This is a genomic window from Streptomyces sp. NPDC055400 (genome assembly GCF_053644375.1).
This window is the reverse complement of the sequence record NZ_JBSHLM010000009.1, coordinates 364699-420553: the sequence shown is the minus strand read 5'-3', so window position 1 is coordinate 420553 and position 55855 is coordinate 364699. Positions and strand designations below refer to the sequence as shown.

The 55855-nt window shown below is 70.6% G+C and carries 52 protein-coding genes and 2 pseudogenes (2 of these 54 running past the window's edge); 27 read left to right on the top strand and 27 right to left on the bottom strand.

Annotated elements, in window-relative coordinates; all coding sequences use genetic code 11:
• Positions 1–183, bottom strand: partial view of a DUF6083 domain-containing protein gene (locus tag ACWIGU_RS25450; RefSeq protein ID WP_454404027.1) — the 5' portion only. 171 nt of this gene lie to the left of the window's left edge; the window shows 183 of its 354 coding nt (coding positions 1–183); its start codon is at positions 181–183; its stop codon lies off the left edge, out of view.
• A 416-nt stretch (positions 184–599) separates the two neighbouring features.
• Here ACWIGU_RS25450 and ACWIGU_RS25445 point away from each other — a divergent pair, with 416 nt between their 5' ends.
• Positions 600–1043, top strand: coding sequence for a hypothetical protein (locus ACWIGU_RS25445; protein WP_454404003.1), 444 nt, complete (start codon positions 600–602; stop codon positions 1041–1043).
• Positions 1044–1056: 13 nt separating this feature from the next.
• Here ACWIGU_RS25445 and ACWIGU_RS25440 read toward each other — a convergent pair whose 3' ends face one another.
• Positions 1057–1902, bottom strand: a complete 846-nt coding sequence (locus ACWIGU_RS25440) for an HAD-IIA family hydrolase (protein ID WP_454404002.1) — start codon at positions 1900–1902, stop codon at positions 1057–1059.
• A gap of 233 nt (positions 1903–2135) precedes the next feature.
• Here ACWIGU_RS25440 and ACWIGU_RS25435 point away from each other — a divergent pair, with 233 nt between their 5' ends.
• The 3 genes from ACWIGU_RS25435 (at position 2136) to ACWIGU_RS25425 (ending at position 5785) form a co-directional block, all read left to right on the top strand.
• Positions 2136–3377, top strand: a complete 1242-nt coding sequence (locus tag ACWIGU_RS25435; RefSeq protein ID WP_454404001.1) for a 4-hydroxybenzoate 3-monooxygenase — start codon at positions 2136–2138, stop codon at positions 3375–3377.
• Positions 3378–3502: 125 nt separating this feature from the next.
• On the top strand, positions 3503–5272 hold the full coding sequence (locus tag ACWIGU_RS25430) for a pyridoxal phosphate-dependent aminotransferase (protein WP_454404000.1): 1770 nt from the start codon (positions 3503–3505) through the stop codon (positions 5270–5272).
• Positions 5273–5452: 180 nt separating this feature from the next.
• Entirely contained in the window at positions 5453–5785 is a 333-nt protein-coding gene (locus ACWIGU_RS25425) for a phosphotriesterase family protein (protein ID WP_454403999.1), read from the top strand.
• On the opposite strand, the gene ACWIGU_RS25420 is transcribed toward ACWIGU_RS25425, so the two are convergent.
• On the bottom strand, positions 5722–6279 hold the full coding sequence (locus ACWIGU_RS25420) for a DinB family protein (RefSeq protein WP_454403998.1): 558 nt from the start codon (positions 6277–6279) through the stop codon (positions 5722–5724). The genes ACWIGU_RS25425 and ACWIGU_RS25420 overlap by 64 nt on opposite strands.
• 244 nt (positions 6280–6523) lie before the next feature.
• Positions 6524–9898 (bottom strand): pyruvate carboxylase, encoded by a 3375-nt coding sequence (locus ACWIGU_RS25415; protein WP_454403997.1) that lies wholly within the window; start codon positions 9896–9898, stop codon positions 6524–6526.
• Between the two features lie 547 nt (positions 9899–10445).
• Between ACWIGU_RS25415 and ACWIGU_RS25410 the strand changes: the two genes are divergently transcribed.
• Both ACWIGU_RS25410 and ACWIGU_RS25405 read left to right on the top strand, forming a co-directional pair.
• Positions 10446–10829, top strand: coding sequence for a hypothetical protein (locus ACWIGU_RS25410; RefSeq protein ID WP_454403996.1), 384 nt, complete (start codon positions 10446–10448; stop codon positions 10827–10829).
• Between the two features lie 124 nt (positions 10830–10953).
• The gene (locus tag ACWIGU_RS25405) at positions 10954–11154 is read left to right on the top strand and encodes a hypothetical protein (RefSeq protein WP_454403995.1); all 201 of its coding nucleotides are present in this window, start codon (positions 10954–10956) and stop codon (positions 11152–11154) included.
• Positions 11155–11174: 20 nt separating this feature from the next.
• On the opposite strand, the gene ACWIGU_RS25400 is transcribed toward ACWIGU_RS25405, so the two are convergent.
• The 4 genes from ACWIGU_RS25400 to ACWIGU_RS25385 form a co-directional block, all read right to left on the bottom strand.
• Positions 11175–11855 (bottom strand): hypothetical protein, encoded by a 681-nt coding sequence (locus tag ACWIGU_RS25400; RefSeq protein WP_454403994.1) that lies wholly within the window; start codon positions 11853–11855, stop codon positions 11175–11177.
• Between the two features lie 66 nt (positions 11856–11921).
• Entirely contained in the window at positions 11922–13133 is a 1212-nt protein-coding gene (locus ACWIGU_RS25395; RefSeq protein ID WP_454403993.1) for an MFS transporter, read from the bottom strand.
• 127 nt (positions 13134–13260) lie between these two features.
• Entirely contained in the window at positions 13261–14406 is a 1146-nt protein-coding gene (locus ACWIGU_RS25390; protein ID WP_454403992.1) for a hypothetical protein, read from the bottom strand.
• Between the two features lie 64 nt (positions 14407–14470).
• Positions 14471–14785, bottom strand: a complete 315-nt coding sequence (locus tag ACWIGU_RS25385) for a metal-sensitive transcriptional regulator (RefSeq protein ID WP_454403991.1) — start codon at positions 14783–14785, stop codon at positions 14471–14473.
• 191 nt (positions 14786–14976) lie between these two features.
• Between ACWIGU_RS25385 and ACWIGU_RS25380 the strand changes: the two genes are divergently transcribed.
• The 9 genes from ACWIGU_RS25380 (at position 14977) to ACWIGU_RS25340 (ending at position 22061) form a co-directional block, all read left to right on the top strand.
• Positions 14977–16347, top strand: coding sequence for a rhodanese-like domain-containing protein (locus ACWIGU_RS25380; RefSeq protein ID WP_454403990.1), 1371 nt, complete (start codon positions 14977–14979; stop codon positions 16345–16347).
• A gap of 38 nt (positions 16348–16385) precedes the next feature.
• Positions 16386–16592, top strand: a complete 207-nt coding sequence (locus tag ACWIGU_RS25375; RefSeq protein ID WP_454403989.1) for a hypothetical protein — start codon at positions 16386–16388, stop codon at positions 16590–16592.
• Positions 16589–17332 (top strand): sulfite exporter TauE/SafE family protein, encoded by a 744-nt coding sequence (locus ACWIGU_RS25370; RefSeq protein ID WP_454403988.1) that lies wholly within the window; start codon positions 16589–16591, stop codon positions 17330–17332. The genes ACWIGU_RS25375 and ACWIGU_RS25370 overlap by 4 nt, the downstream gene beginning before the upstream one ends.
• 33 nt (positions 17333–17365) lie before the next feature.
• Positions 17366–17938, top strand: a complete 573-nt coding sequence (locus ACWIGU_RS25365; RefSeq protein ID WP_454403987.1) for a rhodanese-like domain-containing protein — start codon at positions 17366–17368, stop codon at positions 17936–17938.
• Positions 17939–18116: 178 nt separating this feature from the next.
• Entirely contained in the window at positions 18117–18527 is a 411-nt protein-coding gene (locus ACWIGU_RS25360; protein WP_454404026.1) for a YciI family protein, read from the top strand.
• Between the two features lie 8 nt (positions 18528–18535).
• Positions 18536–19699 carry an RNA polymerase sigma factor gene (locus ACWIGU_RS25355; RefSeq protein ID WP_454403986.1) on the top strand — a complete coding sequence of 388 codons (1164 nt, stop codon included), beginning with the start codon at positions 18536–18538 and terminating at the stop codon, positions 19697–19699.
• Positions 19700–19936: 237 nt separating this feature from the next.
• Entirely contained in the window at positions 19937–21151 is a 1215-nt protein-coding gene (locus tag ACWIGU_RS25350; protein WP_454403985.1) for a cation:proton antiporter, read from the top strand.
• A gap of 120 nt (positions 21152–21271) precedes the next feature.
• On the top strand, positions 21272–21712 hold the full coding sequence (locus ACWIGU_RS25345) for a DUF6325 family protein (protein ID WP_454403984.1): 441 nt from the start codon (positions 21272–21274) through the stop codon (positions 21710–21712).
• Between the two features lie 34 nt (positions 21713–21746).
• Positions 21747–22061: an SHOCT domain-containing protein gene (locus tag ACWIGU_RS25340; protein ID WP_454403983.1), complete on the top strand. Its 315-nt coding sequence runs from the start codon at positions 21747–21749 to the stop codon at positions 22059–22061.
• Positions 22062–22135: 74 nt separating this feature from the next.
• Here ACWIGU_RS25340 and ACWIGU_RS25335 read toward each other — a convergent pair whose 3' ends face one another.
• The 5 genes from ACWIGU_RS25335 to ACWIGU_RS25315 all read right to left on the bottom strand — a co-directional run bounded on the left by ACWIGU_RS25335 (position 22136) and on the right by ACWIGU_RS25315 (position 27385).
• Positions 22136–23854, bottom strand: a complete 1719-nt coding sequence (locus ACWIGU_RS25335) for an aldehyde dehydrogenase family protein (RefSeq protein ID WP_454403982.1) — start codon at positions 23852–23854, stop codon at positions 22136–22138.
• 99 nt (positions 23855–23953) lie between these two features.
• Positions 23954–25252 carry an MFS transporter gene (locus tag ACWIGU_RS25330; protein WP_454403981.1) on the bottom strand — a complete coding sequence of 433 codons (1299 nt, stop codon included), beginning with the start codon at positions 25250–25252 and terminating at the stop codon, positions 23954–23956.
• Between the two features lie 105 nt (positions 25253–25357).
• Complete coding sequence (locus ACWIGU_RS25325) at positions 25358–26293, bottom strand: TauD/TfdA dioxygenase family protein (RefSeq protein ID WP_454403980.1); 936 nt, start codon at positions 26291–26293, stop codon at positions 25358–25360.
• A gap of 195 nt (positions 26294–26488) precedes the next feature.
• Positions 26489–27091, bottom strand: a complete 603-nt coding sequence (locus ACWIGU_RS25320) for a TetR/AcrR family transcriptional regulator (protein WP_454403979.1) — start codon at positions 27089–27091, stop codon at positions 26489–26491.
• 57 nt (positions 27092–27148) lie between these two features.
• Positions 27149–27385 (bottom strand): AMP-binding enzyme, encoded by a 237-nt coding sequence (locus tag ACWIGU_RS25315; protein ID WP_454403978.1) that lies wholly within the window; start codon positions 27383–27385, stop codon positions 27149–27151.
• Here ACWIGU_RS25315 and ACWIGU_RS25310 point away from each other — a divergent pair.
• Positions 27345–27713, top strand: a pseudogene (locus ACWIGU_RS25310) (AMP-binding protein); the annotation flags it as partial. The gene ACWIGU_RS25315 and the pseudogene ACWIGU_RS25310 overlap by 41 nt on opposite strands.
• Here the strand turns inward: ACWIGU_RS25310 and ACWIGU_RS25305 are convergent.
• Positions 27710–27883 (bottom strand): annotated as a pseudogene (locus ACWIGU_RS25305) (AMP-binding protein); the annotation flags it as partial. The pseudogenes ACWIGU_RS25310 and ACWIGU_RS25305 sit on opposite strands and share 4 nt — an antisense overlap.
• A 74-nt stretch (positions 27884–27957) precedes the next feature.
• Between ACWIGU_RS25305 and ACWIGU_RS25300 the strand changes: the two are divergent.
• The 3 genes from ACWIGU_RS25300 (at position 27958) to ACWIGU_RS25290 (ending at position 30900) form a co-directional block, all read left to right on the top strand.
• Positions 27958–28569 (top strand): TetR/AcrR family transcriptional regulator, encoded by a 612-nt coding sequence (locus ACWIGU_RS25300; RefSeq protein ID WP_454403977.1) that lies wholly within the window; start codon positions 27958–27960, stop codon positions 28567–28569.
• An 87-nt stretch (positions 28570–28656) separates the two neighbouring features.
• Positions 28657–30315: an acyl-CoA dehydrogenase family protein gene (locus ACWIGU_RS25295; RefSeq protein ID WP_454403976.1), complete on the top strand. Its 1659-nt coding sequence runs from the start codon at positions 28657–28659 to the stop codon at positions 30313–30315.
• Positions 30316–30480: 165 nt separating this feature from the next.
• A complete protein-coding gene (locus ACWIGU_RS25290; RefSeq protein ID WP_454403975.1) occupies positions 30481–30900 on the top strand; it encodes an MmcQ/YjbR family DNA-binding protein in 420 nt (139 codons plus the stop codon).
• Between the two features lie 33 nt (positions 30901–30933).
• Here ACWIGU_RS25290 and ACWIGU_RS25285 read toward each other — a convergent pair whose 3' ends face one another.
• Positions 30934–31818, bottom strand: coding sequence for a LysR family transcriptional regulator (locus ACWIGU_RS25285; protein WP_454403974.1), 885 nt, complete (start codon positions 31816–31818; stop codon positions 30934–30936).
• 68 nt (positions 31819–31886) lie between these two features.
• On the opposite strand from ACWIGU_RS25285, the gene ACWIGU_RS25280 reads away from it, so the two are divergent.
• Positions 31887–32807, top strand: coding sequence for an EamA family transporter (locus ACWIGU_RS25280; protein WP_454403973.1), 921 nt, complete (start codon positions 31887–31889; stop codon positions 32805–32807).
• Positions 32808–33059: 252 nt separating this feature from the next.
• On the opposite strand, the gene purU is transcribed toward ACWIGU_RS25280, so the two are convergent.
• From purU to glyA, 7 genes are read right to left on the bottom strand one after another with little or no spacing between them, the layout of a single operon-like run.
• Complete coding sequence (purU, locus tag ACWIGU_RS25275) at positions 33060–33989, bottom strand: formyltetrahydrofolate deformylase (RefSeq protein WP_454403972.1); 930 nt, start codon at positions 33987–33989, stop codon at positions 33060–33062.
• Between the two features lie 4 nt (positions 33990–33993).
• Positions 33994–34197, bottom strand: a complete 204-nt coding sequence (locus ACWIGU_RS25270; RefSeq protein WP_454403971.1) for a hypothetical protein — start codon at positions 34195–34197, stop codon at positions 33994–33996.
• On the bottom strand, positions 34194–34823 hold the full coding sequence (locus ACWIGU_RS25265; RefSeq protein ID WP_454403970.1) for a sarcosine oxidase subunit gamma: 630 nt from the start codon (positions 34821–34823) through the stop codon (positions 34194–34196). Before ACWIGU_RS25265 ends, ACWIGU_RS25270 begins: the two co-directional genes overlap by 4 nt.
• Positions 34816–37686: a sarcosine oxidase subunit alpha family protein gene (locus ACWIGU_RS25260; RefSeq protein ID WP_454403969.1), complete on the bottom strand. Its 2871-nt coding sequence runs from the start codon at positions 37684–37686 to the stop codon at positions 34816–34818. The genes ACWIGU_RS25265 and ACWIGU_RS25260 overlap by 8 nt, the downstream gene beginning before the upstream one ends.
• Entirely contained in the window at positions 37683–37988 is a 306-nt protein-coding gene (locus ACWIGU_RS25255) for a sarcosine oxidase subunit delta (RefSeq protein WP_454403968.1), read from the bottom strand. The genes ACWIGU_RS25260 and ACWIGU_RS25255 overlap by 4 nt, the downstream gene beginning before the upstream one ends.
• A 15-nt stretch (positions 37989–38003) precedes the next feature.
• The gene (locus tag ACWIGU_RS25250; protein WP_454403967.1) at positions 38004–39233 is read right to left on the bottom strand and encodes a sarcosine oxidase subunit beta family protein; all 1230 of its coding nucleotides are present in this window, start codon (positions 39231–39233) and stop codon (positions 38004–38006) included.
• The gene (gene glyA / locus ACWIGU_RS25245) at positions 39230–40567 is read right to left on the bottom strand and encodes a serine hydroxymethyltransferase (RefSeq protein ID WP_454403966.1); all 1338 of its coding nucleotides are present in this window, start codon (positions 40565–40567) and stop codon (positions 39230–39232) included. Before glyA ends, ACWIGU_RS25250 begins: the two co-directional genes overlap by 4 nt.
• 95 nt (positions 40568–40662) lie before the next feature.
• Between glyA and ACWIGU_RS25240 the strand changes: the two genes are divergently transcribed.
• Complete coding sequence (locus tag ACWIGU_RS25240) at positions 40663–41334, top strand: GntR family transcriptional regulator (protein ID WP_326777813.1); 672 nt, start codon at positions 40663–40665, stop codon at positions 41332–41334.
• 544 nt (positions 41335–41878) lie between these two features.
• Here ACWIGU_RS25240 and ACWIGU_RS25235 read toward each other — a convergent pair.
• Together ACWIGU_RS25235 and ACWIGU_RS25230 are read right to left on the bottom strand one after the other, a co-directional pair.
• Positions 41879–43432 (bottom strand): acetolactate synthase large subunit, encoded by a 1554-nt coding sequence (locus ACWIGU_RS25235; protein WP_454403965.1) that lies wholly within the window; start codon positions 43430–43432, stop codon positions 41879–41881.
• 211 nt (positions 43433–43643) lie between these two features.
• Positions 43644–46445 (bottom strand): aminotransferase class I/II-fold pyridoxal phosphate-dependent enzyme, encoded by a 2802-nt coding sequence (locus ACWIGU_RS25230; RefSeq protein WP_454403964.1) that lies wholly within the window; start codon positions 46443–46445, stop codon positions 43644–43646.
• Positions 46446–46692: 247 nt separating this feature from the next.
• Here ACWIGU_RS25230 and ACWIGU_RS25225 point away from each other — a divergent pair, with 247 nt between their 5' ends.
• Positions 46693–47493 carry an IclR family transcriptional regulator gene (locus ACWIGU_RS25225; protein WP_454403963.1) on the top strand — a complete coding sequence of 267 codons (801 nt, stop codon included), beginning with the start codon at positions 46693–46695 and terminating at the stop codon, positions 47491–47493.
• Between the two features lie 96 nt (positions 47494–47589).
• On the opposite strand, the gene hutH is transcribed toward ACWIGU_RS25225, so the two are convergent.
• On the bottom strand, positions 47590–49128 hold the full coding sequence (hutH, locus tag ACWIGU_RS25220; protein ID WP_454403962.1) for a histidine ammonia-lyase: 1539 nt from the start codon (positions 49126–49128) through the stop codon (positions 47590–47592).
• 190 nt (positions 49129–49318) lie between these two features.
• On the bottom strand, positions 49319–50782 hold the full coding sequence (locus ACWIGU_RS25215; protein WP_454403961.1) for an amino acid permease: 1464 nt from the start codon (positions 50780–50782) through the stop codon (positions 49319–49321).
• Positions 50783–50925: 143 nt separating this feature from the next.
• On the opposite strand from ACWIGU_RS25215, the gene ACWIGU_RS25210 reads away from it, so the two are divergent.
• Positions 50926–51750, top strand: a complete 825-nt coding sequence (locus ACWIGU_RS25210) for an IclR family transcriptional regulator (protein WP_454403960.1) — start codon at positions 50926–50928, stop codon at positions 51748–51750.
• Positions 51751–51764: 14 nt separating this feature from the next.
• On the opposite strand, the gene hutC is transcribed toward ACWIGU_RS25210, so the two are convergent.
• Positions 51765–52514 (bottom strand): histidine utilization repressor, encoded by a 750-nt coding sequence (gene hutC, locus ACWIGU_RS25205; protein ID WP_454404025.1) that lies wholly within the window; start codon positions 52512–52514, stop codon positions 51765–51767.
• A 234-nt stretch (positions 52515–52748) separates the two neighbouring features.
• On the opposite strand from hutC, the gene hutU reads away from it, so the two are divergent.
• From hutU to ACWIGU_RS25185, 4 genes are all read left to right on the top strand, one after another.
• Positions 52749–54428: a urocanate hydratase gene (gene hutU, locus ACWIGU_RS25200; protein WP_454403959.1), complete on the top strand. Its 1680-nt coding sequence runs from the start codon at positions 52749–52751 to the stop codon at positions 54426–54428.
• On the top strand, positions 54425–55423 hold the full coding sequence (gene hutG / locus ACWIGU_RS25195; protein WP_454403958.1) for a formimidoylglutamase: 999 nt from the start codon (positions 54425–54427) through the stop codon (positions 55421–55423). Before hutU ends, hutG begins: the two co-directional genes overlap by 4 nt.
• Positions 55424–55535: 112 nt before the next feature.
• Positions 55536–55826 carry an alpha/beta fold hydrolase gene (locus ACWIGU_RS25190; protein ID WP_454403957.1) on the top strand — a complete coding sequence of 97 codons (291 nt, stop codon included), beginning with the start codon at positions 55536–55538 and terminating at the stop codon, positions 55824–55826.
• Positions 55715–55855, top strand: partial view of an alpha/beta fold hydrolase gene (locus tag ACWIGU_RS25185; RefSeq protein ID WP_454404024.1) — the beginning only. Its footprint extends 576 nt past the window's final position; 141 of the gene's 717 nt are visible here — the first part of the coding sequence; its start codon is at positions 55715–55717; its stop codon lies beyond the right edge, outside the window. The genes ACWIGU_RS25190 and ACWIGU_RS25185 overlap by 112 nt, the downstream gene beginning before the upstream one ends.

Genomic DNA, 55855 nt, shown 5'->3' with positions numbered 1-55855 from the left:
CACGGGACACACGCCATACATCGCCACCCGGCCGTCGGACAGCTCGATCCACCGATGCTCCGCCGGCACCAGATGTGCCGGCACCCGCATCCCGGGCTCCAGGAGCACCCAGTCGTGCTCGAGCGTGGCCACCCGATCTTGCGGCAGCCCGCAATGCGGACACGGGAACTGCCCGCCGACGATCCTCGCGACCCCCTGCCAGAACCCCTCATACTGCGAGCCTGCGGTCCACGGCGCCCCAACACACGTACGACTTAGGACGGGACACCTGCGCCCAATGAGGCATCACATGCCACACGAGGCGACACCCGCCGCGTCAGGCCGCTCGCGCCCCAGGGGGCGAGGCCGGACAGGCGCCATAGACAGGCAGCGTCAGAAGCACACGTCCCCGTTGGAACCGAACGCAACCGAGACGACGCGACGTATGGGGAGGTCCAGTCGGACCGGACAGCGTGTCGTCACGATGACGCGCAGGACACGAGAACGCGGAGATCGTGATGTTCCGCGGCAGGTCGTACCGTCGGCGCCCGCACGGCGTGATCCAGTTCATCATAGGGCCTCACCACAAGGCACTTTGACGTACCGTCACATGTCATAGGGTGAGCTGCCGTGACCAACGGCATCGACGACATCCTGGCCCCGCTCGACCCCGTCGATCCGCGCGAGACAGCCGGCTACCGGCTCCAGCGCCGAAGCTCTTCCCCGACGGCGAGATCGGCCAGGACGGCGGCACGGAACTCACCTACCAGGACTGGGGCGACGCCGACCTGCGCTTTCTCACCCCCATGGGCAGGAGTACCGGCACCACGCCCGAGGCGTGCAGCATGGGAGTGGACACCGATGCGCTCCCGGCCGCGATCCCCGGCGATGACCTGGACGCGGGGAAAACGCTGACCAAGGGCATGGTGTTGTGCACCGTCACCAGCGAAGGCAACCTGGCGATGCTTCGCATCACCGACGTCGTGCCCGACACCAAGCAAGGCCTGTCGCGCGACATGCCTGACTACGTCACCACGCTGACCCTCTGGAAGAGCAACAAGTAGGGCCTGCCGCGGCTCAACGAGAGTCCGAGGCCAGGCGTTCGAGGAGGTCGGGGAGCGCGGCGAAGGAGTCGATCACGTGGTCGGGTGTGCCGTCGGCCGAACGGTGGGTCTCCGGACGGTACTTGCCGGTCTTGACGAGGACGCCGGTGACACCGTCGCGCTGGGCGGCGAGCACGTCGGACTCGATGTCGTCGCCCACCATGAGCGTCGCGGACGGATCGGCGCCCAGGTGGGCGAGCGCGGCGGCGAAGAACGCCTCGGACGGTTTACCGGTGATCTTCGCCTCGACCCGGGAAGCCCGCTCGAGGCCGAGGAGGAAGGCGCCGGAGTCGAGGTCGAGCCCGTCGGCCGTGCGCCAGTAGAGGTTCCGGTGCATGGCCACGAGGTGTGCTCCGCGCTGCAGATGGTGGAAGACGCGGTTGAGGGCCGTGTAGTCGAACGCGTCGCCTGCGCCCCCGACCACGATGACGTCAACGTCCACGTCCACGTCCGACTCTGGGCCTGCGCGTCCTTCCGGCTCACCCACGAGCGTCACGCCCGTCAGATCGTCCTGGATATCACCGGAGTTGAGGAGTAGACAGCGCTCGCCCGGGTGGTGCTCCCGGAGGTAGGCGGCCGTGACGGCAGGGGCTGTGAGGATGTCGTCGGACGTGACGGGGAACCCCACCTCCGTAAGGCGTGCGCAGATCGAGGCGCGTGTACGCGAGGTCGTGTTGGTGACCAGCGCGAGGGGGAGTCCCGCGGCGCGCAGCCGTTCCATGGCCTCGACGGCACCGGGGAGAGGCTCCCAGGACACTGTGAGCACGCCGTCGATGTCGATGAGGACTGCACGGATCGCGCTGGTTCGCTCTCGCTCCATAGGGCGACGGTAGCCGCCGTCGAGCCGAATCCGCGGTGCAAGCCGTCCGAGTCGCGCGGTCCCTCCCGTTCACAAGGGAGGAGAGGGGTACCGACGCGGCCCGCGAACGGCGGCGGTCACTCAGGGAACCGTATTCCGGTACTGGCGCGAAGGCCGGCCGCGGGCGAACGCCTGGCTCCCTGGGCGGGACCACCGGTGTGACCGGGCTTCACCCCGTGCAGAATACTGTCCGCGTGAACCCTCTTCAGCGTCCCAATGCCCCTGCTCCACAACGTGTTTCGGTAGTCGTGGTGGGCGCCGGCCCCGCCGGGCTGACCGTCGGGAACATCCTGAGACGCGCCGGGGTCGACTGCGTCGTCCTCGAGACCGAGACGCGGGAGTTCATCGAGCAGCGACCGCGCGCCGGGATCATCGAGGAGTGGGCGGTTCGCGCCCTGGAGCAGCGGGGCCTCGGCGAGAACCTGCTGCAGAAGGCGCAGCGCCACACCGCGTGCGAATTCCGGTTCGACGGCCGCCCGCACCGCTTCGAGTACGGAGAGGTGGCGGGGCGTCACCACTTCGTGTACCCGCAGCCCTTGCTCGTCACGGATCTGGTGCGTGAGTACGCCGACGTACGGGGCGGCGACATCAGGTTCGGCGTCCGGGACGTGCAGGTGCACGACGTCGACACCGACCGGCCATCGGTGTCGTACACCTGTCCTCGGTCCGGTCAACGGCAAGTGATTCATTGCGACTTCGTCGCAGGGTGTGACGGTGCGCGTGGCGTCACGCGGCGCGCACTGCCCGACGATCAGTTCCGGGTCGCGCGGCACGACTACGGAATAGGCTGGCTGTCCCTGCTGGCCGAGGCGCCGCCTTCCTCCGACTGCGTGCTCTTCGGGATCCATGAGGACGGATTCGCCGGACAGATGCCTCGCGGTCCCGAGGTGACCCGTTACTACCTCCAGTGCCCGCCCGGCGACGACCCGGCGAACTGGTCCGACGAGCGCGTATGGGCCGAGCTGCGCCGACGGCTCGCCGCCGAGGGAGCCCCGGAGCTGGTCGAGGGGCGCCTGATCGAGAAGCGGATGCTCGACATGCACGACTACGTCGTCGAGCCGATGGCGTCCGGGCGGCTGTTCCTCGCCGGCGACGCGGCCCACCTCGTGGCGCCGATCGCGGCGAAGGGCATGAACCTCGCCCTGCACGACGCCTTCCTTCTCGGCGACGCGCTGGTCGCGCACCTCACGCAGGACGCCGGGAGCGACAGCGCCGGCCGCGACGGCGGTCTGCAGGGCTACTCGGAGGCTTGCCTGCGTCGCGTATGGGACTACCAGGAGTTCTCGCAATGGCTGTCCGACGTCTATCACGGGTCGGCTGCGGGGGAGCCGTTCCGGACGGGCACCACGCTCGCCCGGTTGCGACGCCTGTTCACCTCGCCGGTCGCGGCAGCCGCCTTCGCCGAGCAGTACCTCGGCACGGCCGAGCGCTACTGACCAGCACGCGGGAGGACCGCTGCGCCTGAGTACGCGTACTCAGCCGGCCACGTCACTTGGCTCTGATGCGGCTGGGGCCTTGTTCCCCACCATGAGTCCCTCCATCCGAGTTGAGAGAGGTGCTCATGGGCGGCCATACCCTGCAGCTGCGCGTTGCCACTCCGGAGGATCTTCAGTGGATCTACGGCCTGCGCCATCGGGTGTACGCACGGGAGCTGGGCCAGCACGCGCCGGATCCGGGCGGGCAGCTTCGCGACGGACTGGACGGTGAGAACGTCTACCTGGTCGCGGCGAGAGGAGCGGCCCGAATCGGCTTTGTCAGTGTGACCCCGCCCTGGTTGGGGCGGTACGCGCTCGACAAGTACCTGACGCGCGACCAACTGCCGCTTCTGGGCCAGAGCGACGTGTTCGAGGTGCGCATCCTCACGGTCGAGCCACGCTGGCGGACCACCGCGGCGGCACTCCTGCTGATGTACGCGGCGCTGCGCTGGATCGCCGCCCGGGGTGGCCGGCAGGTGGTGGCGATGGGGCGCACCGACCTGCTCGACATGTACGTGTCCGCCGGACTGCGTCCGGTCGGACACACCGTCCGCAGCGGTGCGCTGACGTTCGAGGTGCTGACCGCGAGCGTCAGCGATCTGACGCACTGCGCGATGGACCGTTGTCGCACCACGCTGAAGCGTCTCGGCTCCGTGGTGGACTGGCAGCTCGACATGCCGTTCGCAACGCGGCCGGACGGCTGTGAACACGGCGGAGCCTCGTTCACCGCCATCGGGGCGGACTTCCGTACGCTGCACCGACGCCAACAGGTCGTGGCGGCCGACGTGTTGGACGCCTGGTTCCCGCCCGCACCGGGTGTGCGGGCGGCGCTCGCGGAAGATCCGGCCTGGGCCGCCCGGACCTCGCCGCCGGCCGGCGCCGAGGGCCTGCTGGCGGAGATCGCCACGGCGCGAGGGCTGCCGACGGAGTCGCTCGCGGTCGGCGCCGGTTCATCCGACCTCATCTTCAGGGCGTTCGGCCATTGGCTGACCCCTGAGAGCAGGGTGCTGCTGATGGATCCGGGCTACGGCGAGTACGCCCATGTCACCGAAAGGGTCATCGGATGCCGTGTGGACCGCTTCCCGTTGCGCCGCGAGGACGGCTGGCGGATCGACCCGGACCGGCTGTCCGCAGTCGTGAGGGCCGGTCACTACGACCTCGTGGTGGTGGTCAACCCGAACAACCCGACCGGACGCCACGCACCGGCTGCGGAGTTGCGCTCGCTGATCGCCGCCTCGCCGGCCCGAACGCGCTGGTGGATCGACGAGGCATACCTGGGCTACGCCGACCTGACCGAGTCACTGGCCGGCCTCGCCGCGACGGACCCCCGGGTAGTGGTCTGCAGCTCACTGTCCAAGATGTACGCGCTGTCCGGCATGCGCGCCGCGTACCTGGTGGCCGTGCCGCTCACTGCGGCGCAGCTACGACGATGGACACCGCCATGGCCGGTCAGTCTCCCGGCACAGCTGGCCGCAGTGGCAGCCCTGCGCGACCCGGAGTACTACAGCGACTGCTGGCTTCGCACCCGGTCGTTGCGCAGCCGACTCGCCCGTGATCTGGCCGGACTTGACGAGGCCCTGGTCGTGGAGGAATCCGTGGCGAACTTCCTCACCGTGACGCTGCCGCCCGCCGGACCGAGTGCCGCACAGCTGGTGAACGAGTGCCACCGCCACGACGTGTACCTGCGCGATCTGTCGCCGTTGTCGCCGCAGTACGAGGGGCGCACCGTGCGCATCGCGGTCAAGGGCGCCGAGGACAACGTGCGCATCGTGATGGCATGTCAGGCCGCCCTGAACGTCCTCAGTGGCCGACGGGAGCTGACCCACGCGACGGGAGGCCGAGCGCCGCGAACCTGAGGCAGGGCCGGAGGCCGGGGCCGCTCTTCGGCGGCCCCGTGCGCAATCCCTTGACCCCCTACCGACTGGACGGTATGCGTAGGGCGCCGTTACAGCACTCGGGAGCTGATCGGGCTCTCCAAGGAACGTACGACGGCCTGCACATACCCCCGTGAGATCCGGGTGCTCCAGGAGCTCGGGATGGACCGGTTCGGGATCAACCTCGAGACCACCTTCGAGGCCCGGGCCGAGACGGTGGTGGAGATGTGCCGACGGGGTTACGCCGACCGGATGGTGCTCTCGCAGGACGCTTCCTGTTACATCGACTGGATCGACCCCGCCGTCGAGCTGGGGGACCCCCATCGCGTCGACGCCCTCCTCCGCCTTGCAGCTGCACGCACCAGACGCCGCGGGGCCCGCCCTCCGGGCGGACGACGGGAATGTGAAGACAGGCCCCGGCACGCAGCCGGTCAGCCCATCGTCTTGGCCCCGTCGAACGATTCGCGGATGATGTCGGCGTGCCCGCAGTGCTGAGCGGTCTCGGCGACGATGTGCATCAGCACCCGGCGGGCCGACCACCGTCCGCCCGGCTCGAACCACGGGGCCTTCGGCAGCGGCCACGTGACATCCAGGTCGGGCAGGGTGGCGACCACGTCATCGGTCCGGCGGGCCTCCTCCTCGTAGGCCGCCAGCACACCGTCAAGGGTCTCACCGGGCAGCATCCGGAACCCTTCCTCCCGACGGGCCCAGTCGGCCTCGGTCATGGCCGTGAAGTCGACCGTGCTGGAAGGGCCGTTGAGGATGAAGTCCACCCAGGTCCGCTCGACCTCGGTGACGTGCTTGATGAGACCGCCCACGCACAGCGCGCTCGCGGTGGTCCGCGTCCCGGCCTGCTCGTCGGTGAGGTCACGGGCGGTGAAGCGCAGGAAGTTCCGCTGCTTGTCCAGCGACTCCAGCCACTCGGCACGCTCGCCGGTGACGTCCGGGGCCTCTGCCTGGTCCTGGGTGTCCAGCTCGTTGACAGCCATGGTTACGCCTCCACATGTTTCTGCTCCGTCGGACAACAACCACGCTATGACCCATGTAGGTCAGATGATGTCCTAGACGGCCCGCGCTCGGTGATGCGCATCGCCCGCCCCACGGACGCGTAAGCCCCGGGCCAGCCGAAGTGCGGCCGGCCCGGGGCCTGCGACGTGAGAGACACAGGGGGTGGATTCGCCCGGCATTCCTCAGCGACGCACAGGTCAGGGATCAGGCGTCGGGCGTCACGCGTCAGGCGAGTTCGACCAGCAGGTCGCCGCCCTCCACCTGCTGGATCGCGTTGATGGCGAGCCGGGACACCGTGCCACCCTTCGGGGCGGTGATGGAGGCCTCCATCTTCATCGCCTCGATCGTGGCCACCGTCGCGCCGGCTTCCACCGTGTCGCCCTCGGCCACCGCCAGCGTGACCACACCCGCGAACGGCGCCGCGACGTGGTTCGAGTTGGACTTGTCCGCCTTCTCGGTCACCGGGACATCGGACGCCACGGAGTGGTCCCGTACCTGGATCGGCCGCAGTTGACCGTTCAGAGTGGCCATCACGGTGCGTACCCCGCGCTCGTCCGCCTCGCCGATGGCCTCCAGCTCGATGAGCAGCCGGACGCCGGGTTCCAGGTCCACGGAGTACTCGCGCCCGGGGCTGATGCCGTAGAAGAAGTCCTTGCTGGCCAGCACGCTGGTGTCGCCGAACGCCTGCCGGTGGCTCTCGAAGTCCTTGGTCGGCCCGGGGAACAGCAGTTGGTTCAGCGTCGACCGCCGGTCCTTCGCGAGACCGGCGCGCTCCTCAACGGACAGTTCACGCATCGGCTCGGGTCCGGCGCGGCCCTGCAGCGCCTTGGTGCGGAACGGCTCCGGCCACCCGCCGGGCGGCATGCCCAGCTCGCCGTGCAGGAATCCGATGACCGAGGCCGGGAGGTCGAACGAGTCCGGCTCGGCCTCGAAGTCCTGGGGTGACACCCCGGCCCCCACGAGGTGCAGTGCAAGGTCGCCGACCACCTTGGACGAGGGGGTGACCTTCACGAGATGGCCGAGGATCCGGTCGGCGGCGGCGTACATCGCCTCGATGTCCTCGAAGCGGTCGCCGAGCCCGAGAGCGATGGCCTGCGTCCGGAGATTGGAGAGCTGGCCGCCCGGGATCTCGTGGTGGTAGACGCGGCCGGTCGGCGAGGACAGGCCCGCTTCGAACGGCGCGTAGATCTTGCGCACGCTCTCCCAGTACGGCTCCAGATCGCACACGGCCTGCAGATCGAGGCCGGTCGGCCGTTCCGAGTGATGGGTGGCGGCGACGATCGCCGAAAGGGACGGCTGCGAGGTGGTGCCCGCCATCGAGGCCACCGCCCCGTCCACCGCGTCGGCGCCGGCCTGGATCGCCGCGAGATAGGTGGCCAGCTGACCGCCCGCGGTGTCGTGCGTGTGGATGTGTACGGGCAGATCGAACTCCCTGCGCAGCGCCGAGACCAGCTTCGCCGCTGCGGGCGCGCGCAGCAGCCCCGCCATGTCCTTGACCGCGAGCACATGGGCGCCCGCGTCCACGATCTGCTCCGCGAGACGCAGGTAGTAGTCGAGCGTGTAGAGCTTCTCCGACGGGTCGGACAGATCGGAGGTGTAGCACAGGGCGACCTCCGCGACCGCCGAGCCGGTCTCCCGCACCGCGTCGATCGCGGGCCGCATCTGACCCACGTCGTTCAGGGCGTCGAAGATACGGAAGATGTCGATACCGGTCGCGGCGGCCTCTTCCACGAAGGCGTGGGTCACCTCCGTGGGGTACGGCGTGTAGCCGACCGTGTTACGGCCGCGCAGCAGCATCTGCAGGCAGATGTTGGGCACCGCCGCGCGCAGTTCGGCGAGCCGGTCCCACGGGTCCTCGGCGAGGAAGCGCAGCGCGACGTCGTAGGTCGCGCCGCCCCAGCACTCCAGCGAAAGGAGCTGGGGCACCGTCCGTGCCACGGCCGGCGCCGCGGCGAGGAGGTCCTTGGTACGGACACGGGTGGCGAGCAGCGACTGATGCGCGTCGCGGAACGTGGTGTCGGTGACGCCGATCGTGGGGGAGGCGCGCAGCCACCGGGCGAAGCCCTCGGGGCCGAGCTCGGTCAGCTTCTGCCGGGAGCCGGCGGGCGGTTCGCCTTCGGGCAGCCGCGGCAGCTTGGTGGTGGCGTCGATCAGCGGGGGCCGCTCGCCGTGCGGCTTGTTGACCGTGACGTCGGCGAGGTAGGTGAGCAACTTCGAGCCGCGGTCGGCCGAGTGACGCGCCGTCAGCAGATGCGGCCGCTTCTCGATGAACGACGTGGTGACGCGTCCGGCGGCGAAGTCGGGATCGTCGAGAACGGCCTGGAGGAAGGGAATGTTCGTCGACACACCGCGGATACGGAACTCGGCCACGGCACGCCGGGCCCGGCCGACCGCGGTCTCGAAGTCCCGTCCCCGGCAGGTCAGTTTGACCAGCATCGAGTCGAAGTGGGCGCTGATCTCCGTACCGGCATGGGTGGTGCCGCCGTCCAGCCGGATGCCGGAGCCGCCCGGGGAACGGTAGGCGCTGATCTTGCCGGTGTCGGGGCGGAAGCCGTTGGCCGGGTCCTCGGTGGTGATCCGGCACTGCAGTGCGGCGCCGTGGAGGCGGACGGTGTCCTGGGACAGGCCGAGGTCGTCCAGCGTCTCACCGGCGGCGATCCGCAGCTGCGCCTGGACGAGGTCCACGTCGGTGACCTCCTCGGTCACCGTGTGCTCGACCTGGATCCGCGGGTTCATCTCGATGAAGACGTGCTGTCCGGCGGGGTCGAGGAGGAATTCCACGGTGCCCGCGTTGCGGTAGCCGATCTGCCGGGCGAACTTCACGGCGTCGGCGCAGATCCGCTCGCGCACCTCGGGATCGAGGTTCGGCGCGGGCGCCAGCTCGATCACCTTCTGGTGGCGGCGCTGCAAGGAGCAGTCGCGCTCGAAGAGATGGATGACGCGGCCCTCGCCGTCTGCGAGGATCTGCACCTCGATGTGCCGGGGCTCGACGACGGCCTTCTCCAGGAAGACGGTCGGGTCGCCGAACGCCGACTCGGCCTCGCGGGCCGCGGCCTCGATCGACTCGCGCAGCGTCGCCGGGTCCTCCACGCGCCGCATGCCGCGCCCGCCGCCACCGGCCACGGCCTTGACGAAGACCGGGAATCCGAGATCGTCGGCCGCCCGGACCAGCTCGTCGACGTCGGTCGAGGGCTGCGAGGAACCGAGGACCGGGACGCCGGCCGCGCGGGCCGCGGCCACGGCGCGCGCCTTGTTCCCCGTCAGTTCGAGCGTCTCGGCGCTCGGTCCGACGAACGTGATGCCGGAACGCTCGCACGCGAGCGCCAGCTCGGGGTTCTCGGACAGGAAGCCGTACCCGGGATAAATGGCGTCGGCGCCCGCCCTGCGCGCCGCACGGATGATCTCCTCGACGGAGAGATAGGCCCGTACGGGGTGCCCGGCCTCGCCGATCTCGTAGGCTTCGTCCGCCTTCATCCGGTGCAGTGAGTTGCGATCCTCATGAGGGAACACCGCGACGGTTCGAGCCCCTAGCTCAAAGCCGGCGCGGAACGCCCGGATCGCGATCTCTCCGCGGTTGGCGACGAGCACCTTACGGAACATGCGCATGTCCTTCCGTCGCCCGGAATGGGCGAACTGTCGGGTTGCGGGGCGTCACGCTCCCGGATCATGCCACCTCCGCAGTCAAGACATCCAGGTGCACTACGTCACATGCCGCAGCTCCGAGTCACGCTCCGGACGCCGACGTGAGAGCCCCAACTCGCCGCATTCGGCACGATGCCGATGGACGGAATCTGCGTCACGCCGCACCTCCGGGGATGCGGGCACTCACCGTCCGCCGCGTCATGAACGGTAAGTGAGCCATTCACATAAAGGCATCACGAAGAGCGCACGCAATGGGCACAATGATGTGAGGAGTTCGACGGCGAAATGGATCCCGCGCTCGGGCATTTAGGCAAGTTGCCGATTACCTGGCCATATTTGGGATATTCCGATGGCGGTGTAACGCGACGGTGGTTGCGTGACGCAGAGTTGTACGGGCCCGTGCGACGCTTTGTATGTGTGGTGCGGCAGGCGATTGCCTGAGGGGACGAGAGGCGATGTTCGCTCCTGCCTCGGCCTGCACAGTGACGCGTCAGATTGGATTCCCGTGAGCAATACCGACCCGATGGCCGGACACCACCCCTACGACCAGTACCAGCAGCCCCCGCAGTCCCCGCAGCCCCCACAGCCTCCGCGGCGACCTGAGCGGCGCGAGGGCGGTGCTCGACGGGCGGGGCTGGTCATCCACACCATCGCTGACATTGCCGCGGTGTTCCTGGGGCTGTGGATTCTGCTCTACCTGCTTGAGGCCAACCAGGACAACGTCTTCGTCGAGTTCGTGCACGGAACGGCCGACTGGCTGGCCTGGTGGTCACAGGATGTTTTCACCATGGACACAGAAGGCCTTCGCGTTCTCCTCAATTACGGTCTGCCGGCGGTGATTTACCTGCTGGTCGGGCACGGGATCGCCGCGCGGCTCAACCGCGTGTGAACGCGATCAATCTCGCATTTCCGGCCGGCTCCGAGTGAACTGTCGGCCCCGCCTCGTTCGGCGTCGAGCATTTCGGGAGCCGAACGGACCATGAGTACGACAGATACCGAGAAGGACCAGCCCTGTGAATCTCAGCTCAACCGGAAACGACCATCTGCCGGTCTACGAGAGCCTGGTACGCGAACGCGGTGACGTCGTGGCGGAGGCCCGCCTGGTGGCCCAGGAGGCGCAGCACCAGATGGCCTACGCGCTCAGCGGTCATGGTGGGGTCCGGCCGACGATGCCCGATCCGGCCGGACACCCCGGGCAGAACGAAAGGCCCTAGGGTGTCGGTGGAATCCTGATTCAGCTCACGAACTCCCGGTCACCGTAGTGCACTTGGGCCGTCTGCCAGTCGACACCCAGCTTGGCCGTGAACTCCCGGGCCAGTGGCAGGTCGGCGAGCGGGGTGATGAGGATGAGCCTGCCGTCGACGGTGACCGAGCCGCCGCCGAGTCTGTCGCGGGCCACCGGATCCGCGACCAGCTCGTCATGCAGCCGGCTCGCGCTGACGCCGGCCGCCTCGATTTCGAGTGCGTCGGTCTCCGGCGAGGTGGACGGCAGACAGCGGAAGGTGAGCACGGACTCCTGGTGGTACGTCTTGGCGATGACGCCGGCGATGTGGTGGAGCCCGTCACGGCCGACCCTGTTGATGTCGAACTCGCGTGAGCGCTCATAGGTGGCCCGCTTGCGGTCGCCGGACCAGAAGACTCCCTCCAGGAGCTTCGAGGCGACGGGCGTGGCCCCGTTGGCGCGGATGATCCCGCGTACTTCGTGGTCGAAGTGTGTGAGACGGGTGTGGAGCCTGGGGTCGTCCGGGTCCGTGATGACCCCGGTGTTGCTGGTGGCGAAGAGTTCCGCCGTTGGGCAGTCAGCGGCGGCGGAGCCGGCGGCCGGCGAGCTTCCGGCGCCCGTGAGTCCCAGCGCCAGGACGGCGACGGTTGCGGCCATGGGACGCAGCTTCCGCCGCGCGATGGTGATCTTCATGGGTTGGTCAACGACGTGGGCCGGGCTTCGTTGCGGCAGTTACGCGATCACGCGGTGCCGCCGACTCTACGGGCCGGGGCGTGCGTGCTCAGGTGTCGTACGACGTAGCCGCCGGACGAGATAGACACCCGCGGTCGACACCAGCACCGCCATGACCGCGATGAACACCAGCCCGGCACCTTCCAGGCCGATCGGGCCCGTCAGGACTCCGACACCGATGACCGGTACGGAGATGCCCGCGTACGCCACCACGAACAGCGTGGAGACCACTGACGCGCGATGGTCCGGGGGAGACGCCTCGGCCACGGCGCCGAGCGCCGCGCGAAACGCCAGTCCCTGCCCCGTGCCGCCGACGAGCGCGCTCAGCATGACCAGGACCAGCAGGTCCCAGCGCAGCGCGCCGGCGAGCAGGGCGAGTCCGGCGAGGAGCCCGGCACAGCCCAGCGGCAGTGATCGCTCCGTCCCGACCCGGGTCACCGCGAGCTGGCCCGCGGTCGAGGCGAAGAAAGCCAGTGCGACGACCAGGCCGCTCACGGCGTGGTTGTCCACGTCGAGGGACTCGGCGAGGAACGCCGGACTGACCGAGGTGAACACGCCGAACAACGCGAACCCGACGAACGAGGCGATCGCGGCGGGTCCGAACACCGGCCGCACCTGCGGGGGCAGGCTCGGCCGCTGCGGCCGCACGGTGCTCAGCGGCCGCCGCTCGGCCACGGTCTCCGGCAGCCACAGCAGGACGGCGGCCGAGGCGGCCACCAGGGCGAGGTGCACGGCGAAGGGCAGGTACAGCGGCCAGTCGGCGTACTGGGCGAGCAGACCGGCGAGCAGCGGACCGCACCCGAGCCCGCCCATGTTGGCGGCGGTCGCCACGAACGTGGCGCGGGAGCCACCGCCGAGCGGCGCCAGCTCGATGACGTACACGGTGGCGGCCCCGGTGAACAGCCCGGCGGCAAACCCGGAGAGCAGCCGCCCCGCATACAGCCAGCCCAGCCCGGTGGCACCCAGGAAGCAGACGGCGCTGGCCGCCGCGAACCCCAGCCCCCACAACAGCACCGGCCGCCTGCCCAGAGCGTCCGACGCGTTGCCCGCCAGCAACAGCACACCGATGACCCCGAAGGCATACACGGCATAAACGACGGTCACCGTCAGCTCGGAGAACCCGAACTTGTCCTGGTAGAGCCCGTAGAGCGGGGTCGGCAGGGTGGTGCCGGCCATACACACGGCGAATACCGCGCCGGCGAGGGAGCACTTACGCCATGCTCGGCGATCACCGTCCATGGCGTAGACAGTAGTTCCGCCTGCCCCGCCCGGCACGGGGGACGGCGTGGCCGACGCGCCGCAGCAGTCGTTCGACGACCGTGGGGCAGAGAGCGACAGGGGCCGCCGCCACCGAGCACATGCCTGGTCAGGTCCGTGCCCGGTAGGGCGGGAACGTCGCCGCGTCGGCGTAGTCCTGGTCTGCGTCGGGCCAGCGGTGGCGCAGCAGGGTCGAGATGCGGTGGATCCAGGCGGACAGGTGGGGCAGGGCGTTGTGGGTGTCGGCGGTGTGGGCGGCGGCTTCGAGTGTGGCGATGAGCTGGAGGCGGCTGTCGTGGCCCGGCGGGCGGGCGTCGGGCACGGCGAAGCGCTGCATACGGATCAGGGCCCAGGACATGGAGGCCGCGGCGAGGCCGAACCCGTAGCGCCGGTCGTCCTCTGCTTCGGGGATGGCGCGAGCCAGGGCGCTGCGGTAGTAGCCGGCCAGCCCCGTTCGCTGTGGGTCGCCCACGATCATCCAGGCGGGGCCCGGGACATAGAGGCACACGGCGTCGGTCAGCGCGTGTGCGTAGCCGGCGAATTCGAAGTCGATGAGGCGGGCGTCGGGCGTGCCGCCGGCGTGAAGGAGGATGTTGTTGGCTTCGGCATCCCCGTTGCTCAGGGCGAGGAACGGCCCCGGGTCACGCAACTCGTCTAGCGTGGCGGCGAGTTCGCGTGCGGATCGCCCTTCCAGGGGTGCCCCCAGCGCTACGGCATGTGCAATTCCGGCGTCCCGGTGCGAGGCGTGTCGGCCCATCCGGTCTGCCGCGGGATCAATGGGGCCCAGCCTGGCGAGACGAGAGTAGTAAGTGTCGCCCTGCCCGGCGGTGGCTGCGCCCAGCTCGCCTCGGGCACGGGCGAAGGCCGCCAGGCGTTCGCTGTGGGGTGCCGCACCGTCGCGTCGGATCAGCCGGTCCAGGGCCACGCGGGGAGCGAGGTCTTCCAGCACGAGAAGCCCTGAGGCCGGGTCGGCGGCGATGACGTGCGGCGCGAGGCCGGTCCCGATGTCGTCGCCGAGGAACTGCAGCGCGGCCAGCTCGGTCCGCAGCCGCCGGTGGGCAGTGGGCGCCTGGCCGGGGCCGTCCTCGATCCACTTGACGACCAGGGTGCGGGCGTCGGTACCGCTGCCGAGGCAGACCCGGGCCGCGGACCAGGGTTCGATGCGTTCCCAGCGGACGGCGTGGATCGGCGAACGGCAGATGCCGGTCAGGTTCAGCAGAGCAACGGCGCGGGAGACCGCTCGGTGCGCAGGCATCCCCGCACTCTACGGATCGAGCACTGCCGCATCGAGGGTCTCCCGCCCCCGGGCGGGAGGTGAGTCAGGCCAGCGTGAGGAAGAGCTTTTCGAGCTCTGCCTCGTTCATGGCGGGGGTGCCGCCGTCCTCGGTGGCCGTCAGGCACTCGCGCATGCGGCTCGCGATGATTTTGAAGCCGGCGCGGTCCAGCGCGCGGCTGACGGCCGCGAGTTGCGTGACGACGTCCCGGCAGTCGCGGCCTTCTTCGACCATCGTGATGACTCCTGCCAGCTGCCCCTGAGCGCGCCGCAGGCGGTTGAGCACTGCGCGGGCGGAAGCTTCGTCGTCGGCGGTGGTGGCCGCAGTGTTGGCGGCCGGGTTCGGCACGGTCGGGGTCATCCGTTGGGCTCCTTGGTGAGGTGGACGAGCGCGTGGTCCAGTCTGCCCGCTGCCTCGTTCGCGGCCGGTCACGGTGTCTGTACCCCCGAGTCCGGATGAACGGGGCGAATCTCCTCCGAGTATACCCCCGGGGGTAATCTGCTACGGTGAATTAATACCCGGGGGGGTATCCATGAGGAAGTGAGCCGCACGTGTTCTTCGTCGACACCATCGAGACCGAGGGTCTGGGCAACCGGCACTACCTGGCCGGGGGTGCCCGGGCCGCCGTGGCAGTGGACCCGCCGCGTGACATCGACCAGGTGATCGCGGCGGCCGCGCGCCGCGGCGTGCGCATCACGCACGTGATGGAGACGCACATCCACAACGACTACGTGACGGGCGGCCTGGCACTGGCCAGGGTCACCGGCGCCGCCTACCTGGTGCCGGCCGCCGCGCAGGTCTCCTTCGCCCGCGTCCCCGTCCACGACGGCGACGTGATCGAGATCGACCAGGAACTGTCCGTGCGGGCCATGGCGACCCCCGGTCACACCCCGCACCACACCGCATACGTCCTGGAGGAAGCCGGTACGGCGGTCGCCGCCTTCACCGGCGGTTCCCTGCTGATGGGCACCGTGGGCCGCCCCGACCTGGTCGAACCGCGCCTCACGGCGAACCTGGCCCGCGCCCAGCACGCCTCCGCGCACCGCCTCGCCGCCGAGCTGCCCGATGACACCTCGATCCTGCCGACCCACGGTTTCGGCAGCTTCTGTTCCTCCGGACAGGCCGGGGGTGAGGCGAGCACCATCGGCCGCGAGAAGGCCGTGAACGCCGCCCTGGTCCAGGACGTCGACTCGTTCGTCGCCGGTCTGCTGGCCGGTCTGGAGGATGTCCCCGCCTATTACGCGCACATGGGCCCGGCCAACTCCGCCGGCCCGGACCCCGTCGACCTGACTGTCCCCCGGCGCGCGGACGCCGAGGAGATCAGCGTGCGGCTCGCAGCGGGTGAGTGGGTGGTGGACCTGCGCAACCGCGTCGCGTTCGCCCAGGGCCATGTCGCGGGCTCGTTCAACTTCGAGGCCGACGGCAAGATCGCCACCTACCTCGCGTGGATGATCCCTTGGGGCAAGCCCGTCACCCTGCTCGCCGAAACGCCCCAGCAGCTCGCCGACGCTCAGCGCGAACTGGTCCGCGTCGGGATCGACCACCCCGCGGCCGCCGCCACCGGCAGCCCGTCCGACTGGCTGCGCCCCGGCCTGGTTCCTGCCTCGTTCCGCCGGGCCACCTTCGCCGACCTGGCCGCCGAGCTCTCCCGGGCAGAGGTGCCGCCGGTGGTCCTCGATGTGCGCCGCGACTCCGAGCGGGCCGGCGGGTACGTCGAGGGATCGGTCCACATCCCCGTACACGCACTGCACCAGCGGGTCGACGAAGTGCCTGCCGGGCAGGTGTGGGTGCACTGTGCGGGCGGCATGCGGGCCGGGATCGCGGCATCGCTGCTGGACGCGGCCGGGCGGGACGTCGTCGCCGTCGACGACGGTTTCGACCGGGCGGCAGAGGCCGGTCTGACCATCCGCTCCGCTGCCTGAGCCCCCTGATCGACACCGAGAGGAGTCCCAGCCCCGTCATGCCCACTTTCCGTCCCGGTCCCGCTCCCGGCTCCGGCCCCGGTACAGGTCCCATCTGCCGCTCCGGGCGGCGGTCCCGGCATGTTGCCGGCCTGCTGCGCGAAGAGGGTTCGTACGCGGTCGACGCCCTCGGCGGCATGCAGGCATGCGCCCGCCGAGGACTGCCCGTCCAGGACGCCGAAGGCGCCGGGGGAACCGTCATATGAGCGTGCTCATCCTTGCCCTGGTGGCAGGCGCGGCGGTCGGCCTGGCGCTGGGCGGGCTCGGCGGGGGCGGCAGCGTTCTGGCCGTGCCCGCACTGATCTACCTGCTCGGCTTCACCCCCGTCGCCGCCACCACCGCGAGCCTGATCATCGTCACCGTGACATCGATCAGCTCGCTGGTCGGCCACGCCCGGGACGGCAACGTTCGCTGGCGGTCCGGACTGCTGTTCGCCGCTGCGGGCATCGGCCCCGCCATGCTCGGCGGCCTCGCGGCGGGCCACATCCCCGCCGCCGTACTGACCATCGCCTTCTCGGTGATCGCCGCGCTCGCCGCCTGGCGGATGCTCGGTCCGGGCCGTCCCGTACAGGACGGACCGGTGCGGCCGCACAGAGCCGCAGGGTCCGGAGCCGGGCTCGGCGCCGTCACCGGCGTGCTCGGCGTCGGCGGGGGATTCCTCGCCGTACCCGCCCTCGTCGGCGTCCTCGGCCTGCGGATGAAGGCCGCCGTCGGCACCAGCCTCCTGGTCATCGTCATCAACTCGCTCGCCGCACTGGCCACCCGAACCGGCACCGCCGACGCCCTCGACTGGGCCGTCATCGCCCCCTTCACCGCAGCCGCGGTCCTCGGCGCCTGGGACGGCAAACGCCTCGCCGCGAAGATCTCCGGCAACCGTCTGCAGCACGTCTTCGCCTACGTCCTGCTGGCCGTGGCCGCCTTCATGCTCCTCGACAGCATCATCTGACCCGGCCCCACCACAACAGAAGGACAGAAACCCATGAACACGACTCTCACCACCAGCGCCGTCCGTGAACGCCTGCACACCCTGATCGTCATCGACGTGCGCACCCCCGGCGAATACGCCGACGGACACCTGCCCGGCGCCCACAACATCCCTCTCGACGACCTCGAGCACGCGATGCCCGCCCTCCGTGAGGCGGCCGACGTCAGGGACCTGCTCGTGGTCTGCGCTTCAGGTAACCGCTCGCAGAACGCGACTGCCACCCTGGCCCGACACGGCATCCCCGCCGCCGGCCTCGAAGGCGGAACCGCGGCCTGGGCCGCTGCGGGAGGAGACCTGCACCGCCCCGCCGGCACCGCGGCAGCACCCAAGTGGGCCATGGACCGCCAGGTCCGCCTGACCGCGGGTTCCGTCGTCCTGCTCGGACTCCTCCTCGGACTGGTGATCCATCCCGCCTTCCAGCTGCTCTCCGCAGGCATCGCCGCCGGCCTCGTCTACTCCGCCCTCAGCAACAGCTGCGCCATGGCCAAGCTGCTCGGAAAACTCCCCTACAACCGCACGGACCGCACCGACCTGAACAGCACCCTCGCCGCCCTGCGGCACAACTGACCCCGACCGCGTGCGATCGGCCCTGCGGGCACCGGCGACGTCGTTCACCAGCCTCATCCACGAGGCCCGACACGAGGCCCGAAAAAGATGTGCACGGCGATGTCGAGAACCCGTGGTCGGCTCCGTCCCTGAGGTGAAAGCGACCACAATGGGTCGCACCGGCACCGAGGAGAACACGATGGCCAAGTACCTGCTGCTGAAGCACTACCGGGGCGCTCCGGCTTCGGTCAACGACGTCCCCATGGCGCAGTGGACGCCCGAGGAGATCTCGGCGCACGTGCAGTACATGCGCGACTTCGCGGCCCGGCTCGAGGAGACCGGCGAGTTCGTCGACAGTCAGGCGCTCGCCCCCGAAGGGACGTGGGTCCGGTACGACGGTGAGGGCCGCCCGCCGGTCACCGACGGGCCGTTCGCCGAGACCAAGGACCTCATCGCCGGCTGGATGGTGATCGACGTCGACAGCTACGAGCGCGCCATCGAGCTGGCCGGGGAGCTGTCGGCCGAGCCCGGGGCGGGCGGGAAGCCGATCCACGAGTGGCTCGAGGTGCGGCCGTTCCTGGGCGCGCATGCCGGTTGCATCACGGAGTGACCTCACCGATGAACGAGGCCCTGATCCGGAGCCTCACGCCGGGCGTGCTCGCCGTCCTCGTCCGCCGCGGAGCCGACTTCGCGGCGGCCGAGGATGCCGTGCAGGACGCGCTGGTCGAGGCGGTCCGGGTCTGGCCGGCCGACCCTCCGCGGGATGCCAAGGGCTGGCTGGTCACCGTGGCCTGGCGCAAGTTCCTCGACGCCACCCGGTCGGACGTCGCCCGGCGGCGGCGTGAGGACCTCGTCGACGACGAACCGGCACCCGGACCCGCACCCGCGGCGGACGACACGCTCCAGCTCTACTTCCTGTGCGCCCACCCGTCGCTGACGCCGTCCTCCGCGGTCGCGCTCACCCTGCGCGCCGTCGGCGGGCTCACCACCCGCCAGATCGCCCAGGCCTACCTGGTGCCCGAGGCGACCATGGCGCAGCGCATCAGCCGGGCCAAGCGCACCGTCGCCGACGTGCGGTTCGACCGGCAGGGCGACGTCGCCACCGTGCTGCGCGTCCTCTACCTGGTCTTCAACGAGGGGTACTCCGGCGACATAGACCTCGCCGCCGAGGCCATCCGCCTCACCCGGCAGCTCGCGGCCGCGATCGACCACCCTGAGGTGAGAGGGCTGCTGGCCCTCATGCTTCTCCATCACGCCCGCCGAGCCGCCCGCACCGCGCCCGACGGCAGCCTGGTGCCGCTCGCCGAGCAGGACCGCGGCCGGTGGGACACCGAGTCGATCGCCGAGGGTGTAGAGATCCTCCAGGCGGCCCTCGCCCGCGACCGCCTGGGCGAGTTCCAGGCCCAGGCCGCCATCGCGGCACTCCACGCCGACGCGCCCACCGCCGAGGAGACCGACTGGGTGCAGATCGTGGAGTGGTACGACGAGCTCACGCGACTGACCGGCAGCCCGGTCGTCCGGCTCAACCGCGCAGTGGCCGTCGGCGAGGCCGACGGACCACGCGCCGGCCTGGCGGCGCTCGCGGAGCTGACCGACTCGCTGCCCCGCCACACCGCGGTGGCGGCGTATCTGCACGAGCGTGCCGGCGACCTGGCGACGGCGGCACAGCTGTACGCGGAGGCGGCCGACAAGGCACCCAACCTCGCCGAGCGCGACCATCTGACGCGCCAGGCGGCCAGGCTCAACACGTCTCGGCTGAACCGGCTGGAGGAGAACACGTAGCGGTCCGCGGCAAGTCGGGCACCTCCGGGGCCGCCGTAACCCTCGCGGCCGTCCGGCGGTCTTCGCTCGCGGGAAGCCGGTCCACAACGGCCTGGTCCTACGGGCTGTCGCGGGCTCGGACCGCCACCTCGGTTCCCTGGCCGCCGCCTCACCCGCACGGTCCGCCCTCGCATGCGCCGGGCGCCCGGAGCGCCGATGGTCGGAAGAGCATGCTCCGGTGCGGAACAGGGGGACGGTGTGGGACAGGCGGGAACGCTCATCCTCATCATGGCGGCCGCCGTTCTGGCGCCGCTGCTGGCGCACGGCGTCGGCCGATGGGTCCGGATCCCCGTGGTCATCTTCGAAATCGTGATGGGGATCCTCATCGGTCCCGACGTGCTCGACTGGGCGCACGGAGGAGAGGTCGTCAACGTCCTCTCGGACCTCGGCCTGTCGATGCTCATCTTTCTGGCCGGGTACGAGATCCAGTTCGCCGCCGTCCGGGGAGACACGCTGCGCCGTTCCGTCTGGGCCTGGGTGACCTCCCTGGCTCTGGGGCTGGGCGTGGCACTGGCCGTGACGGGCCTGGACTGGGCGCGCGCCGTCGTCATCGGCACCGCGCTGACCAGTACGGCGCTGGGCACGGTGCTGCCCATCCTGCGGGACAGCGGGGATCTGGAGGGCCGGTTCGGCACGGTGATGATGGCGTTCGGCGCGGTCGGCGAGTTCGGGCCCATCATCGCCATGGCGGTGCTGCTCAGCGGCCGCAAGCCAGGGGCGGCCACGGCGGTCCTCGCCCTCTTCGCCGCCGTCACCGCCGCCGCCGTGTTCCTGGCCCTGCGCCCGCGCCGGTCGTGGTTCAGCCAGGTCATCCGCAGCACTCTGCACACGAGCGCGCAGTTCGCGGTGCGTTTCGTGATGCTCCTGCTGGTCGCGATGCTGGCGCTGTCGCGGGAGCTCGGCCTGGACGTGCTCCTCGGCGCCTTCGCCGCCGGACTGCTCACCCGGCTCGTGCTCCAGGGCTCGGTGCCGGAGAGCAGCGAGGAGATTCTGACCCGGGTGGAGGCGGTGGGTTTTGGCTTCCTCGTCCCGCTCTTCTTCATCGTCACCGGAATCGAGTTCGACCTGGCGTCGCTGCTCGACGGCGGGCGCGCTCTGGTGCTGCTGCCCGTCTTCCTCGTCCTCTTCGTGGTCGTACGGGGACTGCCGACGTACGTGCTGGCGCCACGGGATCTGTTGCCCCTCAGCCGCCGGGCGCTCACGGTCTACTCCTCCACCTGCCTCCCGCTCGTCGTGGCGATCACGGCGATCGGCCTGGACGAGGGCGTCGTGAAGAAGAGCGAGGCTGCGGCCCTGGTCGGCGCGGCGATGATCTCGGTCCTGGTCTTCCCGCTGCTCGCCCTGCGACTGCGGGCCCGGGAACGGCACGTCACGACCCAGCTGCCCGAGTCACCCGAGACGGAGGCCTGGTGACCACGCGGCGTCGGTCACCGCATCCATGGGGCTGGCCTCTCTGCGCGGCTCGCGCCGTACAGGGTCGCCCCTTTATGCTCCGTTATGTCCGTAATGCACTTCAGGGAAGGTGACACGCTCGTGCCCAGTGGCCTGAATGCCGACACCGTCGGACCGGTCGACGTCGCCGTGATCGCCTTCGAAGGCAACCAGTTCAATGGTGACGTCGCCCCCGCCCTGCGGGAACTGCAGCAGAACGGAACCGTACGCATCCTCGACCTGACCTTCGTCAGGAAGGCCGCGGACGGATCCGTCGATGTCGTCGAGCTGGCGGACGAGGAAGTGGCGGAGGGGTTCCAGCAGGTCGCCGATGCCCAGTTCGACCTGCTCAGTGACGAGGACCTGCAGACCGTCGCGGACGACCTCCCTGCGGAGTCGTCGGCCATGATCGTGGCCTGGGAGAACACCTGGGCCGCCCGCATGGCGACGGCGGTGCGGGAGTCCCGGGGCGAACTGCTGTATCTCGAACGCATTCCGCGGGGCGCCGTCGTCGAAGCGATCGCCGCGCTCGACTCCGAGTGACACCGAACGATTCGGAACGAAGGGGAAGATCGGTATGCCTCAGCGATTCGGACGACCGGGCCTTCTGGGCACGATCGCGCGCACCGCGGTGATCTCCGGTACCGCCTCCGCCGTCTCCAACCGTGTGGACCGCCGCATGGGGCAGCGCGACATGCAGCGGCAGGCGGAGGCGCAGGCCCAGCAGCAGGCGTGGGCGGAGCAGCCCGCGCCGCAGCAGCAGCCGCCCGCGCCGCCCCCGGCTGCCGCGGACCGCGTCTCCCAGCTCACCCAGCTCGCCGACCTCAAGGCCCAAGGCGTGCTGACCGACGAGGAGTTCGCCGCCGAGAAGGCCAGGATCCTCAGCTCCTGACCCGTACGGTCAGCGCACTCGCTCCTGACCCGTACGGTCAGCGCACTCGCTCCTGGCCCGTACGGTCAGTGCACTCAGCCGCGCAGGGCCGACGCGAAGATGCCCGGCAGCCTGGTTGCCTTCGGGGCGGTGGTGTAGGCCGTGAGGCGTTCCATCGTGGTGCGTCCGGTGCGGTTGGTGACGTAGTACGGCGGGCGCGGCGACAGCGACGGCGAGCCGGTGAACAGGCCGCGCGGCGACGGCGCGAACGGCGCCCGCAGCACGGTCTTCTCCACGTCCTCCAGCATGAACGCGTTGTGCACGAAGCCGATACCGCTGCCGATCTCCTGGCGGGTGTGGCCGGGGAAGGCGCCCCAGGGCGTATATCCGAGCAGGAAGCCGAACGCCGACCAGCAGTTGACGCCGAGCGTGCCGTAGCGCAGCGCGGCGACGGCCTCGTCCACGGCGGCGCGGTGCGCGCGTTCGGTACGGGGGTGGACCAGCAGGGTGGCGCCGAGCGTGCCCGGCAGCCTGTCGTTGGCGAACGTCGTTGCGGCGCGCAGGAATTGGGGTGCGTCCTCGCCCGGAAGCCGGACGACACCGAGGGCGCTGGCGAACACCTCGTCGGTCAGCATCACGTCGTCGAGGCCCTCGATCTCCGGGACCAGGACGCGGCAGGAGTCGTCGATGCCGAGCGTCTCGGCCTGTGGGTGGGCGGCGGTGACCTTGCCGACGCGGGCGGCGGCGCCCGGGTAGTAGTCGGCGCGCGGAGGCAGTTCGCGCAGGACCTTGCGGACCTCGGCGAGCAGCTTCTCCGTGCCGTCCCACTCGCGGGGCACCACGAGGATCTGCGTGGCGACGCAGTTGTGGCCGGAGTTGTTCAGCTTGCTGGTGACGATGTGCTCGGCCTGGAAGCGGAAGTCGGCGTCGCTCCACGGGCCCGGCGTCACGATGCAGGGGCTGACGCCGCCCAGCTCGCTGGTGAACGGCTTGTCATTGAGCGGGGTGTCGTCCTGCTTGCGCTGCTCGGCCCGCTCGTCCGAGCCCCACACGATGGCGTCGTGGGTGCGGTCGCTGCCGGTGACGTGGATGGAGTCGACGCCCTCGTGGCCGGTCAGGTACGCGCCCTCGGGGGCGCCGCCGTCGACGAAGCGGACGAAGCCGCGGTCGACGAACTCGCTGAACACCTTCTCGAAGTGCGGGCGCAGGTAGGCGTTGACGGGGTTCATCTTCGCGAGGACGACCTCGCCCTCCACGTACAGCTTGTGCAGGATGTCGAGCGGGGTGATCGCGGCGATGTTTCCGGCGCCGAGCACCAGAGAGACGGCGCCCTCGCCGGGCCGGCCCCGGTACTCGCCCGCGGCACGGGCCAGGGCCTGCTCGCGGGTGGTGCCGGGCAGCGTCCACACCTGCGCCGTGAAGCCGTTGAGCAGCAGCCGGTCGGAGAGGGTGACGGGGAAGACATCGACGACGGTGCGGCCCTCGTGGCTGCGCACGGCCTTGGCGTCCAACGGCGTGTGCCCGGCGGCCAGGCGACGGAGCACGTGCAGGTAGGCGCTGATCGTCTGGGCCAGGGCCCACGGTGCGCTGATCCAGTCCTCGGCGGCCCACTCCGAGGTCGGCGGGTAGCCCTTGGCCTCGGCCGCGTCCGCGACCATCGCGGCGGCGCCGTCGGAGATCCGCGGCAGCATCCGCTCCAGGAGGGCGATCCGTTCGGGCAGCGCTGTCTCCGTCCAGGCCTTGGCGTGCTCCTTGAGGTCGCCGACTGCCTGGTCGAGGGGGGGGGCGGTGTCGAGTGCTGCGGGGGCGCTCACGGTCAACTCCTAGTAATGCGCGGGGGGATGGGGGTGTGTAGGAGGCCGGCCCATCCTAGGGGCCGGCCTCCGCTGTGTCGCGGCTGGACCGGTGGCCGGTCAGCCGGCCAGCCGGGCGCGGTCACGCTCCGGGTCGATCAGGACGAACGCCAGGACCGCGCCGACCGCGATCAGCACGCCGGACACCAGGACGGACTGCTGGTACCCGGCCTCGCCGTGCGCGTCGACGAGCGCGCCCACGACGGCCGGGGCGAGGAGGCCGCCCACCGTGACGATGGCGTTCATCAGCCCGAGTGCGCCGCCGCTGCGGGCCGGCGGGGCGAGTTCGGCGACGGTGGTCGCCGCGACCGAGGCGTACGAGCCGCCGAAGCCGAAGCCGAGGGAGATGAGCACGGTCTGGACGACCACGGAGTCGGTGAGCGGCACGGCCAGGCAGCAGGCGGCGCCGATGGCCATGATCCAGCCGCCGACCTGCCCACGGGCGCGCTTGCTGCTCACGCCGCGGCGCATCAGCCGGCCGGTGAGGGCGGCCTGGCCGAACAGGGCCAGGGCGCCGACCGCCCACGGCGCGACGACGACCGTCCCCGCGGTGCCGGCCGAGTAGTCCAGGGCGTTGCGCAGGTGCGACGGCAGCCAGACCAGCATGAGAGCCACGGTCCAGTAGCTGGTGAGGTAGGTGAGGGTGGCACCGATCCAGGTGCGGCTGGCGAAGATCCTGCGGTACGGGACCTGCGGCGCGCCGTCGGCCGCGGCGGCACCGGCGACGGTCTTACGGGCCCGCGGGCTGTCGGCGCCGAACAGTACCCAGGCGACGCACCACACGGCACCGGCGACAGCGAGCACCCACAGAGCGGCGCGCCAGCCGTGGTTCTGGATCACCCAGGACAGGGTCGGCGCCGACACGATCACGCCGAGGGTCACGCCCACGGTGATCAGTGCGCCGGGCAGGTTGCGCTTCTCGTTGGGGAACCAGGAGAGGCCGGCCTGCTGGGCGACCGGGAAGGCCGGCCCCTCCGCAGCGCCGAGGAAGACCCGCGAGGCCACGAGCACCGCGAGCCCTCCGCCGATCGCCGCCGGGACCTGCGCCACGGACCACAGCAGCGCCATGATCAGGAGTAGCAGCTTGGGCGACACGCGGTCGGCCAGCATGCCCACGACGATGGCCGCGACGGAGAACAGCAGGAAGAACGCGCTGTTGGCGAGCCCGAACTGAGTGGCACTCAGATTCAGATCGGCACGGATCTCGTCGGCCGCCAGGCCCAGTACGGACTTGTCGGCGAAGTTGACCATCATGAAGGCCACGAGCAGCCCGGTCACGATCCAGGCGCGGACGTTGCTTCTGCCAGTGGCTTCGGTGGCCCCAACAGGCTGCTGGGGCACGGTCGGTGCCGCGGTCATGGGTTCTCCTGAAGGGGAATTCCTGAAAGGACGGACGGGATACGGCAACGGAAGGGCGGGACGGCCCGCACCACAGCCGGCGGGCGGTGCGGGCCGGGCAGGGGGTCAGGACAGCGGGACACCGGCGATGGCGATGCGCTCCATCACCCGGCGCTGCGGGAAGTAGTCGTTGACCGCGTAGTGCTGGACGGCGATGTTGTCCCAGACGGCGATCGAGTCGGGCTCCCAGCGGAAGCGGATCTGGAACTCGGGGATGCGCGCCTGGAGGACCAGGATGTCGAGCAGCTCACGGTTCTCCGCCTCGGACAGGCCCTTGATGTAGCGGGTGAACGGCTCGTTCACGTACAGCGTCCTACGGCCGCTGCGCGGGTGGCGCACCACGACGGGGTGTTCGACCTGCGGCCAGCTCTCGCGGAAGGCGGCCTTCTGCTCGTCGTTCATGAGAGCGCCCCAGCTGGCCTCCCAGTCGTGCACGGCGGTGAGGTTCTCGATCCGCTCCTTGAGGTCCTCGGGCAGGTTGTCGTAGGCGGCGCCCATGTCCGCCCACATCGTGTCGCCGCCCGCGGCGGGCACTTCCACGGCGCGCAGGACGGCCCCGAGCGAAGGGTTGGCCATGAACGAGTGGTCGCTGTGCCAGATGTTCTTGTTGCCCGCGGCCTTGGCGTCCTTGGCGAGCCGGGAGATGCCCGGAGTCCCGGTCTGGGCGAAGAACGGGTTGGCCTCCGGCGGGCCCCAGATGCCCGACAGGGCGAGCTGGTGCTCGGCGGTGAAGCCGGTCTGGCCGCGGAAGAAGATCACCTTCCACTCGAGGAGTGCCTGGCGCAGCTCGGCGGCGAGTTCGTCGGTGATCGGCCGGGTCAGGTCGATGCCGCCGAGCACGGCGCCGAAGTGCGGGGTGAGCGGTTCGATGTCGACCAGCTTGTACGCGGACTGCTCGGCGCCGGGAGCGAGCCGGTCAAGGACTCGGCGGCCGTAGTGCATGAGGGGCTTGTCCAGAACCGGCTTGGGGTTGGTCATGTGGGTCGACGCGACGGCCTGCATGGGGGTCCTCCTGACGGCGAACACTAATTACGTAACCGGCAGTATCGATATTGCAATGCGCCGGTGCAAGGGGTTGGGAGGAGTTGTTTTGCGGTGCAGCCCAGGGCCGCAGAACCGGCATCCGGGCATGGCGAAGGGCGCGAGGGCGCGACGAGGCGTCCCTGCGCGCAGGGGTGACGGGACGTCAGTTCACCGTCAGGGCCGGGCGCCGACCGCCCGGCCGATCAGGTCCACCACCGACTCGACGAGCGCCTCGTCGGGCATCTGCTGTTCGCCGACCATCCGGAAGACGAGTGAGGCCGCCACGAGCGTCGAGGCGGCGGACACATCGACGTCAGGTCTGACGTCGCCGCGCGCGATTCCGCGCTCCAGCAGGTGCCGCGTCTCGCTCATCACGCGGGCCGTGTAGGCGCGATAGGCGCCCGGCTCCGCTCCCGTCTCGGCGGCGGAACCGATCACCCCGGCCAGCAGGCGGTCGATGCCCGGCTGCCGGTAGGCCTTCATGCGCGCCGTGAGGACTGCCCGCAGCTCGGCCCGGAAGTCCCCCATGTCGGGCACGGTCAGGGGGCCGATGCGCGACTCCGCGGCGGCGATGACCAGGTCCTGCTTGGTGGACCAGCGCCGGTACATGGCCGGCTTGCTCACCCCGGCGCGGGCCGCGACGGCGTCCATGGTGAGCGCGCCCATGCCGCTCTCCGCCACCAGGTCGACGACGGCGTCGAGCACGGCCCGCGTGACGTGTTCCTGGCGAGGACGCCCAGGACCCCGGCGTGCCCGCTCCACCTGTTCCTCCGCCATGCGGCGACCCTACGCGGGCCGCGTCCGGTGTCTCGCACTGGGCGCGAGGCGCGGTGCTCAGCCGCTCACCGCCTGCGCCGGCTCGGTCAGCCGGGCCCCCAGCACATGCTTCGTGATCTTCCCCGACGGCGTACGCGGCAGCTCCCTGCGCAGCACCAGCTCGCGCGGGATCTTGTAGCGGGCGATCCGTGTCTCCAGCCACGCCCGCACGCCCGCCAGGTCCGGTTCCGTCCCCTCGCGCGGCACGACGACGGAGCGCGTCACCGCGATGTTCGGCGCGCCGATCGCGCTCATCGCCCCGCTCCAGGCGGTGCCGGACTTCGCCGACTTCGACCTGTCGTCCGTGCGGGCCTGGATCTACGGAGCGGGCCCGCTCGACGCGGACACCGCGCGCCGCCTGATGAAGGCGTACGGATCGGACAACTTCCACCAGGTGTACGGGATGAGTGAGATGGGCCCGGTCGGCTCCTCGCTCTCTCCGGCCGAACAGGTGGCGAAGGCCGGATCGATCGGTCGCGGCGGCATGGTCGGCGTGGACCTCAGGGTCGTCCGGCCGGACGGCGTGGACGCGGAGGCCGGACAGACCGGGGAGATCTGGCTGCGCTCCGACACGCGCATCGTCATCACGGCCGGTCGGTCGCCGGGGCCGAGCCCCGCCTCGTGCAGCACGGTCGCGGCGCGACGGGTCGCGTCGGCGAACTGCCGGTAGGTCCACCGCTGATCGCCGTAGACCACGGCTTCCTTGGAACCGGCCGAGCGAACCGCGCTGTCCAGCAGGGCGCTGAGGTGCATCACGTGCTCCTGACGAGCCGAGCCGGCGGGAACCGGCCATGGCGAGAAACTCTGAATGATGGTTCACTTCTTTCATGGCCTACCGCAAGACCCCAGCCGAAATTCGTCGGCTCGAAGCCGCACGACAGCATCTGGTCGACCGAGCCACCGAGGTCGTGGCCGAGGTCGGCTGGGCCCAGGCGTCCGTGACCGCCGTCGCCGACGCCGCCGGGATCGCCGCCGGCTCCGTCTACCAGCACTTCGCGTCCAAATCCGCGCTCGCCGTCGAGGTGTTCCGGCGGGCCGCGCAGCGTGAGGTGGAGGTGCTGGGCAAGGTACTGGAGGGCGACGGGGACCCGGCCGAGCGACTGCGGCGCGGCGTCGAGGTGTTCGCCCGGCGCGCCCTGGAGAATCACGGCCTGGCCTACGCCCTCCTCGCGGCCCCCGCCGAGCCCGCGGTCGGCGCGGAGCGTCTTGCGTTCCGGCGCCGCTACCGGGCGATGTTCGGCGCGGTGATCCAGGACGGCGTGACCGTCGGGCTGCTGCCCGACCAGGACGTGGACGTCACCGCCGCCGCGCTCACCGGTGCCATCGGCGAGGTCCTCGTGTACCCGCTGGGCACCCCAGCCGCTCACAACACGGACCGGCTCATCAGCGAACTCACCGCCATGGCGCTGCGCTGCGCAGGCGCCCCGCCGGGGACCTGAACCACTCTCCCGCCGGGCCGCACGCACCCCGAACCCGATTCCGATGCCGATCCCGTATTCCGCATCTCGCATCCAGGAGGAGATCCGATGGCCACGACTGGCGCACTACCCAGCAACCCCACCGCCGTGACGCACGAAGTGACCAACCAGGCACCGCCGTTGACCGGACACGACATCGCCGCCGACCCGGTCCTTCTCGAGGGCGTGCGCCGCGAGGGTGCCGCATGGTCTCTCGACGATCTCCACCGGATCGGCCGCCGAGCGGGCAGCGAGGAGGTGCAGCGCTGGGCCGACGAGGCCAACCGCTACGAGCCGGTGCTGCGCACCCACGACCGCTACGGCAACCGCATCGACGAAGTCGATTTCCACCCCTCGTACCACGCCCTGATGGACGTGGCGGTGGGCGAGGGTCTGGCCGGCAGCGCCTGGGCGGACGAACGGCCCGGCGCGCATGTGGCGCGGGCCGCGGCCTTCATGGTGTGGAGCAGCACCGAGGCCGGGCACGGCTGCCCCGTCTCCATGACGTACGCCGTCGTCCCCGCCCTGCGCCACGCCCCCGACCTGGCCAAGATCTACGAGCCCCTGCTCACCAGCCGTGTCTACGAACCCGGTCTGCACACCCCGGGCGAGAAGCGGGGCCTGCTCGCCGGCATGGGGATGACGGAGAAGCAGGGTGGCACCGATGTGCGCGCAAACACCACCTCCGCCACCGAACAGGCCGACGGGACCTGGCGGTTGCGCGGTCACAAGTGGTTCACGAGCGCCCCGATGAACGACCTGTTCCTCGTGCTCGCGCAGGCGCCCGGCGGCCTGACCTGCTTCCTGGTCCCGCGCGTCCTGCCCGACGGCAGCCGCAACACCTTCCGAATCCAGCGGCTCAAGGACAAGCTCGGCAACCGCTCCAACGCGTCCAGCGAGCCCGAGTTCGACGACACCGTGGCCTGGCTCGTCGGCGCCGAGGGCAAGGGCGTCCGCACCATCATCGACATGGTCACGATGACGCGGCTCGACTGCGTCCTCGGCTCCGCCGCCGGTACCCGCGCCGCACTGGCCCAGGCCGCCCACCACGCCCGCCACCGCTCGGTGTTCGGCGCCAAGCTCATCGAACAGCCGCTGATGCGCAACGTACTGGCCGACCTCGCCGTGGAGTCCGAGGCCGCCACCACGCTCGCGCTGCGCCTGTCCGGCGCCGCCGACCGCGCCCAGCGGGGCGACGAGGGGGAGCGCGCCTTCCTGCGCCTGACGACGGCGGTCGGCAAGTACTGGGTGTGCAAGCGGCAGCCCGTAGCGGTGGCCGAGGCCCTGGAATGCCTCGGCGGCAACGGATATGACGAAGCGTCAGGCATGCCGCGGCTGTACCGCGATGCCCCCCTCAACGGCATCTGGGAGGGCTCCGGCAACGTCAACGCCCTGGACATGCTGCGGGCGCTGGCCCGTGAGCCCGAGTCCTTGGCGGCGTTCCGTACGGAGATCGAGGCGGCCGCGGGCGGCGACCGGCGGCTCGACGCGGCCTGGCAGGAGTTGCAGGGCGAACTCGTCCTCACCGAGGACGCGCCGCTGCGGGCCCGCCGGGTCATCGAACGCGCGGCCCTTGTGCTGCAGGGTTCGCTCCTGGTCCGGCACGCGCCGGCCGCCGTCGCGGACGCGTTCTGTGCTTCGCGGCTCGCCGGGGACCGCGGACTTGCCTTCGGGACGCTGCCGACGGGGACCGATTTCGCGGGGCTGCTGGAGCGACTGCCTGCGTGACGTTGGCGTTGGCGTTGGGTGACAGGAAGCGGCTTCATCCACTGCCGCCGCGGACCACGGCCGGTGAGGCGGCGGTTCGCGCGACGCCGGAACAGCCGCACCCGCCGAAGAAACTCCGGCCGAAGGGGACCGAAACACACCGAGTGCCCCTTGTATTCTGCTGCCATGTCGGCTGGATCGCGCCGGGCGCGGGTTGAGGACGTGCACGAACTGGCACTGGGGATGCCTCATGCCACGGTTGTCCACGGCTCCGCCGGCAACCCGGTCTACCAGGTGGGACACAAGTCATTCGTCTTCTTCCGTACTCCCCGCCCGGACGCCTTCGATCCCGTGACCGGTGAACGCTACGCGGATGTGATCGTCTTCTGGGTCCCGTCCGAGTCCGACAAACAGGCTCTGGTACAGGATCAAGCGTCCCCCTTCTTCACCACGGCGCATTTCGACGGCCACCTGTCGGTACTTCTCAGGGCCGGCCGGATCGGCGAACTCACCCTGACGGAACTGACCGAAGTCGTTCAGGACGCATGGCTGTCCCAAGCGTCGGCCACCAGGGCCGCCAACTGGCTCAAGGCCCGAGAGCAATGACCGGCTGACGCGCGGCCGGTGTGCCGGGGTGTGTCACGTCCTTGGGCTGCGTGCGTCCTCCCGATAGAGGTCCGCCAGCAAGGCGACGGCGGCGTGGGTGGCGGGATGCGGGCTCTGCTGGGGCCAGATGAGGTGGACGGGGACGGGTTCGGCGTCACGCAGCAGGCGATAGGCGATGCCGTCGCGACGGTACTGCGTGGCCGTGGACTGCGGAGTCACGCCGACGCAGCGGCCGGTCGCGATGGCGGCCAGCCAGTCGTCGACGTCCTGGGTGTACTCCACGTCGGGGCGGGCGCCTTCGGGCCACAGGTCCAAGGTGGTGGTGCCGGTGCGGCGGTCCACCACGACGGTGCGCTCGCGGATCTCCGACAGGCGGATGCTGCGACGCCTGGCCCACGGGTCGTCGGAGGCAAGGGCGAGGCAGCGGCGCTCCTGCCCGACCAGGGCGTGAGCGTAGCGCCGGGTGTCGATGGCGGTACGGATGACGGCCACGTCGCACAGGCCCTCGGCGAGACCGCCGGTGGGGGTGTTGTGGCGGATCAGGTGGAGTTCTACGTCGGGGTAGCGGTCGCGCCAGCGGCGCTGGAACTCAGCGGTGAGCCGGCCCATCGCGGACCAGGCGTGACCGATGCGCAGGCGCGTGTGACCGGTGGTGGCTCGGCGGACCAGTTCGTCGGCCTCGGCGAGCATGTGACGGGCGCGGGCCAGGACCTCCACTCCGGCGGTGGTGGGGGTGACCGTACGGCTCGTGCGGTGCAGGAGCCGTACGCCGAGGATCCGCTCCAGGGCCAGCAGGGTGCGGGAGACGGACGCCTGGGAGACGCCCAGGTCGATCGCGGCGTCGGTGAAGCTGCCGGTGTCGACGATCGCGACGAGGCAACGCAGGTGCCGCAGCTCCAGATCCGGAGAACCATCCATACGTCCAGCGTATAGGTACGGCGTCGGATGCATTGTGCGTATGGGCCCGTGAGGCGGATGGTCGCGTCATGGAAACCGATGTTCGTGCGGAGCCGACCCTGTCCACCGCACCACAGGCCGCCTCACCTCGCTGGTCCGGAGTGGCCCTGATGCTGGGCGGCGGCCTGTCCAACCAGCTCGGGGCGTCCGTCGCCGCACTCGCCTTCCCGGTCCTGGGGCCGGTGGGTGTGGTCGCGGTACGTCAATGGGTGGCCGCGGGCGTGCTGTTGAGCGTCGGGAGGCCGAACCTGCGCGCGTTCCAAGCAGCGCAGTGGAGGCCGGTGCTGGGACTGGCCGTGGTGTTCGCGACCATGAACCTGACGCTGTACATGGCGATCGACCGGATCGGGCTCGGTCTGGCGGTCACCCTCGAGTTCCTCGGGCCGCTCACCGTCGCCCTCGCGGGCTCCCGCCGTCGCGTCGACCTGGTCTGTGCGCTCGTGGCCGGCGCGGCCGTACTCGTCCTCACCCGGCCTCAGCCCAGCACCGACTACCTCGGGATCGCCCTGGCCCTGCTCGCCGCCGTGTGCTGGGGCTGCTACATCCTGTTCAACCGCACCGTGGGGCGGCGCCTGCCCGGGATCGAGGGTTCCGCGGCCGCCGCACTCGTCTCCGGCGCGCTCTACGTGCCGGTCGGCATCACCGTACTGTGCCTGCACCGGCCGACCGCAGCCTCACTCCTGTGCGCACTGGCGGCCGGTGTGCTGTCCTCCGCGGTGCCCTTCCTCGCCGATCTGCTCGCGCTGCGACGCGTCCCCGCCCCCTTCTTCGGGATCTTCATGAGCGTCAACCCCGTGTGCGCGGCACTGGTGGGCCTCGTGGTACTCGGTCAGCACCTCGACCCGGCCTCGTGGACGGCCATCTCCGTGATCGTCGCCGCGAACGCCGTGGCCGTGGGCACGGCGGCGCACCGCCGTCCGGCCCGTCACGACCACCCGGGCGCGGTGTGAATAGAGTGGGCGAGTGGATCTCAACGCTGTGCGCACCTTTGTCGCGGCCGCGGACGCCGGCCAGTTCCAGGAGGCCGCCGCAGCCCGCGATGTCCCTCATCTGGCGCGGCGACAATCGGCATCCGGCGCTCGACGCGTTCCGCGCCCACCTGGAGGCGACCCGAGCGCAGAGCCCGCACGCCGACGTCTGGGAACCGACGTGGAGACAGCGGACCGCCAGAAGGTCGTGAGACCCAAGGCAGTGTCCGCCCTTCAGCGGAGCACCACCGTGCGCCTTCCCTGGACGAAGACGCGGCCTTCGCAGTGCCAGCGGACGGCGCGGGCCAGGGCTGCCGATTCCGCGTCACGGCCGATGGCGGCCAGGTCCTCGGGGGTGTGGCTGTGGTCGGCGCTGATGACCTCCTGGGCGATGATCGGGCCTTCGTCGAGGTCGGCGGTGACGTAGTGGGCCGTCGCGCCGACGAGCTTGACGCCGCGGTCGTGTGCCTGGTGGTAGGGCTTGGCGCCCTTGAAGCTCGGCAGGAACGAGTGGTGGATGTTGATCAACCGGCCGGGCAGCTGAGCGCACAGGCCGTCGGAGAGCACCTGCATGTAGCGCGCGAGCACGACGAGGTCGACGTCGAACGAGTCGATGAGATCGAGGAGTTGGGCCTCGGCCTCGGGCTTCGTCGAGGCGGTCACCGGCACGTGAAAGAACGGGATGCCGTGCCAGGCGACGAGTGCCTCGTGGTCGAGGTGGTTGGAGACGACCGCGACCACGTCGATGGGCAGGTCGCCGCTGCGGGTGCGGAAGAGCAGGTCGTTGAGGCAGTGGTCGTAGCGGGACACCATGATCAGCACGCGGCGGCGGGTGCTGACCGGTTCGATGTGCCACCGCATGGCGAAGGGAGCAGCCACGGCGGCGAAGTCGTCGCGCATGGCCTGCGTGGTGTTCTCGCCGCCGGCGGCGGCGAAGTGCACCCGCATGAAGAAGTGGCCGTCCCGGCGGTCGCCGAACTGCTGGTTGTCGATGATGTCGCTGCCGTGCTCGACGAGGAACCGCGAGACGGCGTGGACGATGCCGGGCGCGTCGGGGCAGTCGAGGGTGAGGACGTGCTCGACCGGTGCCGTGGCGGGGCTCGTCGGAGAGGAGCCGGTCGGCGAGGGGGCGGGGGACGCGGCGGAAGCCGGGGAATCAGTCATGTTGTCAGCATTCGTTGACGTTGACGGCGAGGCTGCCGAGGGCGGCCTCCTGGCATATGGCCTTCATGTCCCGGCCGAGGTCGCGTGGGGCGACCGGCCCGGCGTCCGACGGAGCGCCGGGCCGGTCGCCGCCCCACGTCGGCCCCACCGTGTGAGAGGAGGGGCCGACGCGGACCACGTACACGTCGAACGTGCTCGACGCGATCAAGGCAGCTCGGGGTCGCGGTACTCGTTCATGGCGTCGATGAGCCAGCGCGCCAGGTAGTCGGCGAAGGACGAACGCGGCAGCAGCCGGTACGTCGGCCCGTCGTCGACCTGCCAGAGCAGGACCGCGATCGGCCCCACCGTGGTCGGCACCGCCCGGCCCGGACCGAAGACCCGAGGATGCAGGTCCAGCGGGCAGCCCTTCTCCAGCACCTGCCGGGCGGCCGGGCCGCTCAGTTCGAGGGTGGTGCGGTTCGCCGAGACGTCGACCACGGAGCCCGGATCCGCAGCGAGTGCCTCCCTCAACTCGGCGGCCGCAACGTCCTCTTCCGCATGGGACAGCACGAGCCACTCGTCGGGACCGAGCCAGAGCACCGTGTGGGCGCCGGATGAGGTGGTCTCGCCGTGCTCGCGGGGGAGCGGTGCCCCCAGGGTCTTCTCGACGCGGATCGCCGCCGCGGACGCGGGGTCGACGCGCAGATTCACCATGCTGACGAAGGGCCACTCGGCCAGCGTGACGCCGCGGGCCCCGGTGACGGCGGCGTCCCGCATCCGCTCCGTGAGATGCGCCAGGGGGCTCACGCGCAGGGCCAACAGGCCCGTGCGCGCCTCGTTCGTGCGCTCAGCCATCGCGCTTGGTCCCTTCGGGGTCGTAGAGGACGGAGTCGGTGACCTCGACGGGCACCAGGTCGTCGCCCACCGGGGCGAGCAGGGTCGAGCCGATCCTGGCCCGACCGCCGGCGACGAGAGCGAGGGCGAAGGGGCGGCCGAGTGCGGCGCTGTGGTAGCTGGAGGTGACGTGGCCGAGCATGGGAACCGGCCCCGCCTCGGGGGTCAACGGCGTGTCCTGTGCGATGAGTTGGGACCCTTCGGGCAGCCGCGTCGCACGGTCGGTGGGCAGCAGGCCGACGAGCTGTTTGCGGTCGGGGCGAGAGGTGTCGGCGCGGGAGTAGGACCGGTTCCCGATGAAGTCCTTGCGCTTGGAGACCACCCAGTCCATGTTCGCGTCCTGCGGGGTGACGGTTCCGTCGGTGTCCTGGCCGACGATGATGAACCCCTTCTCGGCGCGCAGGACGTGCATCGTCTCGGTGCCGTACGGGGTGATGTCGTAAGGCTGTCCGGCCTCGTACACCTGCTCCCAGACGGCCCGGCCGTACCACGCGGAGACGTTGATCTCGAAGGCGAGCTCACCGGAGAAGGAGATCCGGCAGACATGGGCCGGGACGCCGGAGGCCAGGGTCGTCTCGCGGAAGGCCATGAAGGGGAACGCCTCGGCACAGACGTCGAGTTCGGGGGCCAGCTCCGCGATGACGTCACGTGACTTCGGGCCGACGACGGCGACCGTCGCCCACTGTTCGGTCACCGAGGTGCAGTGGACGTCGAGTTCGGGCCACTCGGTCTGCAGCCACTCCTCCAGCCAGTCCAGGACTCCGGCGGCGCCACCGGTCGTGGTGGTCATGAAGTAGCGGTTCTCGTCGAGGCGCAGCGTCACGCCGTCGTCGAAGATCATGCCGTCCGGCTTGCACATCACGCCGTAGCGGGCCATGCCGGGCTTCAGCTTCTTGAAGGCGTTGGTGTACACGCGGTTGAGGAACTCGCCCGAGTCCGCGCCCCAGATCTCGATCTTGCCGAGGGTGGTGGCGTCCATGAACGCCACGCCCTCACGGGCCGCGCGGCACTCGCGGGCGACGGCCGCTTCCATGTCCTCGCCGGGCCGGGGGTAGTACCAGGGCCGCTTCCACTGCCCGACGTCCTCGAACTCGGCGCCGTGGGCGACGTGCCAGCCGTGGACGGACGTGGTGCGCTCCGGATCGAAGAGGTCCCCGCGCTCACGCCCGGCCAGGGCCGCGAAGGCCACCGGGGTGTACGGCGCCCGATAAGCCGTGGTGCCGATCTCGCCGGGTGACGCGCCCGCGCCGAGGGCTTCGGCGATCACGCCGATCGCGTTGACGCCGGACGTCTTGCCCTGGTCGTTCGCGGTGCCGAGCGAGGTGTAGCGCTTGACGTGCTCGACACCGCGCATGCCGGCGCCGGTGGACCGCCAGACATCGGCGGCCGTGACGTCGCGCTGGAGGTCGACGAAGTGGGTGTCCCAGGTGCCGGGTTCGCCGGCGGGGGAGGGCACCAGCCACAGGGCGCGGACGTCGGGGCGTGGGTCCTCGGACGGCGCCGCGGGTACCGGGACGGGGAACCCCGCTTCGGTCGCGGCCAGCGCACCGGCCCGCGCGCCTTCGGCCAGCGCCCCGTCGAGACCGTACGTCCCACGTGCCGCGCCGACGATCTGCTGGTGCCGAACCGTGCCGTCGGGTACGAACGCGACCAGGTCGTCGTCCCAGCGCAGCTTTCCCTGGCGCTGGCTGTGCAGGTGGACGACAGGACTCCAGCCGCCCGAGACGGCGAGCAGGTCGCAGTCGAACTCTTCGGCCTCGCCGACGAGTCGGCCATCGGCATCAAGGGCCTGGACGGTGACGCCGGTGAGCCGGGACTCGCCCGCGGCGGCTACCACCGCGCTGCCCGTGAGTACCCGGACCCCGGTCGCCGCCGCGATCTCGGCGGCCCGCTGCGACAGTTCGGGGCGCGCGTCCACGACGGCGGCGATGCCGATCCCGGCCGCGTGCAGATCGGCGACCGTGTCGTACGCGCTGTCGTTGGTGGTGCCGACCACGGCTCGCCTGCCCGGAGTCACGCCGTACCGGTTGATGTACGTGCGTACGGACGCGGCCAGCATCACGCCGGGACGGTCGTTGCCGGCGAAGATCAGCGGGCGCTCGTGCGCGCCGGTCGCCAGGACGACCCGGCGGGCGCGGATGTGCCACAGCCGCTGGCGCGAGACGCCCGAGGAAGGGTCGGGTGCGTCGGCTCCGAGGTGGTCGGTGCGCCGCTCCAGGGCGAGGACGTAGTTGTCGTCGTACGACCCGAACGCGGTGGTGCGCGTCAGGACAGTGACCTCGGGCGCGGCATCGAGTGCCGCGCGGACCTCGGCAACCCACTCCAGCCGAGTGCGTCCGGACAGCAGCGCACCACCGGGCTCGGGCTGGTCGTCCACCAGGATCACCCTCGCGCCGGATTCGGCGGCGGCAGCGGCGGCCGAGAGCCCGGCCGGGCCCGCGCCGACCACCAGGACGTCGGTGTGGACGTACTTCTTGTCGTAGACGGCGGGGTCGGGGGTCGGGTCGAGCCGTCCCATCCCGGACAGCGTCGTCGCGGACAGGCCGTCGTACAACTCCACCGTCGTCGCGGGGAGCATGCCCTCCGAACATGAACCGCCGAGCTGTACCAGGGCGTTGGGCTCCTCGACCCCCGCCGAGACAATGCCGCGGGGACGGCCGAGGTAGAGGGACGGGGCGGCTTCCACGATGCCGTTCGCCAGCATGGCGGAGGCGAGGGTGTCGCCCGGGTGGCCGGTCAGCTCCCGTCCGTCGAGGGTGAAGTGGAGGAAGGTGGTGCGGTCGACGCGGCCTGCGTCGCCGAGCCGGAACTGCTGGTCGGTCATCGCTGCTCTCCGGCCGGGTCGCTGACGTGGGGTTCGGGGCGCGGCTCGTCGAGCCGGTAGGTGGCGAGCACCTCGTAACTCACGGTGTCGCGCAGGGCGTTGAACCAGCGGCGACAGCCGTGGCTGTGCATCCACCGCTCGGCGAAGGGGCCCTTCGGGTTGTCGCGGTAGAAGACGTACTCGGCCCACTGCCCGTCGTCGAGGTCGGCGGGGTTCTCGGGGTACGGAACGTGGGCCTGGCCCCCGTAGTGGTATTCGCTCTCGTTATGGGGACCGCACCATGGGCAGTCGATCAGCAGCATCGCAGCAGCGTCCTCTCAGTGGGCCACGGCCGCGGCGCCGTGTTCGTCGATCAGTGCGCCCGTCGTGAAGCGGTCCAGGGCGAAGGGGGCGTTCAACGGGTGCGCCTCACCCGTCGCGATGGTGTGCGCGAAGGTCCAGCCGGCGGCCGGCGTGGCCTTGAAACCACCCGTGCCCCAGCCGCAGTTGACGAAGAGGTTCTCCACGGGAGTGGCGCTGATGATCGGCGAGGCGTCCGGTGTGACGTCGACGATGCCGCCCCAGGTCCGCAGCACATGCGCCCGCGCGAAGACCGGGAACAGTTCGACGGCGGCGGCCATCTGCTCCTCGATCACGTGGAAGGAACCGCGCTGCCCGTAGCCGTTGTACGAGTCGACGCCCGCGCCCATCACCAGTTCGCCCTTGTGGGCCTGGGAGACGTAGACGTGGACGTGGTTGGACATGACGACGGTGGGGTGGACCGGCTCGTGCAGCTCGGAGACGAGCGCCTGGAGGGGGTGGGACTGGACCGGGAGGCGGATTCCGGCCCGCTCGGCGAGCACGCTGCTGTGTCCGGCGGCCGCGAGTCCGACCCGGCCGGCGTTGATGCGGCCGAGGTTGGTCTCGACACCCACGACCTTGTCGCCGTCCTTGACGAAGCCGGTGACCTCGCAGCCCTGGACCAGGTCGACGCCCATCTCGTCGGCGCGGCGTGCGAGCGCCCAGGCGACGTGGTCGTGCTTGGCGATTCCCGCGCGGGGCTGGAAGGTGCCGCCGAGCACCGGGTACCGGGTGTCCGGCGAGACGTTGAGGATGGGGCAGACCTCGGCGACCTGGTCCGGGCCGAGCCATTCGGCGTCGACTCCGTTGAGCCGGTTGGCGTTGGCACGGCGCATGCCCTCGCGGACGTCCTGGAGGGTGTGCGCGAGGTTGAGGACCCCGCGCTGGCTGAACAGGAAGTCGTAGTCCAGCTCCTCCGGGAGCCTTTCCCACAGTTTGAGCGCGTGCTCGTAGATCGCCGCGCTCTCGTCCCACAGGTAGTTGGAACGGATGATGGTGGTGTTGCGGGCCATGTTGCCGCCGGCCAGCCAGCCCTTCTCCAGGACCGCGACCTTGGTGATGCCGTGTTCCTTCGCGAGGTAGTAGGCGGTGGCGAGGCCATGGCCGCCCGCGCCGACGATGATGACGTCGTACGAGGAGCGCGGCTCGGGATTGCGCCAGAGGAAGTCCGGGTGTTCCGGGAGCTTCGGCTGCGGCTGGGCGGTCATGCCGCGTCTCCGTTCAGGCGGGGCAGGTGCGGATACAGGGGAAAGGCGTGGGCGAGCTTCTCGACCCGGTCGCGCAGCAGGCCCGCCTGCTCCTCGCCGAGGTGCTCGGGCTTGAGCGCCCCCGCGATGATGTCGGCGACCTCACGGAACTCCTCGGCGCCGAAGCCGCGCGTGGCCAGCGCCGGCGTGCCGATGCGCAGGCCGGACGAGACCATCGGCGGGCGCGGGTCGAACGGCACCGCGTTGCGGTTGACGGTGATGCCGACGCGGTGCAGGCGGTCCTCGGCCTGCTGCCCGTCGAGCGCGGAGCTGCGCAGGTCGACGAGGACCAGGTGGACCTCGGTGCCGCCGGTGAGCACGGTGATCCCGACCTCGGCCACATCGTCGCTGAGCAGGCGCCCGGCCAGGATGCGTGCGCCGTCCAGGGTGCGCTGCTGGCGCTCCTTGAACTCCTCGCTCGCCGCCACCTTGAAGGCCACCGCCTTCGCCGCGATGACGTGCTCGAGGGGTCCGCCCTGCTGCCCGGGGAAGACCGCCGAGTTGATCTTCTTGGCGAGACCGGCCCGGCTGAGGATCACCCCGCCGCGCGGGCCGCCGAGAGTCTTGTGCGTCGTGGTCGTGACAACGTCCGCGTACGGAACGGGACTTGGGTGCAGTCCGGCCGCGACGAGCCCGGCGAAGTGCGCCATGTCCACCATGAGGTAGGCGCCCACCTCGTCGGCAATGCGCCGGAATGCGGCGAAGTCGAGGCGGCGGGGGTAGGCCGACCAGCCGGCGACGATCAGCTTGGGCCGGTGCTCGCGCGCGAGCCGCTCGACCTCGTCCATGTCGATGCGCAGGTCGGACTCGCCCACGTGGTACGGCACGACGTTGTAGAGCTTGCCGGAGAAGTTGATGCGCATGCCGTGGGTCAGATGACCGCCGTGTGCCAGGTCGAGGCCGAGGATCGTGTCGCCCGGGCTGAGGAGCGCGAACATCGCGGCGGCGTTGGCCTGGGCGCCCGAGTGCGGCTGCACGTTCGCGGCCTCGGCGCCGAACAGGTCCTTGACCCGGTCGATGGCCAACTGCTCGATGACGTCGACGTGTTCACAGCCGCCGTAGTAGCGCCGCCCCGGGTAGCCCTCGGCGTACTTGTTGGTGAGGACCGAGCCCTGGGCCTCCATGACGGCGGCCGGGGCGAAGTTCTCCGACGCGATCATTTCCAGGGTCGACTGCTGGCGGTGCAGCTCGGCGTCGACCGCTGCGGCGACGTCCGGGTCGAGCTCGCTGAGCGGGAGGGCCTGGAGTGAGGCGGGAGTCGTGGTCGTGGTGATCGACTGGGCGTCGGTTGCCATCTGCGCACCATTCTAAGAGCCGACTAATGAGCAACTGATATATCAGTCTGTGCGGTAAGGTATGGGACCTCGACGGGACAGGTCAAGGGGGCCTCATGCAGCACGTGGCGACCGAGCCGGCGGTCGGTGGCGAGGAGCTGTCCCTCGCCGAGCGCGCCTACCGCGCCATCCGCGACCAGCTCGTGATGCTCGACATCCGTCCCGGCGCGCCCATCAACGAGGACCAGCTCGCGCAGTCCCTCGGCGTCGGCCGCACCCCGGTGCGCGAGGCGCTCAAGCGGCTCCAGTACGAGCGCCTCGTCGCGACATACCCCAGGCGCGGCACCTTCGCCACCGACGTCAACATCACCGACCTGGCCCATATCTCCGAAGTTCGCCTGGAGCTGGAGCCGCTGGCCGCAGCCCGCGCGGCGCGGCGGGCCACGGCCGAGGACCGTGCGGCCCTGACGGCCGTGCGCCGTGAACTGGCAGGTGTGGACCCCCGGCAGGGCAACGCGGCCGAGCTGATGCACCTGGACCTCAAGGTCCACCGTGCCGTCTACGCCGCCACGCACAACCCGTACCTGGAAGACACCCTCGTACGCCACGACAACCTGGCCACGCGCATCTGGTGCCTGTTCATCGACCGGCTCGCCGACATGGCCGGCCACGTCGAGGAGCACGGACCGCTGATCGACGCGATCGTCGCCGGTGAGGCGGACGCGGCGGCCCAGATCGCCCGTGCGCATGTCGAGGGATTCGAGCGGGCTGTGCGCGACGCCATCTGACCGCTGCTCCTGGCCTCGGCCAGTCGGCCAACTCGCTTATCGGGGTGGCGAGTCGACGATGGCCTGATTCGGCGGAGGCTCGCCGGCCTGCGGGTCAGTGCGCGGCGCCCCGCGCCCCTCGGGGCGCAGCCGGGGCCTGCCCGCCAGGGCGGTCCACAGGTGCGGGGCGTCATCGTCATCAGGCAGCTGCGCGACCATGAACCGGACGCAGCGCTCGATCTCGACCCGCCACAGGAACGCCGCCTCGTCCCCGCCGCAGTCACGACATCGCCGCGCGCCTCGATGTCGGATCCGTCTGGGTCACTCACACCTCGTCCTGGCCGCCGAAGTCCCCTGGGGCGGCTCCAAGGGATCCGGGTACGGCCGGGACCTGTCGCTGTACACGCTGGACGACTACTCGCGCACCAAGCACGTCATGCACCATCACACCCGATGACCCCCGTGACCGGTCACGGAGGGGTGTCGAAGTCTCACCCTAAAGATGAGGTTGAAGGAACACTCGATGAGAGGCGCGGACGAGTCCGGCCGGCAGCTCCCGGCAGGCCTAGAGGTGAGGCGGGACCACGGCGTCGATCAGGTGAGGGCCCGGTTCTGCGAGTGCGTGGCGGAGCTGCTCGGTGAGTTCCTCGCAGGTGGTCGCCCGGGACGACGGGACGCCCATGCCTTCCGCGATCTTGGCGAAGTCCAGGTCGGGCGAGGAGAGATCGAGCAGCGTCTTCGCGGCCGGGCCTGAGAGGTCGGCGCCGACCCGCAGCATCTCGAGGCGCAGTACGGCGTAGGCGCTGTTGTTGAGGATGACGGTGGTGACGTTGAGGTTCTCGCGGGCCTGGGTCCACAGGGCCGAGATCGTGTACATCGCACTGCCGTCGGCCTCCAGACTGATGACCGGCCGGTCCGGTGCCGCGATCGCCGCACCGGTGGCGACCGGGATGCCCTGTCCGATCGCGCCGCCGGTCAGCGTGAGGACGTCGTGCCGGGGAGCGCCGGCCGTCGCCGCGGGCAGGGCCGCGCCGGACGTGTTCGCCTCGTCCGAGATGATCGCGTCGGCGGGGAGGAGGGCGCCGACGACTTCGGCCCAGTTGTTCGCGGTGAGGGGGCCGCTCGGCAGCGTCGGGGCGGACCGCTCGGCCAGGGTCGGCAGGGTGCCCGCTGCCACCTGCTCGGCCAGTGCTTCCAGAGCGGCGACCACGTCCTGGGCCGGATCGGCGAGGGTGTGCACCTGGGCGCCCTCCGGTACCAGGTCGCTCGGCTTGCCGGGGTAGGCGAAGAACGACACCGGCGAGCGGGTGCCCGCCACGATCAGGTGCTTGACGCCGTCGAGTTGGCGGACGGCCTGCTCGGCGAGGTAGCGCAGGCGCTCGATGGCGGGCAGGCCCGCGCCGCGCTCCAGGCGTGCGGGGAAGGTTTCCGCCAGTGCGCGCACGCCGGTGGCGTTCGCGATCCGACTGGTCGCGACGAGGCCGGGCTCACGGCAGGCCGCGCCGCCGATCAGCAGCGCGGCGGGTTCGCCGCTGCGCAGGATGTCGGCGATGGATGACACCGTCTGCGGATCGGGAGCCGCGGGAGTGCGCGAGGGCTGTGGTCCGGCGACCTGACCGCCTTCGTCCCAGGACGCGTCGGCGGGCAGGATCACCGTCGCGACCTGTCCCGGCGCCTCCATCGACGCCGCCACCGCGGCAGCGGCGTCGGCCCCGACCTCCGGGACCTGGTCGCTGCGCCGCACCCAGCCGCTCACCGAACCGGCCACCGGCTCGATGTCGGACTCCAGAGGAGCGTCGTACTTCTTGTGGTGGGTGGCGTGGTCGCCCACCACATTCACGATGGGGGTGTGGGCCCGGCGCGCGTTGTGGAGATTGGCCAGCCCGTTGCCGAGGCCGGGGCCCAGGTGGAGCAGGGTGGCGGCCGGCTTGCCGGCGATACGTGCGTATCCGTCGGCGGCCCCGGTGACGGCACCCTCGAACAGACCGAGGACGCCGCGCATTTCGGGTACGGAGTCGAGCGCAGCGACGAAGTGCATCTCCGATGTGCCGGGGTTGGCGAAGCACACTTCGACACCGGCACCGACGAGAGTGCGGATCAGCGACTGCGCGCCGTTCATGGGCGGCCTCTCCGTCGCGGCTGTCTGCGCTGTCTGCCAGGGCTGACGCCGGCGACTGACTGTGGTGGGATACGCGAAGGGGTGGGTGACCTGCCCTGCGGATACTAAGCGGTCGGTAATTCGCGTGTCGAGGCATTGACCTCGGCCCCGTGCCCGCACCGGTCTCGTCGAAGCCGGACGAGAAGGGCGCTCCGGCACGGGCCCGGACCGGTCAGGCCAGCGCCCAGGGGCCGTTGCCGGACTCGAGGAGCGTCTGCTGCTCCTTCAGCGCCTGCTCGGTGAAAACCCGGTAACCGGTCTCAGGCCGGTATCCGTGGATCTCCCGGGTGTCGAGGGCCCGCATGTAGTCGAGTACGGCTTCGTTGACGACCTGCCCGGGGACCAGCACGGGGAATCCGGGCGGGTACGGCGTCACGAACGTGGCCGACACGACGTCCCGGCCGCCGGCCATGCCCTCGCGCACCTCGTCCGCCGACAGGTACTCGCACTGTGTCTCGTCGTACGCCAGGTAGAAGGCCCGGCGGATGTCCCCTTCGGGAGTACGGCCTCCCGGTCGGAAGGCGGCATGGAAGGCGCTGAAGTCGGGCAGGGCGACGACCGTGTCCCGGACGGCATCGGCGTCCGGCCGGCGCAGGGCGGGCGGGCCCAGCTCGTCCTTGCGGTCCTCCAGTTCCTCGACGATCTTCAGGAGTACCTCGATGAGGTAGGCGACGGCGCTGCGGGTGGTGCCGATGTTCGTCATGAACAGCAGCGTGTTGCGGGTGCTCTTGTTGACCTGCACTCCGTAGCGGTCCATCAGGTGCTCGTGTTTGAACGTGTCCCCGTCGATGCCGGTGAGACCGATGTGCAGGGTCGCCCGGGTCGGGTCGAGCACGAACTCGTCGTCCTCCCACGCCTCCGACATCCGCGCCAGACCGGTCCGCAGCGGCTGTTCCACGCCGGAGGCCCGGAACTCGCCCGGGATCAGGTCGGGTGTCGTCAGGAAGCGCAAGTAGCGGCTGAGCACCGGATGCTGATCGATCGCGTCGCGCAGCACTCCTGCCTGTTCGAGCTGCTTCTGCACCAGCTCGAAGCCCTCCAGCGCGGCCTGTCTTCGGCCCAGGTCGAGGGAGGCGAGGATCTGGTAGTTGGGGGAGGTGGAGGTGTGCGTCATGTACGCCTCGCGGAACGTCTCCGCCGTGCGGTGGCTGAAGTCCTGGTCGAAGACGTGAATCATGGAACCCTGGCGCAGCGAGGTGAGGGTCTTGTGGGTCGACTGTGTGGCGTACACCCGGACCCGGGCCTTGGCGGGGTCGGGGACGAGCCGGCGGTCGAGGAGTGTCTCGTCGTCGGGGTCGTCCCCCAACTCCTGCTGCTGCAGGGCGTACCGGCCGTCGAGGTCCTGGCCGCGCAGACTCTCCGTGAGGGTGCGGGCAGCGGCCATGGCGGTGCGCCGGCGGTAGACCGGGTGGAAGCGGGCGAAGGCGAACCATGCCTCGTCCCAGAGGAACGCCAGATCGGGCTTGAGCGCCAGGCACTCCTCCATCACCCGCGTCGGGTTGTAGACGATGCCGTCGAAGGTGCAGTTGGTCAGCATCAGCATCTTGACGCGGTCGAGGAGCCCGGCCCGCCGCAGCTCCAGCAGCTTGCGCTTGATCTCCTTCACGGGCACGGCGCCGTACATCCCGTAGCGGTCCAGGGGATAGGCGTCGAGGTAGACCACCTGGGCGCCGGCGAGCATCAGTCCGTAGTGGTGGGACTTGTGGCAGTTGCGGTCCACCAGGACGATGTCGCCCGGCCGCACCAGGGCCTGTACGACGACCTTGTTGGCGGTGGACGTGCCGTTGGTGACGAAGTACGACTGCCGCGCGCCGAACGTCCGGGCGGCGAGGTCCTGGGCTTCCCGCAGCGGGCCCGTCGGCTCCAGCAGGGAGTCGAGGCCGCCCGAGGTGGCGGAGGTCTCGGCGAGGAAGATGTTCAGCCCGTAGAACTCGACCATCTCAGGGATCCAGTGCGAGGTCAGCAGCGAGGTTCCGCGGGAGATGGGCAGGGCGTGGAAGACCCCGGTCGGGCGTCTGCTGTGTGCTCTGAGCGCGGTGAAGAACGGTGCGCGGAAGCGTTCGCGGACGCCGTGCAGGATCGACAGGTGGAGTTCGAGCAGCCCTTCGCGCGCGTGGAAGACCCGGGCGAATCCGCTGCTCAGCACACCGGCGATCCGTTCCACCGAGCCGTCGGTCATGAGATAGAGGTCCATCTCGGGCCGCAGTTCGAGGAGCCGGGCGCCGAGCGCCTGAGCCCGCTGCTCGTAGGGCCCGTCCTGCGCGTACGGGTCGACCGGCGGCTGTTCGACGAGGCCGGCGACGACGCTCAGGTCGTACGGGGAGCGGTCGGCGAACCTCCGGTGGATGACCACGGCTTGCAGACCGGGGTTGACCAGGACCGCCATCGCCGCGTCCTCGAAGCTGGGCGCGACGACGATCTCGTACACGAACTCGTCCTCGGCGCGGCGCCGGCCGCGCAGCGAGACGCGCAGCGCCTCCTCCTCCGCCGCGCTCAGTTCGCCGACGACGAGGACCTCGAAGTACGGCTTGGGCGTCGCCCCGCCCGGCAGCGGCTCCTCCCCGGCCGGAGCGGTCGGTTCGGCCTGGCGGGGCGTCGCGCTGCGGTACGACTCCGTGCCGAGGGCGCGATGCAGCTCGTCCGTGCGCCGGGCCAGGCCGTACCGGTCCTCGGCCGCGCGCAGGCGACGCAGTTCGGCGAAGGCCGACTTGCCCGGGAAGGCCCAGCAGTTCTCGATCGGGAGCAGCTGCCGGAAGATTCCGTCCAGGCCCTCCTGCGTGGACTGCCGATGAGCTGCGCTGGAGGTGTCGGACGCCCACTGGCGTGCGAGTTCGGTCAGTGAGCTCCAGGCGTCGGCACGCAGCTGACGGACGCTGCTGTACACGCCGGCGGCCGGTGAACCGGACGCCCCAGCAGGCGGATTGGCGGGTGTGCCGGCATGATCGGCTCCGGCGAGGGGCTGGGGGACTGGCATGTGAATCTCTCCGTGGATGCTGCGGCCGGGTCCTGGCGCGCGGCGTGATCCGTGGGCACACGGCCGGGCAGCGGACGAGTGAGTGCCCCGGTGCGGACGGCGTTCCATCGCGCGTCCGCACCGGGGCTTCCATGAAGCACCAGGCCCCGGGGGCGGTGCCAGGGCCGCTGCCCGCAATGCGTCTCGTATCCCAGACTTCGCACGGGTGGTCCGTGGCGGCGCCGGCGCGCGGACGTAACCTCCCGGTATGTCTCCCGTTCCCGCCGCCGCCCAGGTGCTGGCCATCCTCCGCTATCTCGCGGGCCAGGCAGGGCCCGTACCCGCCGCGGCGATCAGCCGTGACGTCGGGCTTCCCCGCTCGACGACGTACCACCTGCTCGACACCCTGGCGCGCGAGGGCTTCGTCGTGCACCTGCTTGAGGAGCGACGCTACGGACTGGGCGTCAGCGCCTTCGAACTCGCCTCCGGGTACAGCAGACAGGCGCCCTTCCAGCGCCTGGCGCGGGTGCCGCTGGCGAAGCTCGTCGACAGCACGGGCCACAACGCGCACCTCGCCGTACTGCACGGCCGCGAGGTCATCTACGTGATCGAGGAACGGGCGCCGGGACGTGCCCCCTTGGTGACCGAGGTGGGTGTGCGGCTGCCGGCCCACCTCACCGCCAGCGGCCGGGCGGTCCTCGCCCGGCTGCCGCAGGCACAGGTGCGGGCCCTGTTCCCCGACGCCTCGGCCTTCGTCCTGCGCAACGAGTCGGGTCCCGGCTCCCTGACCGCGTTGCGCCAACTCCTCGTGGAGGCACGCCGACGCGGGTACGCCACGGAGGACGGCGAGGTGACACCGGGCTTCGCGTCCGTGGCGGCCGCGGTCCTCGACCACGGCGCACACCCCGTCGCCGGGGTGGCGGTCACCTTTCGCGGCGACGAGGTCGGGGCCGAGCAACAGCGGCGGATCGCCGCGCAGGTGACCCGTACGGCGAACCAACTGAGCCGGCGCATCGGCGGGGTGGCCGACGCGACCGCTCGTACGCAGGTGGCGGGGCCCTTCACGTAGAAGCCGAACTCCCGCCGCCGGACGGGCCGGCGGCGGGAGTTCGGCCTGCTCGGACCAGGCCTGCCCGGGCGGTCACAGGAACCAGGTCCGAGTGGTTCAGCCCAGCGGGCCGGTCACCGACTCGGCGGCCGCGAGGGCGCCGCCGGTCGCCACGAACTGGACGGCGGCCTCGATCTCGGGAGCGAGGTAGCGGTCGGTGCCGGGGCCCTCGACATCGCGGCGCAGTCCGGCCAGGACGGCCGCCGTGGCGGGTGCGGGGGCCAGAGGGCCACGGAGGTCGAGCGCGCGGGCCGCGGTGAGGATCTCGACCGCCACCACACGGGTCAGGCCGTCGATGGCGCGGCGCAGCTTGCGGGCCGCGGCCCACCCCATGGAGACGTGGTCCTCCTGCATGGCGCTGGAGGGGATGGAGTCGACCGAGGCGGGCGCGGCGAGGCGCTTGAGCTCGGAGACGATGCCCGCCTGGGTGTACTGGGCGATCATGTGGCCGGAGTCCACGCCCGGGTCGTCGGCGAGGAAGGCGTTCAGGCCGTGGTTGCGCGCGACGTCGAGGAAGCGGTCGGTGCGGCGTTCGCTGACCGAGGCGACGTCGGCGACGGAGATGGCCAGGAAGTCCAGGACGCAGGCCACCGGCGCGCCGTGGAAGTTGCCGTTGGACTCGACGCGGCCGTCCGGCGTGACGACGGGGTTGTCGATGGCGCTGGCCAGCTCACGCGAGGCGACCGTCTCTGCGTGCGCCAGCGTGTCGCGGGCGGCGCCGTGGACCTGCGGGGTGCAGCGCAGCGAGTACGCGTCCTGGACCCGGGTGCACTCAGGTCCGCGGTGGCTCGCGACGATCTCCGAACCCTTGAGGAGGGCGGTGAGGTTGGCGGCGCTCGAACCCTGGCCCGGGTGCGGGCGCAGGGCCTGGAGGTCGGCGGCGAACACGGCATCGGTGCCGAGCTGTCCCTCGACGCTCATCGCGGCGGCGATGTCGGCGGTGCGCAGCAGCATCTGCAGGTCGTGCGCGGCCATGACGAGTTGGCCGAGCATGCCGTCGGTGCCGTTGATGAGGGCCAGGCCCTCCTTCTCGTGCAGCGTGACGGGGGAGAGACCGGCGGCGGCGAGCGCGTCCGCGGCGGACATCAGGTCGCCCTTCGCGTCACGCACCTGGCCTTCTCCCATGATGGCGAGGGCGCAGTGGGCGAGCGGGGCGAGGTCGCCGGAGCAGCCGAGCGAGCCGTACTCGTGGACGACCGGCGTGATGCCGGCGTTGAGCAGGTCGGCGTAGGCCTGGGCGGTGTCGGGGCGCACACCGGTGCGGCCGGTGGCGAGCGTCGACAGGCGCAGCAGCATGAGGGCGCGGACGACCTCGCGCTCGACCTCGGCGCCGGAGCCGGCGGCGTGCGAGCGCACGAGGCTGCGCTGGAGCTGGGCGCGCAGTTCGAGCGGGATGTGACGGGTGGCCAGGGCGCCGAAGCCGGTCGAGACGCCGTAGTGGGGCACGACGTCGTTGGCGAGGTTCTCGACCACCTTGCGGCTCTGGGCTATCTCGCCCAGGGCTTCGTGGGTGAGGGTGACTCGGGCCCCGTGCCGGGCGACGGACACGACATCGGCGACGGAGAGGGGGCCGACCCCTACGAAGGTTTCGTTCATGACTCCATGAAGCCCGAAAACGGAACCTCTTCGTCAGTGGCTGCGGAGGGTTACTGTCTGGGATCCCAGACAGTTGCCGCAGGTACCGGAATTTCGCGCCGGTCACCGCCGCGCGGGCGGTCTCGGCACCACGCGAAAAGGGCCGGCGGAACCGTCGCTCTCGCGGTTCCGCCGGCCCTTGCTGTCGCCGTTATCGCTGGTGCACGGGCTCCAGACCGGCCCTGGAATGGTTCTCGTCCGAGGGTTCCCGGCCGTCATCGGACACGACCTGCGGCGCCGTGTCGGCCACGGCCGCCCGCCGGGCACGGGGACGCAGCCACAGGTAGTACACGCACGTCATCAGGGCCAGCCACACACCGCCCACCAGCAGCGCGATCCGGGTGCTGTCCGAGAACGCGAGGAGCACCACCACACCGACCATGAACGCGATGGTGATGATCTGGCCGTAGGGCCAGAACGGCGCCGGGTACTTCAGCGCGGCGACCTCCTGCGCGGACATCTTGCGACGGGCGCTGACCTGGGACAGGAGGATCATCAGCCAGACCCACACCGTGGCGAAGGTCGCGATCGAGGCGATGACGAGGAACACCCGCTCGGGCATGAGGTAGTTCAGGACCACGCCGCACAGGAGCGCGCCGATCATGATGACGACGGTCATCCACGGCACACCGTTGCGGGACAGGCGGCGCATGACGGACGGAGCCTGGTTGCGCTCGGCCATGCCGTACATGATGCGTCCGGCGGCGAAGATGTTGCTGTTGATCGCGGACAGAGCCGCGATGATGACGACGACGTTCAGCACGGCGGCCGCGGAGGCGACGCCGAGACCGGCGAAGATCTCGACGAACGGGCTGCCCTTGTCGCCGATGTGCTGCCACGGGTTGAGCGACATGAGCACCGCGAGCGTCAGCACGTAGAAGAGCACGATGCGGATGGGGATCGAGTTCACGGCGCTCGGAATGGTCTTCTCCGGGTTCTGCGCCTCGCCGGCGGTGACGCCGATGATCTCGGTGCCGCCGAACGCGAACATCACCACGGCGAAGCACAGGACCAGGCCCTGGATGCCGTTGGGCATGAACCCGCCGTTGCTCCACAGGTTGGAGATGCCCGCGCCGCCATTGCTGCCGAAGCCGAACACGATGATCGCGAGGCCGGCGAGGATCATCGCGATGATGGCGACGACCTTGGCGAAGGAGAGCCAGAACTCCAGCTCACCGAAGACCTTGACGCTGAACAGGTTCATCGCGCCGATGATGCCGACGGCCGCGAGGAGCCAGATCCACCGCGGCACGTCGGGGAACCAGAAGCTCATGTAGACGCCGAGCGCCGTGATGTCCGCCAGACAGACGAAGACCATTTCGAGGGCGTACGTCCAGCCGGTGAGGAATCCCGGCAGCGGTCCGAGGTACTTTGTGGCGTATTCGCCGAAGGATCCGGCGCACGGGCTGCTCACCGCCATCTCGCCCAGTGAACGCAGGACGAGGAAGACCGCGGCGCCACCGATCAGATAGGCCAGCAGGACGGCGGGCCCCGCCGCCTTGATGGATTCCGAGGAGCCGTAGAAGAGACCGGTCCCGATCGCGGAACCCAGGGCGATGAAGCGTATGTGCCGGGATTTGAGCCCGCGCTGCAGGGACGTGGTGTCGGTGGACAAAGCAGGTCCTCCTTGGGAACGCCGAGTTCCGGGTGAGGTGGCGGGGCTGAATCACTTGCCGGTCGACGGCGTTCGTCAGCCATCCCGCATGACGAAGGCCCTTGTATATTCCTGTATATACAGATGAGTCAAGAGGTGGATCAATGGGTGAACGGACAACGGCGTCCAGTGCCTCACCGGCCGTCGGCCGCGCGCTGGACATCCTGCTGCACCTCGCCGGACGCTCGGGCCCCGTCCAGGCCGCGGCCCTGGCCCGCGAACTCGACATCCCCCGGTCGTCCGCGTACCACGTCCTCTCGGTCCTGGTGGACCGCGGTTTCGTCACCTATCTCCCCAAGGAGCAGGCGTACGGTCTCGGGGTCGCGTCCTTCGAGATCGGCTCGGCCTATCTGCGTCACGAACCCCTGGAGCGCCTCGCGCGCCCCATCCTGCGCAGCGCCTCGGGCCGTCTCGGACAGACCGTGCATCTGGGCATCGTCCACGGCGCGGAGACCGTCTACCTGCTCAAGGAACGGCCACCCTCGACCCGGTCCGGCGACGCGGACATCTCCCTCGTCACCGACGTCGGCGTCCGGCTGCCCGCCCACCTGACCGCCAACGGGCGCGCCATCCTCGCCCACGTGTCCCCGGCCCAGCTTCGGGCCCTCTTCCCCCGGCAGGCGGATCTCATCACCCGTACCGGCAAGGGACCCCGCTCTCTGTCCGAACTCCTCGACCTGCTGGCCCGCGACCGCGCACGCGGCTGGTCGGAGGAGGTCGAGCTGGTCTCCGAGGGCTTCCGGTCACTGGGCGTCGCGGCCTTCGACCACAACGAACGGCCCGTCGCCGCGCTCAGCAGCACCTGGCAACGGCACTACAGCCGGCACCACGCCGACCACGTCCGCGAGGTCCTGGAGCGGGGGGCGGCACGGCTGACGGCCGCGATGTCCGGCCGGCGCCCCCGCGCGCACACTCCGAACGCAGACTGACGGCAGAGCCCGGCTCAGTGCGCGTCGAACGTCCCCACCAGGCGGTACCGGGACCCGGGATGAACCAGCCGCGCGACGCTCACGACAGCGTCCCCGGACCAGGTGCGGCGCTGGATCAGCAGACACGGCTCGGACGGCCCGATGCCGAGGATCTCGCACTCCTCGGCGGACGGCAGGACCGCCTCGACGATGTGCTCGCCCTTGCCCAGCGGGGCGACCTCGGACAGGAACGTGAAGGGCGTACCAGCGGTGAAGTCCTGGTCGAGATAGCCGGGGGCGAAGTCCGGGTGGACGTAGCGGTCCTCCAACTGAACCGCCGCGCCGTCCTCCAGGTGCACGACACGTGAGCGGAACGCGCTGCGCCGTCCGTCGAGGCCGAGCTGAGCGCTGATCTCGGGGTCGGGGAGCTCCTCGCGCAGGGACAGCACCCTGGCCGAGTAACCGTGCCCGCGGCCGCGGACCTCGTCGGCGATGTTGTGCACACCGGCCAGCGCGGAGCTGCTCTTGCGCCGCGCCACGAACGTGCCCACGCCCATGACGCGCCGGAGCAGGCCGTCGGCGCTCAGCTCGCGCAGGGCCCGGTTGACCGTCATCCGGGACAGGCCCAGCGACTCGACGAACTGGCTCTCCGAGGGAAGCGCCTCGCCCTCGCGCCAGCGCCCACCCAGGATCTCCGCGGCCACAAGGTCCTTGATCCGCTGATAGGCCGGGGCGGAACCGGGCGTCTGCCGCGCATAGAGCCGGGCGATCTCCGCAGCGTCCACGACCAAGCCGTCCACCGTCCTCGTACCCCATGGATCCGTCGCGCCACATCGCGAACACCACGGCAATCCTAGGCGAGGCGGCCCGCACGGAACCCGCGCCCCGGAGCGGCCCCGCATCACCGTCAGCCGGCCACGTTCTCGGATCCGAGAATCTCGGCGGCCGCCGCTGGAACGCCTCCCGCGTCTCACCTGTCATGGAACACGCAACCGCTCCGCCATCGACCAGGAGAGAACATGACCGGCGTTTCCCCCGAGTCCCGCCACATCCGCGCCCCCCGTGGCAGTGAACTCAACTGCCTCGGCTGGCAGCAGGAGGGCGCCCTGCGCATGCTCATGAACAACCTCGACCCCGAGGTCGCCGAGCACCCCGAAGACCTGGTCGTCTACGGCGGAACCGGCAAGGCCGCACGCGACCGGGCGTCGTTCGACGCGATCGTGCGCACCCTGAAGACGCTCAAGGACGACGAGACGATGCTCGTGCAGTCCGGCAAGCCGGTCGGCGTCATGCGCACCAGCGAGTGGGCGCCCCGGGTCCTGCTCGCCAACTCCAACCTCGTCGGCGACTGGGCGAACTGGGAGGAGTTCCGCTCCCTCGAAGCCCGCGGCCTGACCATGTACGGGCAGATGACCGCCGGCTCGTGGATCTACATCGGCAGCCAGGGCATTCTGCAGGGCACCTACGAGACCTTCGGCGCCGTCGCCCGCAAGAAGTTCAACGGCACCCTGGCGGGCACCATCACCCTGACCGCCGGACTCGGCGGCATGGGCGGCGCCCAGCCCCTCGCCGTGACCATGAACGACGGCGTCGCGATCTGCGTCGACGTCGACCCCACCCGCATCGAGCGCCGCATCGCCCACCGCTACCTCGACGTCGCCGCCGACGACCTCGACCACGCGCTGAGCCTCGCCATCGAGGCCAAGGAGGCCCGCCGCCCGCTGTCCATCGGCCTCACCGGCAACGCCGCCGAGGTGTTCCCCCAGCTCCTCGACATGGGCGCGCCGATCGACATCGTGACCGACCAGACCTCCGCGCACGACCCGCTGGCCTACCTCCCCGTCGGCGTGAGCGTCGAGGAGTGGCACGAGCAGGCCCGCAAGGACCCCGCCGACTTCACCCGCCGCTCCCGCGCGTCGATGGCCCGGCACGTCGAGGCCATGGTCGGCTTCCTCGACGCCGGAGCCGAGGTCTTCGACTACGGCAACTCGATCCGGGACGAGGCCCGCAAGGCCGGCTACCAGCGCGCCTTCGACTTCCCCGGCTTCGTCCCGGCCCACATCCGGCCGCTGTTCGAAGAGGGGCTCGGCCCCTTCCGGTGGGCGGCCCTGTCCGGCGACCCCAAGGACATCGAGGCCACCGACCGCGCGATCATGGAGCTCTTCCCCGAGAACGAGCACCTGCACCGCTGGCTCAAGATGGCCGCCGAGCGCGTCGAGTTCGAGGGTCTCCCGGCGCGTATCTGCTGGCTCGGCTACGGCGAACGCCACCGCGCCGGCGTCAAGTTCAACGAGATGGTCGCGAGCGGCGAACTGTCCGCCCCTCTCGCCATCGGCCGCGACCACCTCGACTCCGGCTCCGTCGCCTCGCCCTACCGCGAGACCGAGTCGATGCTCGACGGCTCCGACGCCATCGCCGACTGGCCGCTGCTCAACGCTCTGGTGAACACGTCCTCCGGCGCCTCCTGGGTGTCCATCCACCACGGCGGCGGCGTCGGCATGGGCCGCTCCATCCACGCGGGTCAGGTCTGCATCGCCGACGGAACCGAACTCGCCGCGCAGAAGCTGTCGCGCGTGCTCACCAACGACCCCGGCATGGGCGTCATCCGCCACGTCGACGCCGGCTACGAACACGCCGCCTCCGTGGCACAGGACCGCGGCGTGCGCATCCCGATGACCGAGGGGGCCGACTCCCGGTGAGTGCTGTCGCCACGATCGAACTCACGGTGGACGCGCCCCCGGAACGCTGGCACGGCCGGGACGACGGCCCCGGGAACGAGCACCTGCGCTGGCACCACGTGATCAGCACCGGCACCACCACCGGCACCGGCGGCACGGGGCCGTGGGACGCGGCGTTCGCCGGCTTCCGCAGCGACGAGGGGGTACGCCGCAACAAGGGCCGCCAGGGCGCGGCGGACGGTCCGCGTGAACTGCGCGCCGCCCTCGCCTCGATGGCCCTGCCCGCCCCGCTGACCGCGCTCGACGCCGGAGACGTCGAAGTCACCGACGGCGAACTGGAGTTGGGCCAGCACCGCCTCGGGCAGGTCGTCGGCCCGCTCGTCGACCGGGGTGTTCCCGTCGTGGTCCTCGGCGGCGGACACGAGGTGGCGTACGGCACGTACCTCGGCCTCGTTTCCACCCGGGCTGTCCAGGCAGGCGGGCGGATCGGAGTGCTCAACCTGGACGCGCACTTCGATCTCCGTGACGACGTCCGCGCGAGCTCGGGAACACCGTTCCTGCAGATGGCGCGGAGCGAGGAGCAGCGCGGGCACCGGCTCGACTACCGGGTGCTCGGCGTCAGTCAGCCGAGCAACACCGCGCACCTGTTCCGCACCGCCGAGCGGCTCGGCGTGCGCTACCTGCCGGACACCGAGTGCGGTGTGCTGAACCTGCCCGCGATCGACGCCTTCGCCGACGAGTTCATCGACAGCCACGACGTCCTGCACCTCAGCATCGACCTCGACGTACTGCCGGCCGCAGTTGCGCCCGGCGTCAGCGCCCCGGCCGCCCACGGAGTGCAGATGGAGATCATCGAGCACGTCTGCGCCAAGGTGGCCGCCGGCGGGAAGCCGCTCGTGGTCGACGTCGCGGAACTCAACCCGGACCTCGACACCGACCACCGCACCGCCCGGGCGGGCGCCCGCCTGATCCACCGCATTCTGACGACACACCATGCGAGGACCGCGCAGGTCTGACGAGACACATCACCGACCGTACGGGCCGGTGGTGCCGGGCGTCGCCCCCGCCAACCTGCGGTGCTCGATATTCCACATGCGCCGCGCCAGCCGGGGCTGAGAAGATCAGAACATGCCACTCGTCGAAGTCTCGCCCGGAATATCCCTCGCCTACGAGACGTTCGGTGATCCTTCCGACCCACCCGTCCTGCTGGTGATGGGCTTCGGCGCCCAGATGATCGCCTGGCACGAGGACTTCTGCCGTGCGCTGGCCGACCGTGGCCGCTACGTGATCCGCTTCGACAACCGCGACTGCGGACTGTCCACCAAGTTCGACGAGCACCCCGTCGACATGGGTCGGTTCATCGCCGCCGTGAGCTCGGGAGACATCGCCTCCGCCCTCGCCAGGTGCCGTACACGTTGACGGACATGGCTGCCGACGGCCTCAACCTG

Excerpts from the sequence above, each read along its gene's own strand:
- ACWIGU_RS25440 (WP_454404002.1), bottom strand. The coding sequence starts at position 1,902 with ATGGAGCGAGAGCGAACCAGCGCGATCCGTGCAGTCCTCATCGACATC.
- ACWIGU_RS25430 (WP_454404000.1), top strand. The coding sequence starts at position 3,503 with ATGGGCGGCCATACCCTGCAGCTGCGCGTTGCCACTCCGGAGGATCTT.
- ACWIGU_RS25425 (WP_454403999.1), top strand. The coding sequence starts at position 5,453 with ATGGACCGGTTCGGGATCAACCTCGAGACCACCTTCGAGGCCCGGGCC.
- ACWIGU_RS25420 (WP_454403998.1), bottom strand. The coding sequence starts at position 6,279 with ATGGCTGTCAACGAGCTGGACACCCAGGACCAGGCAGAGGCCCCGGAC.
- ACWIGU_RS25415 (WP_454403997.1), bottom strand. The coding sequence starts at position 9,898 with ATGTTCCGTAAGGTGCTCGTCGCCAACCGCGGAGAGATCGCGATCCGG.
- ACWIGU_RS25400 (WP_454403994.1), bottom strand. The coding sequence starts at position 11,855 with ATGAAGATCACCATCGCGCGGCGGAAGCTGCGTCCCATGGCCGCAACC.
- ACWIGU_RS25395 (WP_454403993.1), bottom strand. The coding sequence starts at position 13,133 with ATGGACGGTGATCGCCGAGCATGGCGTAAGTGCTCCCTCGCCGGCGCG.
- ACWIGU_RS25390 (WP_454403992.1), bottom strand. The coding sequence starts at position 14,406 with ATGCCTGCGCACCGAGCGGTCTCCCGCGCCGTTGCTCTGCTGAACCTG.
- ACWIGU_RS25385 (WP_454403991.1), bottom strand. The coding sequence starts at position 14,785 with ATGACCCCGACCGTGCCGAACCCGGCCGCCAACACTGCGGCCACCACC.
- ACWIGU_RS25375 (WP_454403989.1), top strand. The coding sequence starts at position 16,386 with ATGCCCACTTTCCGTCCCGGTCCCGCTCCCGGCTCCGGCCCCGGTACA.
- ACWIGU_RS25370 (WP_454403988.1), top strand. The coding sequence starts at position 16,589 with ATGAGCGTGCTCATCCTTGCCCTGGTGGCAGGCGCGGCGGTCGGCCTG.
- ACWIGU_RS25365 (WP_454403987.1), top strand. The coding sequence starts at position 17,366 with ATGAACACGACTCTCACCACCAGCGCCGTCCGTGAACGCCTGCACACC.
- ACWIGU_RS25360 (WP_454404026.1), top strand. The coding sequence starts at position 18,117 with ATGGCCAAGTACCTGCTGCTGAAGCACTACCGGGGCGCTCCGGCTTCG.
- ACWIGU_RS25355 (WP_454403986.1), top strand. The coding sequence starts at position 18,536 with ATGAACGAGGCCCTGATCCGGAGCCTCACGCCGGGCGTGCTCGCCGTC.
- ACWIGU_RS25340 (WP_454403983.1), top strand. The coding sequence starts at position 21,747 with ATGCCTCAGCGATTCGGACGACCGGGCCTTCTGGGCACGATCGCGCGC.
- ACWIGU_RS25330 (WP_454403981.1), bottom strand. The coding sequence starts at position 25,252 with ATGACCGCGGCACCGACCGTGCCCCAGCAGCCTGTTGGGGCCACCGAA.
- ACWIGU_RS25325 (WP_454403980.1), bottom strand. The coding sequence starts at position 26,293 with ATGCAGGCCGTCGCGTCGACCCACATGACCAACCCCAAGCCGGTTCTG.
- ACWIGU_RS25320 (WP_454403979.1), bottom strand. The coding sequence starts at position 27,091 with ATGGCGGAGGAACAGGTGGAGCGGGCACGCCGGGGTCCTGGGCGTCCT.
- ACWIGU_RS25315 (WP_454403978.1), bottom strand. The coding sequence starts at position 27,385 with ATGAGCGCGATCGGCGCGCCGAACATCGCGGTGACGCGCTCCGTCGTC.
- ACWIGU_RS25300 (WP_454403977.1), top strand. The coding sequence starts at position 27,958 with ATGGCCTACCGCAAGACCCCAGCCGAAATTCGTCGGCTCGAAGCCGCA.
- ACWIGU_RS25295 (WP_454403976.1), top strand. The coding sequence starts at position 28,657 with ATGGCCACGACTGGCGCACTACCCAGCAACCCCACCGCCGTGACGCAC.
- ACWIGU_RS25290 (WP_454403975.1), top strand. The coding sequence starts at position 30,481 with ATGTCGGCTGGATCGCGCCGGGCGCGGGTTGAGGACGTGCACGAACTG.
- ACWIGU_RS25285 (WP_454403974.1), bottom strand. The coding sequence starts at position 31,818 with ATGGATGGTTCTCCGGATCTGGAGCTGCGGCACCTGCGTTGCCTCGTC.
- ACWIGU_RS25280 (WP_454403973.1), top strand. The coding sequence starts at position 31,887 with ATGGAAACCGATGTTCGTGCGGAGCCGACCCTGTCCACCGCACCACAG.
- purU (WP_454403972.1), bottom strand. The coding sequence starts at position 33,989 with ATGACTGATTCCCCGGCTTCCGCCGCGTCCCCCGCCCCCTCGCCGACC.
- ACWIGU_RS25265 (WP_454403970.1), bottom strand. The coding sequence starts at position 34,823 with ATGGCTGAGCGCACGAACGAGGCGCGCACGGGCCTGTTGGCCCTGCGC.
- ACWIGU_RS25260 (WP_454403969.1), bottom strand. The coding sequence starts at position 37,686 with ATGACCGACCAGCAGTTCCGGCTCGGCGACGCAGGCCGCGTCGACCGC.
- ACWIGU_RS25255 (WP_454403968.1), bottom strand. The coding sequence starts at position 37,988 with ATGCTGCTGATCGACTGCCCATGGTGCGGTCCCCATAACGAGAGCGAA.
- ACWIGU_RS25250 (WP_454403967.1), bottom strand. The coding sequence starts at position 39,233 with ATGACCGCCCAGCCGCAGCCGAAGCTCCCGGAACACCCGGACTTCCTC.
- glyA (WP_454403966.1), bottom strand. The coding sequence starts at position 40,567 with ATGGCAACCGACGCCCAGTCGATCACCACGACCACGACTCCCGCCTCA.
- ACWIGU_RS25240 (WP_326777813.1), top strand. The coding sequence starts at position 40,663 with ATGCAGCACGTGGCGACCGAGCCGGCGGTCGGTGGCGAGGAGCTGTCC.
- ACWIGU_RS25235 (WP_454403965.1), bottom strand. The coding sequence starts at position 43,432 with ATGAACGGCGCGCAGTCGCTGATCCGCACTCTCGTCGGTGCCGGTGTC.
- ACWIGU_RS25230 (WP_454403964.1), bottom strand. The coding sequence starts at position 46,445 with ATGCCAGTCCCCCAGCCCCTCGCCGGAGCCGATCATGCCGGCACACCC.
- ACWIGU_RS25225 (WP_454403963.1), top strand. The coding sequence starts at position 46,693 with ATGTCTCCCGTTCCCGCCGCCGCCCAGGTGCTGGCCATCCTCCGCTAT.
- hutH (WP_454403962.1), bottom strand. The coding sequence starts at position 49,128 with ATGAACGAAACCTTCGTAGGGGTCGGCCCCCTCTCCGTCGCCGATGTC.
- ACWIGU_RS25210 (WP_454403960.1), top strand. The coding sequence starts at position 50,926 with ATGGGTGAACGGACAACGGCGTCCAGTGCCTCACCGGCCGTCGGCCGC.
- hutU (WP_454403959.1), top strand. The coding sequence starts at position 52,749 with ATGACCGGCGTTTCCCCCGAGTCCCGCCACATCCGCGCCCCCCGTGGC.
- ACWIGU_RS25190 (WP_454403957.1), top strand. The coding sequence starts at position 55,536 with ATGCCACTCGTCGAAGTCTCGCCCGGAATATCCCTCGCCTACGAGACG.